The organism is Xanthomonas sp. AM6 (genome assembly GCF_025665335.1).
In the GTDB taxonomy this organism is placed as follows: domain Bacteria; phylum Pseudomonadota; class Gammaproteobacteria; order Xanthomonadales; family Xanthomonadaceae; genus Xanthomonas_A.
On sequence record NZ_CP106869.1, the window covers coordinates 4,776,492 to 4,834,162 of the forward strand.

37 protein-coding genes (2 of these 37 cut by a window edge) are annotated in these 57,671 nt (G+C 70.0%); 15 read left to right on the forward strand and 22 right to left on the reverse strand.

Annotated elements, in window-relative coordinates; translation table 11 throughout:
- Positions 1-973: the 5' portion of a sensor histidine kinase gene (locus OCJ37_RS20465; RefSeq protein ID WP_263111509.1), read on the reverse strand. Its footprint begins 431 nt before the window's first position; the window shows 973 of its 1,404 coding nt (coding positions 1-973); its start codon is at positions 971-973; its stop codon lies off the left edge, out of view.
- Between the two features lie 156 nt (positions 974-1,129).
- On the opposite strand from OCJ37_RS20465, the gene OCJ37_RS20470 reads away from it, so the two are divergent.
- Together OCJ37_RS20470 and OCJ37_RS20475 are read left to right on the forward strand one after the other, a co-directional pair.
- Complete coding sequence (locus OCJ37_RS20470) at positions 1,130-3,031, forward strand: GGDEF domain-containing protein (protein ID WP_263111510.1); 1,902 nt, start codon at positions 1,130-1,132, stop codon at positions 3,029-3,031.
- Between the two features lie 184 nt (positions 3,032-3,215).
- Positions 3,216-5,642: an AAA family ATPase gene (locus OCJ37_RS20475; protein WP_263111511.1), complete on the forward strand. Its 2,427-nt coding sequence runs from the start codon at positions 3,216-3,218 to the stop codon at positions 5,640-5,642.
- 450 nt (positions 5,643-6,092) lie between these two features.
- On the opposite strand, the gene OCJ37_RS20480 is transcribed toward OCJ37_RS20475, so the two are convergent.
- Together OCJ37_RS20480 and OCJ37_RS20485 are read right to left on the reverse strand one after the other, a co-directional pair.
- The gene (locus OCJ37_RS20480; RefSeq protein WP_263111512.1) at positions 6,093-8,492 is read right to left on the reverse strand and encodes a GH36-type glycosyl hydrolase domain-containing protein; all 2,400 of its coding nucleotides are present in this window, start codon (positions 8,490-8,492) and stop codon (positions 6,093-6,095) included.
- The gene (locus OCJ37_RS20485; RefSeq protein ID WP_263111513.1) at positions 8,489-9,868 is read right to left on the reverse strand and encodes an MFS transporter; all 1,380 of its coding nucleotides are present in this window, start codon (positions 9,866-9,868) and stop codon (positions 8,489-8,491) included. Before OCJ37_RS20485 ends, OCJ37_RS20480 begins: the two co-directional genes overlap by 4 nt.
- Before the next feature lie 174 nt (positions 9,869-10,042).
- Here OCJ37_RS20485 and OCJ37_RS20490 point away from each other — a divergent pair, with 174 nt between their 5' ends.
- The gene (locus OCJ37_RS20490) at positions 10,043-10,582 is read left to right on the forward strand and encodes a gluconokinase (RefSeq protein ID WP_263111514.1); all 540 of its coding nucleotides are present in this window, start codon (positions 10,043-10,045) and stop codon (positions 10,580-10,582) included.
- A 665-nt stretch (positions 10,583-11,247) separates the two neighbouring features.
- On the opposite strand, the gene OCJ37_RS20495 is transcribed toward OCJ37_RS20490, so the two are convergent.
- From OCJ37_RS20495 to OCJ37_RS20520, 6 genes are all read right to left on the reverse strand, one after another.
- Complete coding sequence (locus tag OCJ37_RS20495; protein WP_263111515.1) at positions 11,248-11,874, reverse strand: DNA-3-methyladenine glycosylase; 627 nt, start codon at positions 11,872-11,874, stop codon at positions 11,248-11,250.
- A 122-nt stretch (positions 11,875-11,996) separates the two neighbouring features.
- Positions 11,997-14,144, reverse strand: coding sequence for a S46 family peptidase (locus OCJ37_RS20500; RefSeq protein WP_263111516.1), 2,148 nt, complete (start codon positions 14,142-14,144; stop codon positions 11,997-11,999).
- Between the two features lie 708 nt (positions 14,145-14,852).
- Entirely contained in the window at positions 14,853-14,966 is a 114-nt protein-coding gene (locus OCJ37_RS20505; RefSeq protein ID WP_263111517.1) for an RHS repeat-associated core domain-containing protein, read from the reverse strand.
- 78 nt (positions 14,967-15,044) lie between these two features.
- Positions 15,045-15,236: a hypothetical protein gene (locus tag OCJ37_RS20510; protein ID WP_263111518.1), complete on the reverse strand. Its 192-nt coding sequence runs from the start codon at positions 15,234-15,236 to the stop codon at positions 15,045-15,047.
- 433 nt (positions 15,237-15,669) lie between these two features.
- Positions 15,670-19,509, reverse strand: a complete 3,840-nt coding sequence (locus tag OCJ37_RS20515; protein ID WP_263111519.1) for a translocation/assembly module TamB domain-containing protein — start codon at positions 19,507-19,509, stop codon at positions 15,670-15,672.
- Positions 19,506-21,287 (reverse strand): autotransporter assembly complex protein TamA, encoded by a 1,782-nt coding sequence (locus tag OCJ37_RS20520; protein ID WP_263111520.1) that lies wholly within the window; start codon positions 21,285-21,287, stop codon positions 19,506-19,508. Before OCJ37_RS20520 ends, OCJ37_RS20515 begins: the two co-directional genes overlap by 4 nt.
- Before the next feature lie 416 nt (positions 21,288-21,703).
- On the opposite strand from OCJ37_RS20520, the gene OCJ37_RS20525 reads away from it, so the two are divergent.
- Positions 21,704-22,243 carry a GNAT family N-acetyltransferase gene (locus OCJ37_RS20525; RefSeq protein ID WP_263111521.1) on the forward strand — a complete coding sequence of 180 codons (540 nt, stop codon included), beginning with the start codon at positions 21,704-21,706 and terminating at the stop codon, positions 22,241-22,243.
- Between the two features lies 1 nt (position 22,244).
- A complete protein-coding gene (locus OCJ37_RS20530) occupies positions 22,245-22,787 on the forward strand; it encodes a DinB family protein (RefSeq protein ID WP_263111522.1) in 543 nt (180 codons plus the stop codon).
- 203 nt (positions 22,788-22,990) lie between these two features.
- Here the strand turns inward: OCJ37_RS20530 and OCJ37_RS20535 are convergent, their stop codons facing one another.
- Positions 22,991-23,644 carry a YceH family protein gene (locus OCJ37_RS20535; RefSeq protein ID WP_263111523.1) on the reverse strand — a complete coding sequence of 218 codons (654 nt, stop codon included), beginning with the start codon at positions 23,642-23,644 and terminating at the stop codon, positions 22,991-22,993.
- A gap of 230 nt (positions 23,645-23,874) precedes the next feature.
- On the opposite strand from OCJ37_RS20535, the gene OCJ37_RS20540 reads away from it, so the two are divergent.
- From OCJ37_RS20540 to pyrF, 3 genes are all read left to right on the forward strand, one after another.
- Complete coding sequence (locus OCJ37_RS20540) at positions 23,875-24,963, forward strand: alginate lyase family protein (protein ID WP_263111524.1); 1,089 nt, start codon at positions 23,875-23,877, stop codon at positions 24,961-24,963.
- 157 nt (positions 24,964-25,120) lie between these two features.
- A complete protein-coding gene (locus OCJ37_RS20545) occupies positions 25,121-26,017 on the forward strand; it encodes a 5'-nucleotidase, lipoprotein e(P4) family (protein WP_263111525.1) in 897 nt (298 codons plus the stop codon).
- Positions 26,014-26,748, forward strand: coding sequence for an orotidine-5'-phosphate decarboxylase (pyrF, locus tag OCJ37_RS20550; protein ID WP_263111526.1), 735 nt, complete (start codon positions 26,014-26,016; stop codon positions 26,746-26,748). The genes OCJ37_RS20545 and pyrF overlap by 4 nt, the downstream gene beginning before the upstream one ends.
- Before the next feature lie 196 nt (positions 26,749-26,944).
- On the opposite strand, the gene OCJ37_RS20555 is transcribed toward pyrF, so the two are convergent.
- The 4 genes from OCJ37_RS20555 to OCJ37_RS20570 form a co-directional block, all read right to left on the reverse strand.
- Positions 26,945-28,462, reverse strand: coding sequence for a tryptophan halogenase family protein (locus tag OCJ37_RS20555; protein WP_263111527.1), 1,518 nt, complete (start codon positions 28,460-28,462; stop codon positions 26,945-26,947).
- A 119-nt stretch (positions 28,463-28,581) separates the two neighbouring features.
- Positions 28,582-31,608 carry a TonB-dependent receptor domain-containing protein gene (locus tag OCJ37_RS20560; RefSeq protein ID WP_263111528.1) on the reverse strand — a complete coding sequence of 1,009 codons (3,027 nt, stop codon included), beginning with the start codon at positions 31,606-31,608 and terminating at the stop codon, positions 28,582-28,584.
- A 91-nt stretch (positions 31,609-31,699) separates the two neighbouring features.
- Complete coding sequence (locus tag OCJ37_RS20565) at positions 31,700-32,686, reverse strand: LacI family DNA-binding transcriptional regulator (RefSeq protein WP_263113752.1); 987 nt, start codon at positions 32,684-32,686, stop codon at positions 31,700-31,702.
- 62 nt (positions 32,687-32,748) lie between these two features.
- Positions 32,749-35,817: a galactose-binding domain-containing protein gene (locus tag OCJ37_RS20570; RefSeq protein ID WP_263111529.1), complete on the reverse strand. Its 3,069-nt coding sequence runs from the start codon at positions 35,815-35,817 to the stop codon at positions 32,749-32,751.
- 416 nt (positions 35,818-36,233) lie between these two features.
- Here OCJ37_RS20570 and OCJ37_RS20575 point away from each other — a divergent pair, with 416 nt between their 5' ends.
- Positions 36,234-37,148, forward strand: coding sequence for a hypothetical protein (locus OCJ37_RS20575; RefSeq protein ID WP_263111530.1), 915 nt, complete (start codon positions 36,234-36,236; stop codon positions 37,146-37,148).
- Positions 37,148-39,820 (forward strand): glycerol-3-phosphate 1-O-acyltransferase PlsB, encoded by a 2,673-nt coding sequence (plsB, locus tag OCJ37_RS20580; RefSeq protein WP_263111531.1) that lies wholly within the window; start codon positions 37,148-37,150, stop codon positions 39,818-39,820. The genes OCJ37_RS20575 and plsB overlap by 1 nt, the downstream gene beginning before the upstream one ends.
- 181 nt (positions 39,821-40,001) lie before the next feature.
- Here the strand turns inward: plsB and OCJ37_RS20585 are convergent, their stop codons facing one another.
- Both OCJ37_RS20585 and OCJ37_RS20590 read right to left on the reverse strand, forming a co-directional pair.
- The gene (locus tag OCJ37_RS20585) at positions 40,002-40,580 is read right to left on the reverse strand and encodes a DUF488 domain-containing protein (RefSeq protein WP_263111532.1); all 579 of its coding nucleotides are present in this window, start codon (positions 40,578-40,580) and stop codon (positions 40,002-40,004) included.
- A complete protein-coding gene (locus tag OCJ37_RS20590; RefSeq protein WP_038231978.1) occupies positions 40,577-40,780 on the reverse strand; it encodes a YdcH family protein in 204 nt (67 codons plus the stop codon). The genes OCJ37_RS20585 and OCJ37_RS20590 overlap by 4 nt, the downstream gene beginning before the upstream one ends.
- A gap of 169 nt (positions 40,781-40,949) precedes the next feature.
- Between OCJ37_RS20590 and OCJ37_RS20595 the strand changes: the two genes are divergently transcribed.
- A complete protein-coding gene (locus OCJ37_RS20595; RefSeq protein WP_263111533.1) occupies positions 40,950-41,528 on the forward strand; it encodes a hypothetical protein in 579 nt (192 codons plus the stop codon).
- A 54-nt stretch (positions 41,529-41,582) separates the two neighbouring features.
- Here the strand turns inward: OCJ37_RS20595 and OCJ37_RS20600 are convergent, their stop codons facing one another.
- The 3 genes from OCJ37_RS20600 to OCJ37_RS20610 all read right to left on the reverse strand — a co-directional run bounded on the left by OCJ37_RS20600 (position 41,583) and on the right by OCJ37_RS20610 (position 47,266).
- Positions 41,583-42,599 (reverse strand): glycoside hydrolase family 43 protein, encoded by a 1,017-nt coding sequence (locus tag OCJ37_RS20600; RefSeq protein ID WP_263111534.1) that lies wholly within the window; start codon positions 42,597-42,599, stop codon positions 41,583-41,585.
- 34 nt (positions 42,600-42,633) lie between these two features.
- Complete coding sequence (locus OCJ37_RS20605; RefSeq protein WP_263111535.1) at positions 42,634-44,124, reverse strand: MFS transporter; 1,491 nt, start codon at positions 44,122-44,124, stop codon at positions 42,634-42,636.
- Positions 44,125-44,302: 178 nt separating this feature from the next.
- Positions 44,303-47,266, reverse strand: a complete 2,964-nt coding sequence (locus OCJ37_RS20610) for a TonB-dependent receptor (protein WP_263111536.1) — start codon at positions 47,264-47,266, stop codon at positions 44,303-44,305.
- Between the two features lie 493 nt (positions 47,267-47,759).
- Here OCJ37_RS20610 and OCJ37_RS20615 point away from each other — a divergent pair, with 493 nt between their 5' ends.
- The 4 genes from OCJ37_RS20615 (at position 47,760) to OCJ37_RS20630 (ending at position 54,754) form a co-directional block, all read left to right on the forward strand.
- Positions 47,760-49,061: an MFS transporter gene (locus OCJ37_RS20615; protein ID WP_263113753.1), complete on the forward strand. Its 1,302-nt coding sequence runs from the start codon at positions 47,760-47,762 to the stop codon at positions 49,059-49,061.
- Between the two features lie 181 nt (positions 49,062-49,242).
- A complete protein-coding gene (gene uxaC, locus OCJ37_RS20620; RefSeq protein WP_263111537.1) occupies positions 49,243-50,667 on the forward strand; it encodes a glucuronate isomerase in 1,425 nt (474 codons plus the stop codon).
- A 98-nt stretch (positions 50,668-50,765) separates the two neighbouring features.
- Positions 50,766-53,462: a beta-galactosidase GalB gene (galB, locus tag OCJ37_RS20625; RefSeq protein ID WP_263113754.1), complete on the forward strand. Its 2,697-nt coding sequence runs from the start codon at positions 50,766-50,768 to the stop codon at positions 53,460-53,462.
- Positions 53,463-53,626: 164 nt separating this feature from the next.
- Positions 53,627-54,754 (forward strand): endo-1,4-beta-xylanase, encoded by a 1,128-nt coding sequence (locus OCJ37_RS20630; RefSeq protein WP_263113755.1) that lies wholly within the window; start codon positions 53,627-53,629, stop codon positions 54,752-54,754.
- A 94-nt stretch (positions 54,755-54,848) separates the two neighbouring features.
- On the opposite strand, the gene OCJ37_RS20635 is transcribed toward OCJ37_RS20630, so the two are convergent.
- The 3 genes from OCJ37_RS20635 to OCJ37_RS20645 all read right to left on the reverse strand — a co-directional run.
- Complete coding sequence (locus OCJ37_RS20635) at positions 54,849-56,012, reverse strand: serine hydrolase domain-containing protein (RefSeq protein WP_263111538.1); 1,164 nt, start codon at positions 56,010-56,012, stop codon at positions 54,849-54,851.
- Positions 56,013-56,219: 207 nt separating this feature from the next.
- Positions 56,220-57,572: an XVIPCD domain-containing protein gene (locus tag OCJ37_RS20640; protein ID WP_263111539.1), complete on the reverse strand. Its 1,353-nt coding sequence runs from the start codon at positions 57,570-57,572 to the stop codon at positions 56,220-56,222.
- Positions 57,573-57,582: 10 nt separating this feature from the next.
- Positions 57,583-57,671, reverse strand: the 3' portion of a protein-coding gene (locus tag OCJ37_RS20645) for a hypothetical protein (RefSeq protein WP_263111540.1). It continues 544 nt past the right edge of the window; the window shows 89 of its 633 coding nt (coding positions 545-633); the start codon falls outside the window, past its right edge; the stop codon is at positions 57,583-57,585.

Genomic DNA, 57,671 nt, shown 5'->3' on the forward strand with positions numbered 1-57,671 from the left:
TGCCGGCGATGGTCTCGGCCGGCTCGAACACCTCCAGCCGGGTAGCTTCCTGGCGGCTGAAATCCAGCAGCTTGCGGGTCACCGCGGCCGCGCGCCGCGCCGCCGCGTCGGCGCCCTGCAGGGCGGCCTTGAGCTGCTCCGGATCGTCGCTGCGCCGCGCGCGCGCGGCATAGCCCATGATCAGGCTGAGCAGATGGTTGAAATCGTGCGCCACGCCGCTGGCCAGGCGGCCGACGCTCTCCATCTTCTGCGCGTGCACCAGCTGGTCGCGCGAGCGCTCCTTTTCCTGCATCTCCAGCTGCAGCCGGTCGCGCGAACGGGCCAGCTCGTTGCCGCGCTTGCGCGCCAGCGCCAGGCTGTCGCGCAACGCCGCCACCGACTGGTCCAGCGCCAGCGCGACGATCACGAAGCCGACCAGGTTGCCAAGCGCGGCCTCCAGGATCCGCGGCCACATCGCCGGCAGGAAGAACATGCCGGCCGCGTCGCGCCACGCCCCCAGCGCCACCACCAGCACCAGCCACGCCACCGTGCCCCACAGCGCGCGCCGGCTCAGCAGCAACCCGCCGATCAGCACCGGCAGCAGCTGCGCCAATTGGCTGCGCAGTTGCACCTCCAGGCCCCAGCGCGCATACCCCACCGTCAGCAGCGCCAGGCTCACCACGACGAACAGCCGTGCCGCCCACAGGAACGCGCCGCGCCGCAGCCACACGAAACACCCGACCATCGCCAAGGTGTTGAATCCCGCCAGCGACAACGCGACCGGGTCGATGGCCGCGCCGACCCGCCACCAGGCCATCAGCATCGATGCCAGTTGATGCAGGCCCACGAACACCAGCACCGACTGCAGCATCGCCGCGTTGCGCCGGTCGACACGGTCGGCCAGCGGGATCGCGCGCCACCAGCGCAACGCGCACGCCAGCGGGCCCGCGGCGGGCGGATCGGCGGAGGGTGGCGGAGCAGGCAGGTTGGGCATGCGGAGCCAGGAGGAAGCGCCATCGCGGGCAGGACGCGGACTGCGGCTATATTAGCCATCTCCGTCTTCCCGCTGGGGGCGGCGCGGCCGGACCTGCATGCCGCCGCGCACGCTGCACGGGCCGATTCCCGCTGGACGCGCCTGGATGACACATCGATGACGCCTCACTTCCTCACCGGCCCGGCCCGGGCTGTATGCGTGGCCCTCGGCCTGCTGGCCGGCCCGGCGCTGGCGCAGACCATTCCCGGCGCCGATCCGTACGAACCGCTGCTGCAGCGCTGCCATGCCGGCATCATGCAGCAGCCGCAGACCTCGCTGGCCATCGCCCGCGAGCTGCTGGGCAAGCCGAACCTGCCCCTGCCAGTGCAAGTGCAGGCGAACGGCTGCCTGGCCGCCGCACAGCAGATGCTGGGCGACAGCACGCAGTCGGCCGCGACCACCGAACGCCTGATCGCCCTGCTGCAGAAACCGGGCCTGCCGCCGACGGTCCTGACCGGCGGACGCCTGCAGGCGGCGATGTTGCTGCAGCAGAACCGCCAGCTGCCGCGCGCGTTGAAGCTGCTGGAACAGGTGCAGGCCGATGCCGAGCGCAACGGCGACACCGCCGCGCAGATCGGCGCGTTGGCGAGCATCGGGATGATGCGCGCCGACGCGCTGGACGATCCGGAAGGCGCGCTGCACTACTTCCGCCAGGCCATCGCCCTGGCCGACCAGTTGCAGCGGCCACCGCGGCCCGGCGACATGATGCTGTACTACAACTATGGCTACGCGCTGCTGCTGCTCAAGCGCTACGACGAAGCCGACGCCGCGTTCGACCGCGCCTCCGGCGTGGCGACCAAGCTGCCCGGCCAGGACCTTTTCCTGCACCGCATCGCCGGCCATCGCGGCGAGATCCAGCGCGCCGGCGGCCACACCGAGCGTGCCGAGCCGATCCTGCAGAAGACGCTGCAATGGCAGCAGAAGTACGATCCGCAAGGCGCGGTGGTCAGCCTGCAGCGCCTGGCGCGGCTGCGGCTGGACCAGGGCAGGGCCAAGGACGCACTGGTCTATGCCGAACAGGCGCAGACGCAGTCCGAGCGCAGCCGCTTCGCCGCGGAGACCCGCGACGGACTGGACCTGATCAGCGAGATCCACGCCGCGCTGGGCAATGCCGACGCCGCGGCCCACTACGCGCAGCAGGCACGCGCGATGGATCGCGACAAGGCCCGCGCCGAAACCCTGACCTCGCTGGCCAAGCTGCAGGCCGATGCGGCGCGCAGGCTGCCGCCGGCCGCCGCCACGCGCACGGCGCGCGCCGACAGCGCCGGCCGCATCGCGATCGGCCTGGTGCTGGTGCTGCTGCTCGGCGCCGCGCTGGTGATCGTGTACCGCCGCCGCCAGCGCCGCGCCGCCGATCAGAGCCTGCTCGATCCGCTGACCGGGCTGCTGAATCGGCCGGAGGCCGGACGCAGGATACAGGCGCTGTTCGCCGCGCCGATCCGGGACAAGCGCGAGACCGGCAGCCGCAGCGCGCTCCTGCTGGTCGACGTGGACGGCTTCAAGGCGCTGAACGCGCGCTACGGCCACGCCGCCGGCGACCGCGCACTGCTGGCGCTGGCCGCCTGCCTGCGCGAAAGCTGCGACGCCGACGACCTGATCGCGCGCTGGGGCAGCGAGGAATTCCTGGTGGTGCGCGCCGATACCACCGCCGCCGCCGCATTCGCGCTGGCCGGCCACCTGCGCGGCGCGGTCGAACGCCTGCGGGTGGAGGCCGGCGAGGGCGAACTGCTGCCGTTGACGGTGTCGGTGGGCGCGGCGCCGTTCCCGCTGTTCCGCGGGCCCGATGCGCGCCTGCAGGACAGCGTGGCGCTGGCCGAACGCGCGGTCCAGGCGGCAGGGCACGCCGGCGGCAACGCCTGGGCCGGACTGTGGGCCGCGTCGGGCGATGCGGCGGCCACGCCGCAGCAGGTGCTGGAAGATCCGTTGCAGGCGCGCGCGCAGGGCTGGGTGCTGCTCGACGGCAGCGACCCGCTGCTGTGGACGCGCGCGTTCGCCGCGCCGGCCACGCGGCGCGCGTGAGCGCGTCCGACGCGCGGCGCCGACGTGGGCCGCGGTGCCGTACGCTCACCCCAACCCCTCTTCCGATGGGAGAGGGGCCATGTGCCGCGGCGGCGGCCGTGCCGTGCACGCTCTGCGCCGGCGCAGTGCGGCGCGGGCGGCACGCTAAGATCCGTGCCGTGAACGCCTGCGCCCGCCCACGCTGATGTCGTCCGTCCCGACCGAATCGCGGGCGAACTACCTGCAGCAGCAGCGCCTGCGGCTGCAGGCCCAGTTGCAGCAGGCGCAGGCGCGCCAGGCCGCGGCCGACGCCGAGGTGGAGCGGCACCTGCCGGCGGTGGAACAGGCGGTAGCGGCGATCCGCCGCGACTTCGTCGCGCAGGCGGCGCAGGCCGCGGCCGCGGTGCTGCGCCGCGAACGCCGCCGCGCATGGTGGCCGGCGCTGTTGCTGCGTCCGCTGCTGCCGGACTGGCGCTGGCGGCTGGCGCTGCTGGCGTTCCTGCTGCTGGCGCTGCCGTGGATGAGCGCGCACTGGCTGGGCGATGCGCACGGCCCTCTGGACTGGTGGCGCCTGCTCGGCGTGCAACGCGACACGCTGCAGCTGCTGCAGCGCGCGCTGCCGTCGCTGCTGCTGTATGCGTTGCTGGTGATCGGCGGCGCGCAATTGCTGGCCCGCCATGTCAGCCACGACGAACGCGCGCTGCTGGCCGGTTTCGCGCAGCGGCCGCTGGCGCTGATGCAGTTCGCCGACGGCGACCGGCACGACGCCGCCCATCCCTACCGCGTCACCCGCGCGCCATGGCCGCTGCGCGAACTGCAGGGCCGCTGGCAGATCGCCGCGGCGCACGGCGACCTGTCCGGCGCGCGCGTGCTCGCGCTGCACGACGGCGCCGAACCGGACCCGCACGTGCAGGCGCTGCTGGTGCTGCCCGACGACGCCCATGCCGCGGCGCTGATCCCGATCGCCCCCGAACTCGGCGCGAGCGAACAGGCGCAGCTGCGCGAGCTGGCGCTGGCGGTGGCCGCGCGGGCGGCCGCCGAGGCGCAGCCGATCGCCGAACTGCACCGGCACGTGGACGCCTGGATGGAGGCGCGCAACCAGCAGCGCGTATTGCAGCAGCGGCTGCAGAGCGTGGACGCGATCCACCGCCACTGGGCCGACGTGGCGCTGCCCGACAGCACCCTGGACCAGATCCTGAAGCTGGTGGACCTGTTCGTGTCCGGGCGCACGCCGGCGCCGAAGGGCATGCTGCTGCACGGCCCGCCGGGCACCGGCAAGACCCTGATCGCGCGCAAGCTGGCGCGCCATGCCGGCTGCCATTTCGAGGCGCTGGGCGTGGCCGACCTGAAGGCCGCGCACGTCGGCCACACCGGCCCCAAGGTGCAGGCGATCTGGCAGCGCTGCCGCGCCAAGGCGCCGGCGATCCTGTTCATCGACGAATGCGAGAGCGTGTTCGCGCGCCGCGGCGGCACGGACAGCGACAGCTTCGGCGCCGAACTGGTGCAGACCTTCCTCGCCGAATGGGACGGTTTCCACGAAGCGCGCGGCCAGGTGCTGGTGATCGGCGCCACCAACCGCCCCGCGCTGCTCGACGACGCGGTGATGTCGCGCTTCACCGCCAGCATCGGCATCGGCCTGCCCGACGCGGCCGCGCGCGCGCGTATCCTCGGCGGCGAGCTGGAACGCGCCGGTTTCGCGCTGGCGCTGGATCCGCGCGTGATCGCCGACAGCAGCGGCCTGTCCGGCCGCGACCTGCACACCCTGGTGGCGCGGGTGGCGGCCGAATGCCTGGACGGTGAGCTCGATGGCGACGCGCTGTTGGCGCAGTTGCGTCTGCTGCGCGGCAAGGGCTCCACCCGGGTGGCGCCACTGGACTGGGACGACGTCGTGTTGCCGGCGCCGGTGATCGAGGAATTCGTCGGCCTGGGCAAGGAACTGCGCAACGCCGAGACGCTGGCCACGCTGGGCGTGCCGGTGCCGCGCGGGATCCTGCTGTACGGCCCGCCCGGCACCGGCAAGACCCAGCTGGCGCGGATCCTGGCCAGCCAATCGGGCCTGGCGTTCGTCGCCCTGACCGGCGCCGACCTCAAGGCGGCCTACCTGGGCCAGTCGGGCCAGCGCGTGCAGGCCGCGTTCGAGCGCGCCCGCGCGCAGGCGCCGTGCATCGTGTTCGTCGACGAGATCGACGCCGTCGCGCCGGCGCGCGGCGCCGACGGCGACGATGCGCTGACCCGCGAGATCGTCGGCCAGTTACTGCAGGAGCTGGACGGCGTGGCCAGCCAGGCCGGGCAGGTGTTCCTGCTGGCGGCCAGCAACCATGCCGCCGCGATCGACCCGGCCTTGCTTTCGCGGCTGGACCGGCAGATCGAGATCGGCCTGCCCGACCGCGCCGCGCGCCGCGCGATCGTCGCGCGCCTGCTGCACGGCAAGCCGCTGGCGTTCGACCCGGCGCAGGCGGCCGACTGGCTGGCCGAGCGCAGCGCAGGCCGCTCCGGCCGCGACCTGCAGACCTGGATCAGCCGCGCCCTGCGCCGCGCCGCCCGCCGCGCGCTGCAGGAAAGCGACGACGCGGCCAACACCCGGCTGCAATGGGACGACCTGGTCGAAACCGCGGGTGCCGCACCGGTGTAGCAGGGCCGGGCGGCCTCGGGTCACCGCCTGCACCCCCGTAGGAGCGGCGTCAGCCGCGACAAGCGCAGCGGCGAGCGTTCCAACTGCCGATGCAGCCGGGGCTGAAGCCCCTCCCACAAGTGCACCCAGCCGGCCAAGCGCAGGCCTTTTTGTAGGAGCGGCTTCAGCCGCGACAAGCGCAGCGGCGAGCGTTCCAACTGCCGATGCAGCCGGGGCTGAAGCCCCTCCCACAGCGCACCCAGCCGGCCAACGGCAGCGCTTTCTGTAGGAGCGGCTTCAGCCGCGACGAGCGCAGCGGCGAGCGTTCCGGCGGCGGACAACGTCGGGGCTAAAGCCGCTCCCACAGCACATCGACCCGCCACCCGAAGCCCCACTGTGGGAGCGACTTCAGTCGCGACGCGCGAAACGGCCGGCACTCCTTCATCACGCGCATATTGGACGCCGCAGCCCTCATCCACCCGGCAGCATCACCTCGACCAGATAACGGCGGCCGCGCTCGATGCCCTCGATCCGCGCCCCCTCCAACACCTGCCCATCCACGCTGACCCGCGGCGCCACGCACCCGGCCTCGCGCCGCATCCGCACCTCGAACGACGCGCCACGAAAACGGCGCTGCGCCGTCGCCTGCGTCCAGTGCGACGGCAGCTGCGGGCGCACGCTCAAGGCCTCGCCCTCGCCCTTCAGGCCGAACAGGCCCTCGATCAGGCAGCGGTACAGCCACGCCGCGGTGCCGGTGTTGAACAGCTGACTGGAGCGGCCGGCGGTGCGCGGCAGCTCGCGCCAGGCGCCGCGGTAGTAGTTCGGCACGAACACCGGCAGCTGGCCGCGCTGCAGGTAGTCGCCCAGCTCCGGACCCGGGATCATCGCGCGCAGCACGCGCCAGGCGCGATCCGCGTCGCCGATCGCGTACAGCGCATGCAGGTAGAACGCCGCGGCGTGGTTGTAGACCGAGCCGTTCTCCGCCGAGCCGGGGTGCTTCTGCGTGAGCCGTCCCACGTCCTCGCGCATCGCGGTGTACGGCGGCGCCAGCATCGTCGGCCCGTAGGGCGTGTCCAGCTGCGCATCGACCGCCTGCAGCAGGCGCGCGCGCCGGTCCGCGTCGGCGGTGCCGGCGAGCAGCGCCCAGCTCTGCGGATTGAGATAGATGCGACCTTCCGCGTCATCCTTGATGCCGAAGCGCACGCCGTCGTCGGTGATGCCGCGTGCGTACCAGTCGCCGTCCCACAGCTCGCGGTTGACCGCGGCATTGACCTCAGCCGCGCCGGCGCGGCACGCCGCCGCCTGCGCATCGCGGCCGTGGCGTTCGCAGATCCCCGCCCACAGCTGCAGCGCGTAGGCGGTGGCCACGGACAGCCAGCCGGACACGCCGCGGCCGCGGTAGCCGACCATGTTCATCGGGTCGCACCAGTCGCCCTGCGCGATGTAGCTCAGCCCGCGCGCATCGCGCGCGCCGAGCAGCCAACGCATCGCCGCGTCCAGCCGCTCGGCGACGCTGGCGCCATGCCCGTCGGCGCCGACCACGACCTCCTCCAGCAGGGCGGCGTCGCCGGTCTCGTCCAGGTAGGCCGACAGGAACACCGGCAGCCACACGCAATGGTCGGTATGCGGCACCTGGTTGATGTACTTCAGCTCCGCGCCTTCGATCAGCAGGATGCCGTCCGGCATCGCGCCGCTGGCCTCCTGCTGCGACAGCGCGTGCAGCAACGCCGCGCGCGCGGTCTGCGGGCGCAGGAAGCTCATGCCCATGTGGTCCTGCAGGAAGTTGCGGGTCTGCGGATCGGTGGTCAGGCGGTTGACGTCGCCGTGGTAGAACACCTGCCGCGGCAGCCAGTGGTTGACCAGGTTGTCCAGGCACGGATCGGGCGTGGCGATGTGCAGGCAGCCGGCCGCTTCGTCCAGGTAGGTGCGGTACGCGTCCGCGGCGTCGGCAAACCCGGCGGCGGACAGATAGCGCTGGCGCAACGCGCCGATCTCCGCATCGTCGCGCGCCGGGCCGAACAGGAAGCGCAGCGTGCGTTCCTGCTGCGGCGCCAGCGTCAGGCCGTACTGCAAGGCCGCGGTCGGGGTTTCGTAGCGCGCATCGCTGCCACCCAGCCGCGGCTGCAGCACCGCGCTCGGCGCGTGCAGGCCGCCCTCGCCTTCGAACGCCGCTTGTCGTGCGTCCCAGGCATCGGGCGGCTGCTCGTGCAGCAGGAAGGTACAGTCCTTGAAATCCCGGTTGCGGAAATAGTCCTCGACCTTCTGGTACGGGGTGACGCTGCGGCAGACGATGCCGCCCAGGTCGGCGCGGTACTCGCCGCTCTGGTGCATCCAGGACATGTAGCCGACCGGGAAATACGCATACAGCGCGATCCGGCGCTCACGCCCGTCCAGGTTGCGCACCTGGCATTGCCACAGCTCGACAGTGTCGTCCACCGGCAACTGCAGGCGCAGTTCCACCTCGATGTCCGCATAACGCGCGCACCAGACGATGTCGCGCTTGCCGACCGAGAAACGGAACGCCTGCGGCGTTGCCCGCACCGGCTCGTACGGCACCGAGTACACCGCGCCGCTGTCCTCGTCCTTGAGGTAGAAGAAACGCCCGGGGTGGTGCGCGTAGTACGGCTGCTCCGGCTGCATGAAGGTCCGCGCCTCCAGGTTCGGCGCATGCGCGTACTTGGCCGGCTCCGGCTGCATGAACTGTGCGGTGGCATAGCCGCGGCAGGTGGCCTGGATCATCATCCGCCGGTTCCACAGGAAGCCGCCGGCATTGGGCAGCGCGGTCGGGCTGTACAGCGTGTAGCGCTCGCCGTCGGCGCTGGGCGCCAGCAGGTCGGTCGCCTCGCGGGATGCGTCGTTGCTGGAACTCATGCATTCGCCTCTTCTGCGGCGCGCTTGCGCGCGGCCAGTTCCTGCTGGATGTGCAGCAGCTTGGCGTCGTCGAGCGGATAGAAATGCATCGTCCACGCCGCCAGCAACGCGACCGCGCCCGGGATCACGGTCAGCAGCAGCACGATGCCCAGCTGCGAGGCGCCGCTCTGCGCCTGGTTGGCCACGTAGCCCATCGCCGCCAGCATCCACGCGATGCAGGCCGAGGCCAGCGCGCCGCCGAGCTTCTGCGAAAAGGTCGCCGCCGAGAACGTCATCGCGGTGGCGCGGCGCCCGGTCTTCCATTCGGTGTAGTCGGCGGTGTCGGCGTACATCGAGAACGCCAGCGGCGATTTCGGCCCCAGCGCCAGGCCGATCAGCAGGTTGATGGCGAACAAGGCCCAGATCGCCTCGCGCGGGATGAAGAACATCGCGCAGCTGAGCACGCCCACCGCCCCCATCAGCAGCATCATCAGCCGGCGCTTGTCGCACAGCCGGGTCAGCAACGGCGTGGCCGCCGCCCCCACCGCCAGCGCCACCGAATAGCTGCCCAGGAACCAGCCGGTCAGCTCCGGGCGGCCGACGTAGTACTTGAAGTAGTACACGCCGGCGCCGGCGCGCATGACGATGGTGATCATGATGACCAGCGCCAGCACGAACAGCACCCGCCACGGCGGATTGCGCAGCAGGTCGGCGATGTCCTGCCGCACCGGCACGCGCGGCTGCGGCAGCGGCTGCACGCGCTCGCGCGTGGTCGCGAACACGATCGCGAACAACGCCGCCGCGGCGATGCCGTAGACCAGCATCGTGCGCTGCCAGCCCTGCGCATCGTCGCCGTTGCCGAACCAGCGCACCATGTCCAGCGTGGCGTAGTTCACCAGCGTGGTGCCGGCGAAGGCGGCGATGAAGCGGAAGCTGATCAGCGTGGTGCGCTGCTGGCTGTCGGCGGTGATCACCCCCGACAGCGCCGAGTACGGGATGCTGATCACCGTGTACATCAGCATCATCAGCCCGAAGGTGACGTAGGCCCAGACCAGCCGCCCGCCCTGGTCCAGGTCGGGCGTGGTGTAGGCCAGCACGCCGCTGGCCGCCATCGGCAGTGCCGCGAACAGCAGGTACGGCCGGAACTTGCCCCAGCGCGAGCGCGTGCGGTCGGCGATCGCGCCCATCAGCGGATCGGTGATCGCATCGACCACCTTGGTCAGCAGGATCATCGTGCCCACCGCCGCCGCCGGCAGGCCCATGGTGTCGGTATAGAAGATCAGCAGGAACGCGGAGATGTTGGCCCAGTAGAAATTGAAGCCCATGTCGCCGACGCCGTAACCGACCTTCTCGGTCCAGCGCAGCGGGGCATCGGCGCGTTGCGGCGGTGTGGGCATCGGCGATCCTGTCGGGTGGTCATGCGATGATGGAACGGCGCAAGGCGCGTTCCGCTGAGCGTGGCGTGCCGACGCTACACCACGCTGCGCGCATCGCCAACGCCAGTGCGCGCATCATGCCAAACCCACCGCCAGGTATAACCGCACGTGATGGACCCAGCACCGCCGATTCCCATGCCGCACCGCAGCGAAGCCATCGTGGTGATGGGCATTTCCGGCAGCGGCAAGACCAGTGTCGCCCAGGCCCTGGCCGCGCACTACGGCCATGCGTTCCTGGACGCGGACGATGTCCACAGCGCCGAGGCCAAGGCGCAGATGGCCCGCGGCATCCCACTCACCGACGACCAGCGCGTGCCCTGGGTGGCGGCGCTGGCGCTGCGCCTGCGCCAGTCGATCGATGCCGGCCGCAGCGTGGTGCTGGCCTTTTCCGGATTGCGCCGCGTGCATCGGCAGCAGCTGCGCGACAGCGGCGTGCCGATGCGTTTCGTGTTCCTGCATGCCGCCGCGCACGTCATCGCCGCGCGCCTGGCGCTGCGCAGCGGCCACTTCATGCCGCCCAGCCTGTTGCAGAGCCAGCTCGACACGCTGGAGCTGCCGCTGGAAGAACCCGACGTGATCTCGGTGGACGTGGATGCACCGTTCGACGCGGTGGTGGCGGATGCGATCGCGCAGCTGGATGCGGCGAGTGGCGACGTGAGTGGTGGGGCTGCGTAGCGGTTTTGCCGCATTTGGGGAGGACTTCAGTCCCCGAGGCTTGCCCATTGCGGCAATGCCGCCGCTTCGCTCGTCGCGGCTGAAGCCGCTCCTACAAAAAGCTTGCGGCCAGCTTATTGGGCGCACTGTGGGAGGGACTTCGGTCCCGGCGCCCTCCGATTGCGGCTACTCCATCGCTTCGTTTGTCGCGGCTGAAGCCGCTCCTACAGGAGCTTGCGACCAGCTTGCCCGGGTGCGATGTGGGAGGGACTTCAATCCCGATACCCCCGGTTGCGACTACTCCGCTGCTTCGTTCGTCGCGGCTGAAGCCGCTCCTACAGGAGCTTGCGACCAGCATGCCCCGGTGCAATGTGGGAGGAACCTCAGTCCCGATGCCCCCAGTTGCGGGGCCAGTCCACCGCTTCGCTCGTCGCGGCTGAAGCCGCTCCTACAGGAGCCTGCGGCCAGCTTGCCTGGGTGCACTGTGGGAGGGACTTCAGTCCCGATGCCGTCGGTTACGGTTACTCCACCGCTTCGCTCGTCGCGGCTGAAGCCGCTCCTGCAGGGGCTTGCGGCCAGCTTGCCTGGGTGCACTGTGGGAGGGACTTCAGTCCCGACGCGTTGTGGTTGCGGCCATTCCGCCGGGCGGCATCGCCGCGCGGGTATGTGGCGCTTCCATCACTCCCTCAGCTCGCGCGCACGACCTTGCGCTTCGTCCCCGGCGCCACAGGCCCCGACACGTTCCGGTCGCCGGGCACGTACCAGCGCCACGGCGCCTCCGTCGCCTTGCTGATGCCGATGCGCGGCGTGGCCACCGGCTCGGCCGGCGGCGCGGTGCCGTCCTCGCCCAGCCACAGGCGCGAGCTGGTCCGGGTCAGGTCCAGGCCGTTGTCCGCACCCGAGGCGCCGAGCGCCTTGGCCAACCGGCCCGGGCCGCGGGTGAGATCGGCGATGCGCGCCGCGCCGCGCGCCAGCTGCATCGCCTCGATGCCCGCGACCGGCGCCAACGCACGGATCAGCACCGCATGCCCGGGCGCGCCGCCGCAGACCGCGTTGAGCGCCCAGTGCATGCCGTAGATGAAATAGACGTACAGATGGCCGGGCGGGCCGAACATCACCTGCGTGCGCGGGGTCATGCCACGGAACGAATGCGCCGCCGGGTCCTCGGCGCCGCAATAGGCCTCCACCTCGACGATGCGCCCGCAGCGGCCGTCGGCGGCGACCAGCAGCTTGTTCAGCAGCTCCGGCGCCACCAGGCGCGAATCGCGCGCGTAGAACGCGCGCGGCAACGGAGTCGGAGAGGTCGCAAGCATCGTCACAGCCTAGAACCGTGCGCGCGAAGACGGTGTTGCCCCGTGCATGCGGCTGCAGCCGCAGCGACGCGGCCGGACAGGCGCCAGGTGCAGGACACGGCGCCCGCTGGCCGCGGCACGGCTCACTCCGGCGGCAGCTGCAGTTCCCGCAACAGCTGCGGCGCCGGATACACCTTGGCCAGCAGCCAGCGCAGGTAACGCATGTCCACGTGGATCGCCCGCTTGTAGCGCGGGTCGTACCACCAACTGGCGCTGACCGCCTCCCAGTTGCTGTCGAAGTTCAGCCCGATCAGTTCGCCGCGCGCGTTGAGCACCGGCGAGCCCGAATTGCCGCCGGTCGTGTCCAGGTTGGTCAGGAAGTTCACCGGCTGCGTCTTCAGCTGCGCATCGGCGGTGCTGCCGAAATCGCCCTTGGCGATCGCGGCGAGCAACGGCTTGGGCGCATCGAACGGCGCCTGCCCGGTGTTCTTCTCGACGATGCCGGCCACCGTGGTCACCGGCGCGAAACTCACCGCATCGCGCGGCGCCAGCGGCTCGACCCGGCCATAGCTGATCCGCAGCGTGCTGTTGGCGTCCGGATACACCGCCCGCCCCTGCTGCTTGCGCCAGGCGAACAGCGCGCGCATGTAGGCCGGGCGCAGGCGCAACTGCTCGCCCTCGCGCGCCTTGCGCTCGTCCTCCAGGCGCTTCTGCGCCGGCACCAGCGCCGCAGCCAGGGTCATCAGCGGATCGGCCGCCACCGGCTTGCCTTCGCGCGCCGCGGCGAAGCGCGACAGGCGCTCGGCTTCCGTACCCAGCTTGGTACCGGCGTACGCGGTATCCAGCGCCTTCTGCAGCTGCGCCGGCGTGCGCCCGAACGCTGCATCGAATTCGGCCAGGCGCTGCGCATCGGGCAACTGCTGGTAGGCGCCCAGCAACGCGCTCAGCAATGCCTTCTCCACCGCTGGCGCGTAGCGCCGCTGCACCTGCTTCAGCTTGCCCTCGATCAACCCGTGGTCGCGCTGCTGGTAGCCGCTCTCGCGCTGTGCATCGGACCGGGCCGACTCCAGCCGCAGCCGCTCCAGCGTCAGCGCCGACGACAGCAGCTGGGTCTGGCTGCCGAGCAGGGACAACAACAGATCGCGCTCGTGCAGCGCCGACGCCTGCGCGAGCAGCGACTGCAGCGCCGCGATGTCGTGCGCATCGTCGCCGCGCACGGCGGCCAGCATGCCGCGCTCGTCCTCGCCGCGCAGCCGCACCGCATCGCTGCGCTGCATCCCTTCCAGTTCGCCGGCCGCACGCTTGCGGTTGTTCTTCAGCGACTGCAATTGCGATGCATAGCGCGTGCGCGCCTCCACATCGGCCTTGCCCGCCGCCTCGATGACCCCGATCAGCCGGTCGAACACCGCCACCCGCTGCGGCAGCACCGAGTTCACCTGCTCGTCGAACTCGGCCGCCGTGCGATGCCGGTAGGTGATGCCCGGGTAGCCGGCCAGCATCGCGTAGTCCCCGGCCTTCGGCCCCTGCGTGGCGATCTGCAGATGCGCCGGCGGCTGGTACGGCACGTTGTCGGCACTGTAGTCGGCCGGCTTGCCGTCCTTGCCAACGTAGGCGCGCAGCAGGGTGAAATCGCCGGTGTGGCGCGGCCACATGAAGTTGTCGATCTCGTCGCCGTAGTTGCCGATCGCCCGCGGCGGCGCGTACACCAGGCGCACGTCGCGCAGCTCCAACTGCCGGATCCGGTAGAAATCGGTGCCGTAGTACATGTTGGCGACGCTGCAACGCACCCCTGCCTCGCGCTCGCAATCGGCCACGATGCGCTTGCTCGCCGCATCCACTGCATCGAAATACGCGCGCCCGGTCTTGCCCTTGGCCGGCCCCAGCACCTCATCGGTGACCTTATCGAAACCCACCGTCACCAGCACCCGGAAATCCGGGTTGGCCGCGCGCTCGTCGCCACGATCCTTGGCGATGAACCCGTTGTCGATCAGGTTCTCCTTGGCCGAGGTGTTGTACTGGATCACCCCATAGGCCACGTGGTGGTTGGTCAGCAACAGCCCGTCGCCGGACACGAACGCCCCGGTCCCGCCGCCGGCCTTCACCACCGCGCTCAACGGCGGCTGCGTCACCGCCGCCAGGTCGCGCGGATCGCCGCGAAAGCCCGCCTCGCGCAGCGGCTTGGCCAACTCCGGCAACTGCGACGGCATCCACATGCCTTCGTCGGCGTGGGCGGTGGCGGTGAGGGCGAGACTTAGAGTGAGCGAGGCGGCGAGGGTGCTGGGTACAGACATGTTGAAATCCACGTTAGCTAGCTTCCGACCTTAGCTTGCCATTGCCGGAAGAGGCAATACGGCAGCTTTGCAGCAGAGAGTTACTTCCGCCGAGATAGCTAGCGCCATGACATCGAGAACCTCTACAGATCAGGCATACGGGCGAGCCTTGAGTCCATATTAGTACTAAATTCTTATAATGATGCACATCCACCTGCGCAACTTTAGATTAAAGCCCCAATAACGCTAACTATTGGTATAGACAGAAAAGCGACAATCGCGAATACGAGGAAGCGCTTCATATCGGCTTTTAGTCCGTCCAAGTTAGCGTCCCCTGTAGAGCCAGCCCTGAACAGCCAATCCCCTTCGCGCATTGTGTTAGTTCCCCTGACCTTCAATAATGGTACATATGTAATTTCAGCTTCAGCAGCAGGATCTACAGATCTTATTGCCCGCAGTATTCGAAGTCGTCGCAGTGTTCCAAGCACGGCCAATCCACAGAGAATCAGTGCGGTATAATAACCCGACAACACCCTCGGACTTATAGAACCAAAAATAAGCAATATTATTAAAGCGATAAGCACTGCCACCCAAACCATCCAAAGATACCTGACCTTCATTTTATACCTCGCAATCACTTTGCATCAGGGGCCAAGAGTGTTGGCATAGAAACCAGCGGCAGCGTACGATCTCCAGTGGCCCGAGTTATTATTAGCATATCGATATCTATTAAAAACTCGCATCGGCACTGATTGCACTTATTAGATCGCCGCTAAGGAACCGCCCTGTGTTCTGGTCATGGTAGCGCTGTTGCATATATGTGAGCCCAATCGCCGCATCCATGACGTGTCCCGTATAGCCGGCCGGACGGAGAGCCTGCTGTTGCCGGGAATGTCGATGTCGGTCCAGTTGAACTCTACCTCACCATTCTTCAGGCTGACCTGTTCGCCGAAAGAATCGACGCTCAGCCGCCCGATGTCCCGACGACTGCTTGCTGCACTCGATGTATTTCTGATCGAACCTCAACTCCTGGGCATTGGCTAGCGTCGCGAACGCCATCGCCAGCAGGGTCGCGCCTGCGCGCAGACGAAGAAACGTAGCGAACGTGTCCATGTGTGTTCTCGAGATCGATCGATAACCAATAGATGGCCATGCCTCGCCCGCGGCATGGAATGCATCGATGTGCCGCAGGAGCGACTGAGTTCAATGCATCAGCTTGCAGCGCCGACCAGGTCGATCGAACGCAGCAGCCAACAACGACGCTTTACGTCGCTGGCATCCGTTGATATGAAACAGCGCCCCCGTTGCAGCAAGCGCGAAAGCACCCGAATGACGATCCATGTTTCCCTTGATCTCGACACCATATGCCGCTGCGCTTCAGTTCGAAGCGAAGCAGAACACACGCCCTTCGCAGACGGCGCAGCCATCAATACAGCAGCATTGCACCGCCGATTACCCGTACTTAGCTGTGATAGAGCAAACCTGGGCCTGTCAAGAAAATTTTGGCGCTCGTAAAGCTTCAGTCAGGCTATGCCTGGGAAAGCCCCTACTTCTCCTTCCGCCAATTGATCGACCCACGATTCTCCACCGTGCTCGATTCCACTTCCGCGTCGAAACCGCGGCCAAGCAGGTATTTGAGGGTCAGCACCGAGCCGCTGCCGACCAGGGAGACGCCGTAGCTGACGTAAAGCCGGGGCGAGAGGTATTTGCCGAAGCCGACCACCGAGCCGCCGAGCGCGCGCGACTGGCTGACGCCGGCGTCGTCGAAGCCGAGCTTGGCGCCCAGTTGCGAGGCGAGGATGCCGCTGCCGGCCGACAGCGCGCTGGCCGCGGCGGTGACCTGGTCGGCTTCGTCGCTGCTGGCGTTGCTCAGGCTGCGGCCCAGCACCAGGTAGGACATCGCTTCGGATTGCGACATCGAAGGGTCCGACCACACGTCGGCGCGCGGGGCGGTGGCGCGGCCGGTGACGTCGATGCCGGCGGTGACGTCGCCGATCTTGCGCTGCGCGCGCATGTTGATGCGCGGGTCGGAGACGACGTTGTTGCTCCAGGTCAGCTGGCCGCGGGTAATGGTCAGGTCCTGGCCGTAGGCCTTGTACTGGCCGCTGACGTCCAGGCCGCCGGTGGCGGTCATCTCGCGGCCCTGGCGCGAGCGCACCTGCATGGCGCCGGTCAGGGCGCCCTTCAGGCCGAAGCCGGCCATCTTGACCTGGTCGCCGAGCACCACACGCAGGTCCATTTCCAGCGGCGAGCTCGGCGCTTCCTCGGGGTCGGCCGGGTCCAGCACCACCACGTCCTCGGACACCGAGGTGCCGCGATCCAACCGCTCCAGGTCGATGTCCGCCGACGGCACGGTGACCTGGCCGTTCAACTTCATGGTCTTGTTGGCGATGCCGAACTGCAGGTCGGGGTTGGCCACCGCGCGCAATTCGGCGGTATTGGAAACCAGCACGTTGCTGCCGCGGATGTTCAACTGCAGCGGCGTGGTGTCGCCGTACCAAGACAGGCCGCCGTCGACGTTGAGCGTGCCTTCGCCGGATTTCACCGCGGCGACGATGCGCGCCGAGCCGTCCGGCTGCGCGTCGAAGCGGCCGTTGCCTTCGCTCAGGGTCAGGCCCAGTGCCGGCAGTTCGCCGGTGAAGTTGCTCAGCGTGGCGTTGCCGCCCATCGACGGTTGCGAGCGCGTGCCGCGCAGGCTGACGTGGCCTTCGACCAGGCCCTTGGGCCGCACCAGGTCGGGCGAGAACAGCTCCATCCAGTACAGCCGCGACATGTTCATGTAGATCTCGCCGTTGAGCGGCGCGTACGCATCCCAGCCGGTATCCACGGTGGCGTCGATGAAGCCGTCGCCCTTGAAGCCGACGCCGAGCTTGGAGTGGATGTGCTGGGCGCTGAAGTCGGTGACGAAACTGAACTGGTCGTAGCGCACCAGCTCGCCGCGCGCGTTGTCGCCCAGGCGCAGGCCGCCTTCCGGAGAAGCCAGGCGCAGCGATCCTTGCCAGGCGTTGCCGGCCGGCTTGAAGCTGCCGTCGAGGGTCAGTTCGCCGCGCAGGTACATCTTGCGGCCGCTGTTGGGCGGCAGCCACGGCTGCACCAGCGACAGCGGCAAGGCGTCGCCGCGCACGGTCAGGCCCTGCCTGGGCCAGTTCGCGGCCACGCACAGCGCACCGCCGCCGCTGGCGCCGAGGCAGGTGTCGGAGAGGGTGAAGGCGCTGCCGGCGATGGCGAACGTGGCCGGCTGCCGCAGTTGCCACGGCTCGCCCTTGGCCGGCGCCACCCGCAGCGCGTTCAATCCGCCCTGCCAGCGCGCGCCGTCGCGGCGCACTTGGCCGGCGAGGGCGAGCGCGCCCATGTCGTTTTGGGTATCGGCGTCGAGCTGCAGGTTCTCCACCGCGCCGCGCGCGTCCACGCGCAGCGTCTGCAGCGCCACGCCGGCACTGATCGCGCTGCCGCGCAGCGCCAGTTCGCCGCCGTTGCCGCGCCACGGCAGGCGCCCGCGCAGGCTGAGGCTGTCGGCGCCGTAGCTGTCCCACTTCAGGCCGTTGCCGGTGAGATCGGCGGTAAGGTCGGGCGCGTCGCGGCGCCCCTTGACCTGTACGCTGCCGCGCAGGCTGCCGGTGGCGCCGGGCAGCAGGTCGGCCAGCTGCAGCGGTTGCAGTTGCGCCTCGATGTCGAGCTGGTCGCCGACCTTGCCCTGTGCCTGCACGCGGCTGTCGCCCAGCGCCAGTTGCAGCTTGCCTTCGCCCTGCTCGCCCTGCAGCGCGAACTTGCCGTTGGCGTCGAGCGGGCGGCTGCGCAGCTTGCCGTTCAAGCGCGGCACGTCGAGGCTGGCCTGGTAGCCGGCGGCGCTGCCGTCCGGGCGCGCCGGCAGCTGCTTGCCCTTGGACGCGAACTGGCCGGACAGGTTGCCGTCCCAGCCCGGCGCGAAATAGCCGGGGTCGAAGCCGGCGAGCTTGCCGCTCAGGTCCCAGCTCAGTTCTGGCGTCCACGCCACCGCACCGCCGAGATCGAGCGTGCCGCTGGGCATGGCCGCCTGCAGCTGCACGATCTGCGCCTGCCGGTCGTCGCCGCGCACGTCCAGCTGCAGGCCGGCGCTGTCCTTGCCGCGCGCGACGGTGGCTTCGCCGTAGGTGGCCCACTGTTTCAGCGTGCCGGCCAAGCCGAGGTTGGCCTCGACCAGCTGGATCGGCACCGCCGGCGCGTCCGGCGTGGAGGGATCCGGCGCGGCAGTGAACTTCAGCCCGCTGGCGTTGACCGAGAAGCGGAAGGTCGCGTTGTCCCGGTCGCGGAAATCGGCCGTGCCGCGCAGCCGTGCCTGGCCGTCGAAGGCGCGCAGCTGCAGCGGCGCGACGGTCAGCACCTGGTTCTCCAGGCGCACGTTGGACGGGTCCAGCGTCAACTTCTGCTCGCCATACGCGAGTTGGCCTTGCAGCTTGGCATCGCCGCCCTTGCCGGACGCGCCCAGGTCGAACGCGATCGGTTCGCCGGCGGCGGCCGTGGCATCGCTGGGAGGCACGAACAGCGACGGATCCAGCGCCTTGCTGCTGGCGGCGAACTGCCAGGTCGGATCGGTGCGGCCGGTGAACACCAGCGTGACGCGCAGCGGCGCCGGCGCGGCGCCGGCGATCGCCACTTCCATCTTGTCCAGGTTGCCGCGCGCCACCAGGCCCAGCCGCGCCGGCGTGCGCCCGCGCGCGGCCGGCAGCACGGCGCTGGCGGTGAGATCGGCCTTGTAGTCCTGCGCCGGCACGTAGTCGCCATCGACGCGGAAATCGCCGCGGTCGCTGGTCACCACCAGCTGCGTGGCGCGGAATTCGCCGTTGGCCACCTCGATGCCGCCGCGCAGCGTGCGGATGTCGATCATCGGTTGCTGCGACTGGGTGATGCGGAATCCGTCGATGGCGATGCGGTCGGCCTGCAGCGCCAGCGGCATTTCGATCTGCGGCAGCGACTCCGGCCAGCTCGGCAGTTCGAACGGTTCGTCGCTCTTGGCCAGGTTGAGCGTGGCGTTTTTCAATTGCAGCGCATCGAGCTGCAGCTTGCGCCCGAGCAGCGGGCGGATGTCCGGATCCAGGTAGGCGCGCTCGGCGGTGAAGTGGATCTGGTCGTAGCGGAAATCGAGGTTGTACAGGGTCAGCGGGCCGGCCAATGGCCCTTCGGCGCGCTCCCAGGTCAGCGAGGAGCCGGCCGGCAGCCGCGCCACGATCTGCGTCAGCAGCACGTCGCGCCCGGCCACCGTCTGCAGCAGCCAGTACACGGCGATCAGGGCCAGCAGGCCGAGTCCGGCGACGGTCAGCGCCGAGCCCCACCAGAAGCGCTTGCGGCGGTAGAAGCGCGGACGCCGCGGCGGCGGCGGCGCGGGCGTGGCGGGACCGGTCGCGCTCACAGGTTGGCCCCGATGTTGAGGTAGAGCTGGAACTGCGAGTCCGGATCGTTCAGGCCATGCGCGATGTCCACCCGCACCGGCCCCACCGGCGAGCGCCAGCGCACGCCGAAGCCGACGCCGGTGTGCCAGTCGGGCGTGTCGTCGAAGGCGCTGCCGCTATCGACGAACACCGCGCCGCCCCACGGCCCGCCCTTGTAGTAGTGCTCGTATTCGGCGCTGCCGGTGAGCACGTGCTTGGCGCCGAGCGCGAAGCGGTCGGGCCTGGGCGTGCGCGGGCCGACTTCGCGGAACGCGTAGCCGCGGATGCTGTTGTCGCCGCCGGCGAAGAACCGCAGGCTCGGCGGCATCGCCACCAGCGCGTTGGTCCAGGTGCTGCCGGCTTCGCCGCGCAGCAGCAGGCGGCTGTTGGCGCCCAGGCCCTGGAACCAGTTCAGGCGCAGATGCGCCTGGACGAAGCTGGCGTCCGATCCCAGCCCCTCGGCGCCGCCGCGCAGGCTGAGGTTGCCGCTGAAGCCCTTGCGCGGGAACAGCTTGTCGTCCACGCCCACGTAGTCGGCCTCGATCTGCGGATAGACCAGCGTGGAGTACTGGTACAGCGCGCCGTCGAACACTTCGTCGGTGGCGTAGCGCCAGCGCTCGCGCAGCGCGTTGAGCGAGGCGATCGCGGTCCAGTGCTCGTTGATCTCGCCGCTGCGGCTGCCGGTGAGTTTGAGGTTGCGCAGGTCGATGTAGTCGGTCTGCTCGTCGTAGGCGCGCAGCGAGGCGGTGTACCAGCCATCGAGCCAGCGGAACGCCGGCACCCGGTAGCTGGTGATCAGGCTCTTGCGCTTCTGCGCATAGTCCAACTGGGTGCTGAGCTTGTGCCCGCGCGCATTGACGTAGCGGCGGTCCACGCCCAGGCGCACGCCGGCGCCGCTCTCGCTGCCGTAGCTGACGCCGCTGGTGTAGATGCTGCGCTTGGCGCGGGTCAGGTTCACGTCGACCGGCACGTTGCCGTCGGCGTCGGCTTCCTCGGGCTTGGGCTGGATGTCGACGGCGCTGAAATAGTCCAGCTTGACCAGCGACTCGCGCAGCCGGTCGAGCTTGCCTTCGTGGTAGTAGCTGCCTTGGTCCCAGTACACCAGCGGGTCGAACAGGTCCTGCCGGAAGTAGTCCTGGTGGAAGCGGATCGCGCCCATGTTGTAGCGGCGGCCGCTGTCCCAGCTCAGGTCGATGTCGGCGGCGTGGTCGGCGCGGGTCACCTCGACCTTGCGCTGGGTGAAGTCGGCATCGAAATAGCCGCGTTCGGCCAGGCGCCGGGTGATGGTGACCTTGCTGGTCTCGTAGGTGGTGTGGTCGAAGACCTCCGACGCCTTGGGCCGGAAGTTCTGCAGGTCCTCGCCCAGGTAGCGGTCGTCCTCGGCCGGGCCGGTGATGGCCACATGGAAATTGCGCACCCGCACCGGCTCGCCCTTGTCCACGTGCAGGGTGACGGTGAGCTTGTCGTCGTTGCGCGGCGCCTCGACGGTGATGGTCGGGGTGTAGTAGCCGAACGGCTCCAGCGCCTGCCGGGTCTGCCGCTCGGCCTGGCTCAGCAGGTACTCCAGGCGCGATTCGCCCTGGACCTTGCCGATCGTCTGGTACAGCGACAGCGAGACCTCGATGTTCTCGATCATCGCCGCGTCGGCGTCCTCGTCCAGGCCCCGTATCTGGACTTTTTCGATCGTGCCGCGCGCCTGGACGAGGCCGGCCAGCGACAGCAAGGACAGGAGCAGAGCGAGGCGGGGGATGGATCGCATGGGCGCCAGAATACCGACACAACGTGTGAAGCTGTTAACTAGACGTTCGCCGATGGCCAACCGGAGGTTGCTTGCATCGGCGGGCGATGTCGCGTATGCGGCCTGCGACGATGTGGACGGGGCGGTGGCGGCGTGGCGGCGATCGGCGTTGGTGCGGCTGCGGGGTTGCCTGGCATGTATGTCGAGCGGCGCGCACCGACGGCTGCAGCACACCGCTGGCTACCACCGAGCACCCGCACGACGCGCACCGGCGTCGCGTGCTGGGCGGCGCACGGCGGCTGCCAGGCTGGGAGCAGCCGATGCGGTCTCCCATGTGCGAATGCCGCATGCGCGCCGCAAGGCCGCCGCCCCGCACCTTGCCAAGTCGCGGAGGCCGCGCCACGCTGATGCGCTCGTCATCCCCGCAAGGAACGGCCGTGTCCACCGTGATCGAAACCGCGCGCCTGCGCCTGCGCTTGCTGGAGCCCGATCGCGACGCCGCCGCGATGCTGGCGCTGCTCAACGACCCCGGCTTCCTGGCCCATATCGGCGACCGCGGCGTGCGCGACGAAGCCCAGGCGCGCCGCTACCTCGCCGACGGCGCGGTACTCAGCTACGCCCAGCATGGCTTCGGCCTGTATGCCCTGGAGCGCCGCGACGACAACGCCTGGCTCGGCGTCGCCGGCCTGGTGCTGCGCCCCGCCCTGCCCGCGCCGGATCTGGGCTACGCCCTGTTGCAGCCCTACCAAGGCCATGGCTACGCCAGCGAAGCCGCGCAGGCGGTGCTGGCGTACGCACAGGGCACCCTGGCACTGCCGCGCCTGTGCGCGATCGTGGCGCCGGACAACCTGCGCTCGATCCGGCTGCTGGAAGCGCTGGGCTTCGCCGCGCAAGGCCGCATGCGGGTCGCGGCCGACGCGCACGAGGTCGAGCTGTACGCACGCGACCTGGCTGGCGCCGTGCGCCCGGAGGCTTAACGTGGATGCCCTGGAATCGCTGCAACTGCTCGCGCGCTACAACCAGTGGATGAACGAGCGCCTGTACGCCGCGGCGGCGACGCTGCCCGAGCACGCCGTCGCGCAACCGCGCGGAGCCTTTTTCGGCTCGCTGCTGGGCACGCTCAATCACCTGGTGGTGGCCGACACGGTGTGGCTGCAGCGTTTCGCCATGCACCCGGCAAGATATCCGGCATTGGTCGCGATCGCCGCCGCCCCGGCGCCCGCCGCGTTGGACGCGCCGCAAGCCTCGACCCTGGCCGCACTGCAAGCGCGGCGACAGACGCTCGACGCGACCATCGCCAGCTGGATGACCCAGGTCAGCGCCGCGGACCTGGACGCCATACTGCACTACCGCAATACCCGCGGCGGCGCCCATCGACGCCGCTTCGGCGACCTGCTGCTGCATTTCTTCAATCACCAGACCCACCATCGCGGCCAGGCCACCACCTTGCTCAGCCAGGCCGGCGTGGATGTGGGTGCGACCGATCTGCTGGTGCTGATTCCGCAGATGGAGATCGAATAAGGATCGATACAGCCGGCGGCGCGAGAGTCGCACGCGCTGGTGCTGTGGAGACAACAAGTCCGCGCGCCCGGCGTCGGCGAGCGGTTGGCAGACACCACTCGTCGCATTTCCTTCGGCGAGTCGGTGAGCGCGCCATGATGCCGACTACACGCTAGCGACGTGCATCAGCCCACTAGCGTGGCGGGCTCCTGCGCAACAAGGCGCTACGCCTCCCTGCTCTGCGCCTGCAACCCGGCGACGATCTCGCGCAGCTCCGCCACCTCGGCCTCCAAGGCCTGCACCCGCGCTTCCAGTTCGTCGCTGCCGGACGCCGCAGGACGCGCCTTGAACGAGGCCGCCAACGCCTCCGCATCGATCGGCCCGCCAAGCAGGTGCATGTAACGATCCTCGCGCTGGCCGCTGGCGCGCGGCAACTGCACCGCCAACTGCCGCTGCGCCAGCCGCTCCAACTGGTGCCGCACGTCCTCGGCATCGGCGAACCGCGCCATGCGCTCGGCCCGCGACAGCAGCTCGTTCACCGTCTGCGGACCGCGCAGCAACAACAGCCCGATCAGGATCACCTGCTGCTGGGTCAGATCCAGCGCCGCCGCCAGGCGGTGCTCATAGCGCACCGCACGCGAGGAGAACTGCTGCCGCGCCAGCCCACGCCCTTCCAACTGACGCAGCGCATGCTGCACATCGCCCGGACTCAGCGACATCACCGGCTCGCGCGACGTCTTCTGGTTGGCCGCCACCACCGTCGCATTGACCGTGAGCGGATACGCATCCGGCGTGGTGGCCTCCTTTTCGATCAGGCAGCCCAGCGCGCGGGCTTCGATGGCGGAGAGAACGGGAGGCGGCGGCGCATCGGTCGTCATCGTGGGATTCCAACGGCAGGGGTGGCTAGGATAGCCCGGCATGCGGCGTCCGCTTGGATTTCCAACCGTGCGGGGGCGCTTGCAACGCCCTTCATGCCGTCAGTTGCAGCGCACCGCCTGGCAGTGCGGCCACGCCGCCGCCCACGCCGTGCCTGGAGCCATGCCAGGTTCATCGCGCGCGGCCTAGATTCGTCCACGTCGCGCGTCGCCGCGGTCGTATGGAGTGCCCCATGTCGTTCGCCGGATTGCGAGCAAGCCTCGTCATCGCCGTTCTTGCCTTGTCCACCTCCGCGCCAGCCACCGCACTGCAGCGCCTCTGGCCGACCGAGCAGCAATGGCACCAACTCGGCACCGGCAGCGACGCGGCTGCCGCGCAACTGCGCCTGGCCAACGCGGCATTGCACGATACCGCGCACCCCATCGCGGTGCTGAGCAGCGCCGGCCGGCTGAAAGGCGACCCGGTCAAGGCAAGCACCGAAGCGAGCCTGGGCGACATGCGCAAGATTCAGGCGCTGGCCGTGGCCTATGCGCTGACCGGCGAGGAACGTTATGCGACCAAGGCCGGCGACTATCTCGGCCGATGGGCCGCCGTGAACCAGCCCACCGGTCAACCCATCGACGAGACCGGCCTGGAACCGGCGACCTTTGCCTACCGCATCGTCAGGAAGGCATTGTCCCCCGGCACCCGTCATGACGTGGACGACTGGATGCGACGCATCGCGCGCGCCGAAATCGCGTCGCGCGATACCAGGCGCAAGACCGCCACCAACAACTGGCACAGCCATCGCCTGAAGAGCGTCGGCCTGATCGGCATCGCGCTGGACGACGACGCCTTGATCGCCTACGCCCGGGATGGATTCAAGCAACAGATCGGCGACAACCTGCGACCGGACGGCCAGAGCATCGACTTCATCGAGCGCGATGCGCTGTCCTACCATGTCTATGACCTGCGCCCGTTGGTCACGCTCGCCCTGGCCTTCTCCGAGCGCGGCGAAGACCTGTATCACTGGCAGGCGCGCAATGGCGCATCGCTCGCGCGCAGCGTGCAATGGCTGCTGCCCTATGTCCGCGGCGACAAGACCCATGCCGAATTCGTCGGCAGCGACGTCGCCTTCGACAAGGCCCGCTCACGCAATGGCGAAGCGGGCCATGTGATCGGCAGCGCCTACGCCCCGGGCGACGCTTTGCCGTTGCTGGCGTTGACGGCCGCCTACGATCCCGACAGCGCCCGTCTGGCGATACAGCTCGCCGGCGGTGCGGCGGACCTGCGCCTGGCCTTGAGCCTGCTGCCGGCGCAGCCGCTGTTGAGTGCCAAGTAGAAAAGCCGGCCGATTACGCTGCCATCGAAGAACCTGACTTCGCCAGCGCTGGCCGATGGCCATAGCGCGTTTCTGAGCGTGGCGGCTGCCCACGCGCCGCGGCAGCCGCCGCAACCCGCTAAAATCCGCCGATTCCCCGCCTAGGTTCCCGCGCCCGATGACCCCGATCGCCCGCACCGCACTGGCCTGCGCCGTGCTCGCCCTGTCCGCCTGCAAGCCGCAGGCGCCAGCCGCCGACGGCAAGGCGCCGCCCGCCGCGAGCAGCGCCGCCGCGCCGGTCGCCGGCGACGACAACCTCAACGCGGTGCTGTGGATGCAGCGCTCGGCCGAGTACCAGGCCGTTGCCGAGCAGACCTATCGCGCCGCCGCCGACCGCCTGGATGCGGCGCTGAAGGAGCCGAACTGGGACGCGCTGGTGCCGGAGGAACGCGGCAACGCCGCGGCCGGGCTGAAGCCGGCGGTGGTGATGGACGTGGACGAGACGGTGCTGGACAACTCGCCGTACCAGGCGCGGCTGATCCGCAACGGCAAGGAATACGACGAATTGAGCTGGGACCAGTGGGTGGCCGAGAAGAAGGCCAGGCCGATCCCGGGCGTGGTCGATTTCGCCAAGGCGGCCACCGCCAAGGGCATCACCGTGCTGTACGTCTCCAACCGCGCCGTGCACCTGACCGACGCGACCCTGGCCAACCTGCGCAGCGCCGGCCTGCCGGTGGCCGACAACAGCGTGCTGCTGGGCCTGGGCACGGTGGTCAAGGACTGCGAGCAGAACGGCTCGGAGAAGAACTGCCGGCGCAGGCTGGTCGGCCAGCAGTACCGGGTGCTGATGCAGTTCGGCGACCAGCTCGGCGATTTCGTGCAGGTCGTGGCCAACACCCCGGACGGCCGCGCGCAGCTGCTGCAGCAATACCACGACTGGTTCGGCGAGCGCTGGTGGATGCTGCCCAATCCCAGCTACGGCTCCTGGGAACCGGCGCTGTTCAACAACGACTTCGCGCAGCCGCGCGCCGCGCGCCACCAGGCCAAGCGCGACGCGCTGGAGCTGGCGCAGTGAGCCGCGCGCCGCTGCCGCTGGAGGCGCGCGAACGGCTGATCTTCGCGCTGGACGTGCCCGGCCGCGACGAGGCGCTGGAGTGGATCGAGCGGCTGGACGATGCGGTGGCGTTCTACAAGATCGGCATGGAGCTGCTGGCCTCGGGCGAATACTTCGACGTGCTGGAGACGCTGGCCGCGCGCGGCAAGCGCGTGTTCGTGGACCTGAAGTTCTTCGACATCCCGGCCACCGTCGGCGGGGTGATCCGGCGCCTGTCGCAGTGGCCGGTGGACTACTGCACGATCCACGGCTGGCACCCGGCGATGATGCAGGCCGCGGCCGACGCCAACAGCGGCGAGATGCGCCTGCTGGCGGTGACCGTGCTGACCTCGATGGGCCGCGCCGACCTGGCCTCGATGGGCATCGACCGCGAGCCGCAGGAGGTCGTGGTGGAGCGCGCACTGGCCGCGCAGGCGGCCGGCATCGACGGAGTCATCGCGTCGGGCCAGGAAGCGGCGCCGATCCGCCGCGCCACCGGCGCCGGCTTCTCGATCGTGTGCCCGGGCATCCGCCCCGGCGGCCCGGTCGGCGACGACCAGCAGCGCACCGTCGGCGTGGCCCAGGCCTTCGCCGCCGGCGCCGACGCGATCGTGGTCGGCCGCCCGATCCGCCAGGCGGCGGACCCGCGCGCCGCGGCCGAGGCGATCCAGCGCGAAATCGCCGCCACGCTGGCAGGCGCGGCAGCCCGCTGAATATCGAGTATAAATATCAATGACTTAGCAGATAGAACTTAAGCCATTGCATTAACTTCGCACTGCCGGTAGCATGTGCAGCGTCCGGCTTTGCCGGAGATGCGCCACAAACCGTTCTCCGGCTTCGGTCGGATTTTGCAGAGGCCCGCGCCTTGGTGCGCGAGGCCTCTTTTTTTTATGCCCGGCGCCGGCCGGCTCAGCGCGGCGCGGCGGCGCAGTAGCGGTCGATGAAGGCCTGGTGCGGCGGCATCGCGTCCACGCAATGGCCGATGGTCTGCTCGATGCCGGCGACGAAGCGTTCGATGTCCGCGGCCGGCACCTGGTCCACCAGCGGGTGGTAGGCGCGCGGCAGGATGCCCTGCCCGACCATCACCTGCACCCAGCTGATCTCGGCGAACATCTCCTCGCCGTTGCGGTAGAAGCGGCCGCTGTCGCGGAACAGGTCCAGCGTCGCCTGCAGTTCGGGCGTGATCGCGATGTTGCGGCACTGCCGCCAGAAGTCGCTGTCGTCGCGCTCGGTGGCGGTGTAGTGCAGCACCAGGAAATCGCGGATGCGGTCGAACTCGAAGGCGATGCGGTCGTTGTAGCGCTGCACCAGCGCCGGGCTGATGCCCTCGCGCGGGAACAGCTCCAGCAGCTTGGAGATGCCGGACTGGATCAGGTGGATGCTGGTGGACTCCAGCGGTTCCATGAAGCCGCTGGCCAGGCCCAGCGCGACCACGTTGCGGTTCCACACCTGCTTGCGGCGGCCGGTGAGGAAGCGCAGCGGGCGGGGGTCGGCCAGCGCCGGCCCGTCCAGGTTGGCCAGCAGCGTGGCCGCGGCCTCGTCGTCGCTGAGGTGCGCGCTGGAGTACACGTAGCCGTTGCCGGTGCGGTGCTGCAGCGGGATGCGCCACTGCCAGCCGGCCGCACGCGCGGTGGCGCGGGTGTACGGCGTGGGCGGGCCGATCTTGGCGCAGGGCACCGCCAGCGCGCGGTCGCACGGCAGCCAGTGGCTGAAATCGTGGTAGCCGGTGTGCAGCGCCTGCTCGATCAGCAGGCCGCGGAAGCCGGAGCAGTCGATGAACAGGTCGCCGGCGATCGTTTCGCCCGAGGCCAGGCGCACCGAGAGCACGTCGCCCGACTCCGGATGCAGCTGCACCTGCTCGACGATGCCCTCGCGCCGGGTCACCCCGCGCTGCTCGGAGTAGCGGCGCAGGAACGCCGCGTACAGCGAGGCGTCGAAGTGGTAGGCGTAGGCGATGTTGCCCAGCGGCGAATTGGGCGGCGCGTCGCTGGCCGAGGTCATGAACTTGCCGCGCTTGGCGGCGACGGTGTTGAGCGTGTAGGCGCCCAGCGGCTTGGCCTTGCCGAGCAGCGCCTGCTTGAACCAGTACTGCTGGAACGGCAGCAACCCGAGCGGATGTCCGATCTCGGTGCCGAAGCCATGGACGTAGGACGTGCCCGGCCGCTGCCAGTCGACGAACTCGATGCCGAGCTTGAAGCTGCCCTGGGTCTGGCGCACGAACTCGGCCTCGTCGATGCCGAGCAGGTTGTTGAAGGCCTTGATGTGCGGCACGGTGGCTTCGCCGACGCCGACGATGCCGATCTGTTCCGACTCGATCAGGGTGATGCGGTAGTCCGGACCCAGCACGCGCGCCAGCGCGGCGGCGGCCATCCAGCCGGCGGTGCCGCCGCCGACGATGACCAGGTTGCGGAGAGGGGCGGCGATCATGCGTGCGCGGTCCTAGGCAAAGGAAAGAGGCGACCGAGACGCGAACGGGGCCAAGCGGCCCCGTCCGGAAAAACCCCACGCGCGCCGGTCGGGCACGCGCGTGGGCGGTGTTGCGTGGATCAGAACTTGGCGCCGATCTCGAAGGTCACGGTGCGCGGCACGTACAGGATCTCGCCGGTGTCGTTGATGGTGATGTTCGGGTCGAAACGTCCGTTGGTGCCGAAGCCGTTGTATGCATACGACGAGTAGTTCTTGAAGTTGAAGGCGTTGAGCAGGTTGACGCGCGCCGACAGCTTGAAGTCGTTGTACACGGTGAAGTCCTTGCTGGCCTGGAAGTCGACCGTGCGGTAGCCCCAGATCTTGCCGCCGACCAGGAACTTGCCGCTGCCCGGCGGGGTGACGCCGACCTGCTGGCAGGTGCCGCCATCCGGATCGACCCTGCCGTAGCAGGCGATGGTGTTGATCGGCTCGGGCGTGGCCAGCACCACCTTGGCGCCGAAGGTGACGCCCCACGGACCGTCGATCGAGCCGGAGGCGACGAAGCGGTGCGCCGAGACCGCATCGGACTTCACGAACGGATAGTCGCCGATCGTGGGCTTGTCGAACGCGAACGGCTCGTCGATGTTGCGGTTCTGGCGCGCGCTGGTGTGGGTGTAGGACAGGGTCAGGCCCCAGCCCGATTCCTTGGTGTAGGGCTTCTCCGCCGACAGCAGGACCTGGCTGCTGCGCTGCTCCAGGCCGTTGTTGCCGATGATGGTGTTCTGGTAGCCCGGCACCGGCTCGCCCCACGGCACGCTGCCGTTCTGGAAGTAGGAACCGTCCGGATAGCGGTTGATCAGCGACATCACGAAGCCGTCGTAGCTGAGCACGCGCTGGAAGGTCACGTCGGTCAGCCAGTCGCCGACCTGGTTGCTGATGCCGATGCTGTACTGGTCGCTATACGGGGTCTTGATGTTGTTGTTGAAGATGAACAGCTCGGCGCTGCCGCTGACGCCGGGGATGGTGTTCAGCTGGTCCACGCCATTGAGGAACCGCGGATCCCACGCAGCGCAGGTGCGATCGCTGCGGAAGCACTGCCCGGTGGCCGGGTTCTGGAAGTACACCGCGACCGGCGACAGCGCGGCCTTGCTGGTTTCCAGCGCGAGCTGCTCGAACAGGTTGCGGTCGTAGGAACGGCCGGCGCCGCCGTGCAGTACCGCGGTCTCGTCGCCGAAGAAATCGTAGGAGAAGCCCAGGCGCGGCGCCCACGCATCCTTGAAGTTCTTGCGGTTCTTGCCGGTGCTGATGTAGTCGGCCGCGTTGATGCCGCTGGGCAGCAGGCGGTCGGCCCACGGGTGGCCGGGGTTTTCCGGATCGTCGCCATACAGCGCGTCGACGAAGGGCTGCGAGGTGACGAAGTCGGTGTAGGCCGGGGTGTCTTCGTAGTCGTAGCGCACGCCGACGTTGATCAGCAGCTTGTCGGTGACGGCCCAGTCGTCCTGGATGTAGATGCCGTACTGCTTGGACGGCGACTCCACCGTCGCCCGCTGCCCGGGCGTGGTGTAGGGCGCGACGAAATCCACGCGGTACGGCGTGGCGGCGACGCCGTTGGCATCGACGGCGTAGCTGAACTGCGGGTTCACCGCCGCCGCGTCCTGCGAGGTCAGCTTCACGTCCTTGTAGTTCACGCCCATCTTGATGGTGTGTTCGCCGTGCCACTCGAAGCTGGTGAAGGTCAGGTCGTTCTGCAGGAACCAGCCCTTCTGGCTCTTGCGCTGCACGGTGAGGCCGCCGGCCGAGCCGGTGGCCAGGAACGTGTACTCGTCGACATCGGTGGAGCCGGCGCGCGGTGCCAGGTACTTGTAGAGGATGCCGTTGCCGAGGGTCTTGGCGGTCGGGTTGTTCTCCGAATCCTCGGTGCCCACGATCAGCTCGTTGTACCAGCTGTCGGCGCTGTGCTGCCAGCGCAGGTTCGTCCGCTTGTCCTTGTTGATCTTGTTGGTGGCCTGCTCCGGCGTGTTGAGGCCGCCGACGTTGGCGATCTGGGTCTCGTCGCGGTACAGGGTGCTCAGCTCGATGCGGTCGCGGTCGGTCGGCTCGAAGTCGACCTTGGCGAACACCAGGTCCTCTTCGAACGGCATGTTCGCCGCGCCGAACTGGCTGGACAGGTTGGCCGGCAGCACGCCGACGAAGGGCTGCGCATTGGCCTCGGCCTGCACGCTCTTGGGCGCCACGTTCTCCTTGCCCTCGTAGGCGACGAAGAAGTGCATGCGGTCCTGCAGGATCGGGCCGCCCAGGGCGAAACCGTATTCCTTGGTCTGCGAATCGATCTTGCCGTTCTCTTCGTCCGGGCGCTTGTCGCGCAGGTCCTGGTCGGTGTAGCGGAAGAACGCCTCGCCGTGGAACTCGTTGGTGCCGGACTTGGTCGCCGCGGTGATCGCCGCGCCGCTGACCTGGCCGTACTCGGCCTTGTAGTTGGAGGTGATGACCTTGTACTCGCCGATCGCCAGCTGCGGGAACGGATTGCCCTGGGTGTCGGCCTGGCCGGCGATGCCGCCGCTGCGCACGTAGCTCTTCTGGCCGACGCCGTCGATGTACAGGTTGCCGGCGCTGGCGTTGGCCGCGCCGCCGCGCAGCTTGGTGTTGCCGTTGCCGTCGATGGTGAACACCATGCCCGGCACGGTGTCGGCGAACTCCAGGAAGTTGCGCGTGGCCTGCGGCAGCTGCTGGATCTGGCGCAGCGAGACGACGTTGCCGACCTCGGAGGTCTTGACGTCCTTCATCGACGGCGGCGCGGTGACGTTGATCGTGCCCAGCGTGGTGGCATCGCCACCCGGCGCTGCGGCGTTGCCGGCGGCCAGGTCGACCGTGGAGGAGGAGGCGACCTGCAGGGTCACGGTGCGGCTGACGCCGTTGGACTCGACCGTGTAGGTGCCCGGCGGCAGGCCGATCACGGTGTAGTTGCCGTTGGCGCCGACCGGCGTGCGGCGCACCGAACCGGTGGCGGTGTTGGTGACGACCACTTCGGCGCCGGCCTGGGCCTGGCCGCGCAGGATCGCGTTGCTGGACTGCGCCATCGCCGGCATCGACGCGAACAGGCAGGTCGCCAGCGCGCAGCACAGCAGGCTGCGTGCGGGCAGGTTGGAAGCGGAACGCTTGCTCTTCATGACAGTACCCCTCCCAGGGCAGTAAACGGGATCATTCGTTTTGTTTCTTCTAGTTGGATGCAGACGGTGATGTGAAGCGCGTCGGGCGGTGTCAGTCCATGGCGGTTCCTCGCTGGACACTGGACGCACGGACGATCAATTGCGGGGCGATGTCGGTGGACGGCGGCGCGGACGCGGTCTGCGGTTCCAGCGCGGCGATCAGCAGCTGCATCGCGCGCGCGCCGAAGCCGGCGATGTCCACCCGCATCGTGGTCAGCGCCGGGTGCACGTAGCGCGCCATCGGCACGTCGTCGAAGCCGGCCAGGGCGATGTCGTCGGGCACGCGCAGGCCGGCGTGGGTGAAGGCGAACAGGCAGCCGAGCGCCATCATGTCGTTGGCCGCGAACACCACGTCCGGGCGCTCGCCCTGCAGCAGCGCCTGGCCGGCGCGGTAGCCGGAGGCTTCGTCGAAGTTGCCCGGCAGCACCTGCGGCGGCGTCTGCGGGCTGCGCGCATGCAATTCGTCGCGGTAGCCGCGCAGGCGTTCGCGCGCGTCGAAGTTGTCCTCCGGCCCGGCGATGAAGGCGATGCGGCGGTGGCCGCTGTCGAGCAGGTGGCCGGTCATCGTGCGCGCGCCGCCGTAGTTGTCGACGTTGAGCACCTGCGTGTCGGCGATGCGCTCGGCGCAGTTCATCAGCACCGCCGGCAAGGCGCCGGGAAGCATGTCGATGGCGCCGTCGGCGCCGCTGCCCAGGTAGGGCGACATGATCAGCAGCCCGTCCACGCGCCCGGGCATGCGCCGCACCGCCAGCCGCTGTTCCTCCGGCTCGCCGTGGTAGCTGGACACCAGCAGGTGCAGGCCGCGCTCGCGCGCGACCGTGTCGATGCCGCGGATCAGTTCGGAGAAGAACTCGCCGTGCAGGTCGGGCAAGACCACGCCGATGGTGTGGGTGCGGCGGCTGCTGAGGCTGCGCGCGGCATGGTGCGGCACGTAGTGCAGGGTGCGCGCCGCTTCCAGCACCCGCGCGCGCACCGGCTCGGCCACGTGCTGGTGGCCGTTCATGGTGCGCGACACCGTCGCCACCGAGACGTTGGCCATGCGCGCCACGTCCTTGATGGTGATGCTGGCGCGCTGTTCCGGCGTTGGCGCGATGCGCGGATTCACCAGCGCGCCTCCAGGGTCCGGAACGGCTTGCGCAGCACCACGCCGCCGGCGTCGTAGTTGTCGACGCGGCGGCCGTCCACGCGCACCTGCGTCGGCCGCGTGCGCGAGGGCCACACCACGCGCACCGCGGTGCCGGCGCGCAGCCCGCTGCCGAGTTCGATGCGCAGCACTTCGTCGCGCTGCCGCGCGCGCATGCTCAGCTGGCCATGGGCGGTGGGCAGGCGCTGCACCGACAGGCCGTCGCCGGCCAGCCAGGACGGCGGCGCGCCCGGCAGCAGCACCAAGGCGTCGTCGCCTTCGTGCATCAGCATGCCGAACAGGGTGCGCGCGTACTCGGCGCCGATCCAGGTATGCGGCATGTCGCCGAGGTAGCGCGGGAAGCGCAGCCGCGACTGCACCACCTCGGCCAGCACCTGCCATTCGAACGGGCGGCGGTCGCGCAGCATGTCCTGCAGCAGTTCGTCGGCGACCTGCGGCTGGTCCAGATGCACGTAGGTCAGCACGTTGCGCATCTCGTACGGCGAGTACGCCCACAGCGCGTTGGGCTGCTTGCGCTTGCGCACGTCGTCCAGGTAGCGGGCGAAGGTGGTGCGCAGGGCCTGCTCGGGCAGCAGGTCCTGCTGGCCGGTGGGGTCGAGCGCGATCGACACGCTGCTCGGGTCGCCGTCGCCCAGGTCGGCGGCGGCGGGGATGAAGTCGGCGCCCTTCCAGGCCATCGTGGCGCGGATCGAGGCGGCCAGCGAGGTGCGCAGCGCGGCGTACTGCTCGCGCGCCCAGGCCGCGGTCTGCGCATCGCCCAGCGACTCGGCCAGCCAGGCGCCGTCGTGCCAGCCCTTCAGCGCCCAGTAGTCGTCCCAGTAGCTGTGGGTGGGGCTGGAATAGCCTTCGTGGCTGATCGACGGCGCCAGGATGCCGCGGAAACGCTCCGGCGCCGGCTGCTCGGCCATGTAGCCGGGCACCAGGGTGCGCTCGCGCAGCTGCTGCATGAACTGCATCGCCAGCTTCACCTTCGGCAGGTAGGCGCGCACGCTCTCCGGGCCGCCGTCCAGGCGCGCCACGTCGGCGACCAGGGTGATGTACTCGCCCTGGCTGTCGTACTCCAGGTCCGAGCCGAAGCCGTCGTTGACGCTGCCGTCGTCGTTGAGGATCGGCGACACCAGCCCGTTCGGGTGCACCGCGTGGTCGCTGTACCACTGCAGGTAGTCGCGGGCGACCTTGGCCTGGCCCATGCGCAGCAGCACCGCCGAGGTCGCCATGCCGTCGCGGATGAAGGAGCGGTTGTAGTTGCGCGGGCCGGGCTGCATCGCCGGGCCGGTCTGGTTGATCAGCATGTACGCGGCCTGCGCGCGCAGCATGTCGACCAGGCTGGCGTCGGGCAGGCTCAGACCGACGTTGCCGAGCCGCCGCTGCCAATCGGCGGAGACGCGCTCGGCCAGCGCATCGAAGCTGCGGCCGGGATCGCGGCGGTCGGCACCGAGCAGCGCGGCGCGGTCCAGGGCCGGCGCCGGCGGCAGGCGGCCCTGCTTGTCGGCGTTGGCGGTGCCGAGCGGGAACGCCAGCACCACGTCCTGCTGCGCGCCCGGCGCCAGGGTCACCGCGTAGTTCAGCATCGCCGCGGCCAGGCCGTCGGCGTCGTGCGCCTGGCGTTGCGCCGGCAGCGTGCCGGCGGCGACGTGGCGGGTGATCTCGGTTTCCCCGTGCGCGCCGAACGCCTCGGCGCCGGCGCCGCTGGGCGGGCTCAGCGATTCCAGCAGCAGGCGCCCGTTGACGCGCACCGCGGCGTCCTCCACGGCCACGTCGTGGATCGGCGACAGGCCGCCGTTCTGCCACGGCGGGTTCATCTGCATCGGCCGCACCAGCAGCGACAGCGTGCCGCTGACCGGCGTGTTGCCGGTGTTGCGCAGGCGGTGGCGCAGCAGCGTCACCGGTTGCCCGTTGTGTTCGATCGCGAAGGTCTCGCTGCGCAGCTCCAGCCCCGGCTGCGGCGACCAGCGCACCGACGGCATCGGCTTCCAGCCGTCGCGCAGCGCATGGGTCAGCGCGTGGCCATCGGCACCGGCGGCGGCGCCGGACGCGTCGCGCCACAGCGGCTGCACCAGCGGCGCGCCCTTCCACGCCTCCAGGTTGCCGTACTCGTCGAAGATCGATTTCTGCCGGCCGGCGTGGATGCCGACCGCGGTCCAGTAGGTCTGCTGCATGTGCAGCGAGGCCGGGAACAGCGCGCGCGCGTCGCCGCGCTGCGCGGCGACCTGGTAGCGCTTCATCGGCGTCATCACCGCCTTGGGCCCGAGCAGGCGCAGGCGACGCAGCGCCGGCGCGGCGCCGCCGGGCGCGGCGTCCACGCGCAGGCGCAGCGCGCGCGCCTGGACCGGCGCGGTGCCGGCCAGGTAGGCGCTGTCGCTCTGCCCGGCCTGCGGGTCCTCGGCCAGCGTGCTCCAGCGGCCCGCGGCATCTTGCGCCTGCAGCCGCGCCGCGCCGTGCGCGCCGGCGAACTCGACGATCAGCCCGGTGCTGGCGAACGCGCGCGGGAACGCGATGTCCAGCTGCCGCGCCTGCGCGCCCTTGCCGGGCATCGCCACCGCCGCACCGCCCTGCCACAGCGCCGCCGCGTCGGCCGCCGACAGGCCCTGCAGGCGCGCGCTGGCCGCATCGCCCAGCGGTTCCATCTCGTAGATCGACACGCCCCAGTCGGCGGTGCGTTCGGGACTGGCCAGACGCAGATAGCGCGCGCGGCGCGGCGCGAAGAACAGCGTCTCGCTGCCGCCCATCGAGTCGGCCATGGTGTAGACCGTGTCCCAGCGCTGGCCGTCGTTGGAGGCCTGCAGCAGGAAGCCTTCCGGATTGGCGGTGTCCCATTGCAGGTGCACGCCGCCGACCCGCGCCACGCGGCCCAGGTCGACCTGGAACCAATGCCCGGGGCTGAAGGCGCCGCCGGTGCGGGTGGTGGCATCGCCGTCGATCAGGTACTCGATCGCCTGCGCCTTGACCTGGCTGGAGGAACTGGAGGCGCGCCACGTGTCGCGCGGCGGCAAACGGCCGTCCTGCGCCTGCACTGGCAGGGCCATGGCGAACCCGCACAGGAGGCCGGCCAACGCCAAGCCACGGCGGCCAATGCCACCGTGACCCAGCGCTCGGAAGATGTCTGAACTGTATCGCACTGGGACCCCCGTCCAGCACCACCTCAAGCTGAGGTGGGCGGACGGTAACAGCAACTGCAAGCGGTTACATGATGCGCCGCAACATTGCGCAATGTGGCGGCACGCTGTGCGATACGCCGACATCGCACCGACAGGGTTGTCCCGGCGGTGCCGATCGAGCCAGAAATTGTCCCGGCGCGACATCGGCGCCGGCCGCCGCAATCGCCACGCCGCGCCGCCGCGGGCGCGCGGCTTGCCGGAATCGCGCGCGCCCAGCAAGATGCGGAACGTTTTGGGGAAACGAGCCAGCACCGATGCCGCCACGACCGATCCGGCTCACGCCCATGCATGTCGTTCCTGCGCTGCTGCTGGCCATGCTGGCGCTGGCCGGTTGCAAGCGCAGCCCCGCCGAACTGCCCGGCGCCAGCGCCGAACCGGCCACGGCCGTGCGCGAACTGGCGCGCGCGCTGCAACGCAACGACCTGGCCGGCTATGCCCGCGCCGCGGTCCCACCCGAGCACTACCAGCGCCTGCAACAGGCCTGGCGCGAGGACCGCAGCCGCTGGCCGCTGACCGAGCTGCCGCTGGCCGAACGCCTGCCCTCGGCGCTCGACACCCTGGCCGCGCCGGACGCCGAGCGCCAGCTGCAGCGGGCGTTCGATGCGCAGTTCGGCGGCCAGGCGGCGAGCCTGCGCCAGGCCGCGCACTCGCTGGGCCTGTTCGGCGTGCAGTACCTGCGCAACCAGGGCGACTACACGCCGGAGCAGCGCGGCCACTACGTGCAGCTGGTGCAGGCGCTGAGCGGCTGGGCCGAGCACGCGCCGCTGTCCGAGCGCAAGCGCGCGCAGGCGGCGATCGCCCGGCTCAGCGGCGCCGCGCGCCGCACCGGCCTGCGCAGCGATGCCGACCTGCACGGCCTGGGCATGGAGCAGAGTCTGGTCCGGCTCGGCCCGTTCCTGGCCGACCTGAAGACGGTGCTGGCCAGCTACGGCCTGGACCTGGACGCCAGCGCGCGCGAACTGCGCACCGGGCTGGTCAGCCAGCAGGGCGACCAGGCGGTGGTGCGCATCCAGTACCCGCTGGGCAGCGCGCAGATCGACACCACCGCGGTGCTGGTGCGCCGCCAGGGCCACTGGTACCTGCGCGATACCCTGCACGACGTGGACACCCTGCTGGCCGCCGCCGCGGTACCGATCGCGGCCCCTGCCGAGGCCCCGGCGGCGCCTGCCGCCGACCCCGCGCTGCCGGCTAAGCGATAATGACGCCGATGCCAGAACAAAATCCCCTCCCCTTCCCCGACGACGCCGCGGGCACGCGCGCCCCGGATCCGGCGCATGCGCCCATCCCCCCGGCCAGCGGCGACGCCGCCGCCAGCGGGCCGCAGGCGCCCGCCGCGGCGGCGCTGCCGGTGCCGGCGGCCGCCACGCGCAGCGCCAAGCGGCCGCTGTGGGCGCGCCTGCTCGGGCGCCTGGCCGATCCGTGGCTGGGGCTGAACATCGAACCGGCCGAACCCGGCCAGTACGACGACGGCCGCCCGGTGGTCTACGTGTTGGAGGACTACGGCCTGTCCAACGCGCTGATCCTGGACAAGGCCTGCCGCGAGGCCGGCCTGCCGTCGCCGCTGGTACCGCTGCCCGGCGACCCGCTGGGGCGCAAGCGCGCCTACCTAGCGCTGTCGCGGCGCAGCAGCAACAACGCGCTGATCCCCGAGCAGCGCGGCGCCAAGACCCATTCCGATTCGCTGGCCAAGCTGCTGCAGGCGCATCGCGAGCGCCCGGACCTGGACATCCACCTGGTGCCGGTGTCGATCTTCGTCGGCCGCGCCCCGGACAAGCAGAGCGGCTGGTTCGCGGTGCTGTTCTCGGAGAACTGGGCGCTGGTCGGTAGCTTCCGGCGCCTGCTCGGCGTGCTGCTCAACGGCCGCAGCACCATCGTGCGCTTCGCCCCGCCGGTGTCGATGCGGCAGACGGTGGACGAAGGACTGCCGCCCGAACGCACCGTGCGCAAGCTGCAGCGCGTGCTGCGCACCCATTTCCGCCGCATCCGCGAGGCGGTGATCGGCCCGGACCTGTCCACCCGGCGCCTGCTGGTGGACCAGGTGCTGGCGTCCGAGCCGGTGCGCGAGGCGATCGCCGCGCAGGCCAAGCGCGACAACAGCAAGCCGATGGACGCCTGGCGCAAGGCCCACGCCTACGCCTGGGAGATCGCCGCGGACTACTCCAGCCCGGTGGTGCGCTCGGCCAGCTTCCTGCTCACCCACGTGTGGAACCGCATCTACGCCGGCGTGCTGGTGCACCACCTGGACAAGCTGAAGGAGGCCGCGCCCGGACACGAAGTGATCTACGTGCCCAGCCACCGCAGCCACATGGACTACCTGCTGCTGAGCTACCTGCTGTACGAACGCGGCATCGTGCCGCCGCACATCGTGGCCGGCATCAACCTCAACCTGCCGGTGGTCGGCACCTTGCTGCGCAAGGGCGGCGCGTTCTTCATCCGCCGCTCGATCAAGGGCAACGCGCTGTATTCGGCGGTGCTCAGCGAATACGTGGCGCAGCTGGTGGCCGGCGGCTACTCGATCGAGTACTTCGTGGAGGGCGGGCGCTCGCGCACCGGCCGGCTGCTGCAGCCCAAGGGCGGCATGATCGCGATGACCCTGCGCGCGTTCCTGCGCCAGCCGCGCAAGCCGGTGCTGTTCCAGCCGATCTACGTCGGCTACGAGAAGCTGATGGAAGGCAACAGCTACCTCGACGAACTCAGCGGCCGGCCGAAGGAGAAGGAATCGATCTGGGGCCTGCTGTGGAGCATCCCCAAGGTGCTCAAACAGAACTACGGCCAGGTGGTGGTGAACTTCGGCGAGCCGATCGCGCTGAGCCAGGTGCTGGCGCAGCGCGCGCCGGAGTGGGACGGCCAGCCGCTGGGCGAGGACGAGAAGCCGGGCTGGTTGAACGGCACCGTCGATGCGCTGGCGCAGCAGATCCAGGTGCACGTCAACGCCGCCGCCGACGTCAATCCGGTCAACCTGCTGGCGCTGGCGCTGCTGTCCACGCCCAAGCACGCGATGGGCGAGGCCGACCTGATCGCGCAGATCGAACTGTGCAAGAAGCTGCTGGCCGAACTGCCGTACTCCAACCGGGTCACCGTCACCCCGCATTCGCCCGAGCGCATCATCGCCCACGCCGAGGAGATCAACGTGCTGACCCGCACGCCGCATCCGCTCGGCGACGTGCTCAGCGTCAACGGCGACAACGCGGTGCTGCTGAGCTACTTCCGCAACAACGTGCTGCACCTGTTCACCGCGTCCTCCTGGGTGGCGTGCTGCTTCCAGAACAACCGCCGCATGAGCCGCGCCGGGCTGCTGCGGCTGGGCCGCACGGTGTACCCGTTCCTGCAGGCCGAGCTGTTCCTGCCGTGGAGCGAGGACCAGTTCGCCGAGCGCATCGAGCGCACCATCGAGGTGTTCGTGCGCGAGGGGCTGCTGCTGCAGGTCAACGACGACGACGGCGGCCTGCTGGCGCGCAACACCGGGCAGACCGACGAGGTGTTCCGCCTGCGCGCCATCGGGCATTCGCTGCAGCAGGCGTTCGAGCGCTACTACATCGCCATTTCGGTGCTGGTCAAGAACGGCCCCGGCAAGCTCGGCGCCGGCGAACTGGAGAGCCTGTGCCAGCAGGCGGCGCAGCGCCTGAGCCTGCTGTACGCCCCGGCCGCGCCGGAGTTCTTCGACAAGACCCTGTTCCGCGGCTTCATCCAGAAGCTGCGCGAACTGAAGCTGGTGTGGCCGGACGAGAACAGCAAGCTGGTGTTCGACGAGCGGCTGGACGCGTGGGCCAAGGACGCCAAGTTCATCCTCGGCCGCGAACTGCGCCACACCATCGAGCGGGTCAGCCCGGAAGCGGCCAAGCCGGAAGAGCCGGCGGTGCCGCAGGATTGAAGTGGCTGCGGTGGCAGTGGCTCTGTCGGGCCCGTGCGGGATGCGGCTGGCGTGCTCGCTTCGCTCTCGGCACGTGACTGTAGGAGCGACTTCAGTCGCGACGGGCTCTACCGGTAAGGCCTGTCGCGACTGAAGTCGCTCCTACACAGGTGGCATCGTCGGCGTCGCCGGACCCGCTGGCTCAGCCGCCGAACAGATCGCCGGTGACCGAGCCGGCCGGCGGGGCGTCCGGCGGATAGACCAGTTGCCCCTGCGCATCGGCGCGCGCGGCGGGATTGAGGGTGGCCGGTTCGCGGCGCTTGGCGTCGATCAGGTGGATCACCGGGTGGCCGTGGTGCAGCAGGTGGTCGCAGATGATCTGGCGATGGCACTGGCGCCAGTAGGCCTCGGCGCACATCACCGCGCATGCGCCGCGGCTGCCGAGCGCGCGCAGCTGTGCGAACGCCTCGCCGAACTCGGCGCCCAGCGCGTAGTCGGCGTAGTTGTGGAAGCTGACACTGCGCCAATGGCCGTTGCGCTGTGGGTCCACGCCGGGCTGCTTGCCGCGGCGTCCGCCCAACGCACGGAAATGCTGGTAGCCGATGCCTTCGGCGGCCAGCGTGCGCGCCAGCGCGCTGCCGTCGAACTGCGGGAAGCGCCGCGAATACGGAAACGCGCGCACGTCGGCCAACTGCGTGACCTGCGCGCCGCGCAGGATCTCCAGGAACTCGTCCAGCGGCCGCGTGGAATGGCCGATGCTGAAGAACGTCGCCGCGCTCACGCCGGTTCGTCGGGAATCAGCAGGTTTTCCAGGCGCATGATGCAGTCCTTGAGCTGCAGCTTGCGCTTCTTCAGCCGCTTGGCCTGCAGTTCGTCGTCGAGGTTGGCCGGGGTCCGCTGGATCTGTTCGTCGAGCGCACGGTGCTCGCGACGCAGGGCGTCGATGCGCAGGGAGATCTCGGCGGGCGTCATGTCTTCCACGAGGCCCGAGCATACACAGGCGACGGGGCTGCCGTCACCGTGCCGCCGCCGCGGCGCTTTGTCGGCGGTGCGGTTGCCGGCACAATGCACGCGGCGCCGCGGCGGAGGCGGCGCCATTCCCATCGTCCGCATCACCGGCGGCAGGATCGCCGCCCGGAAAGGAGTCTCCATGCGTTTGCGCCCTTCCCTGTTGGTTCTCGCCCTCGCCGCGGGCACGGCCGCTCCCGGCCTGGCCGCCGCGGCCGACGCCAAGTACGACGGCTTCCTGTGCTGCAACATGCGCAGCGACGGCAGCTGGATCAGCGACAGCAACTATGCCGAGAACGGCAAGAAGGTGATTCCCGCCGGCACCCCGGTCAAGGTCACCGGCTACGGCCGCTACCGGGTCAACGTGCTGATCGACGGCCAGAAGCAGTCGATCGGCAACGACTACAGCCGCGACCTGGACAACGAGGCCTTCGCCCGGCGCTACGTGGTCGCGCAGGATCCCAGGCTCAAGCTGGCGGCGTATCCGGCGAAGATCCGCGAGGCGATCGGCAGCAGCCGCGTCACCAAGGGCATGACCCGCGAACAGACGCTGATGGCACTGGGCTACCCGATCAGCAGCGAGAACCCGAACCTGGACAGCGCCCTGTGGCGCTACTGGCGGACCAGCTTCGGCGAGTTCCAGGTGTCCTTCGACGGCGCCGGCAAGATCGACAAGGTCACCGCCGATCCGCAGACCCAGAACCTGGTGTGGATGCCGTAAGCCGGCCGCGCCGGCGCGCACGCGCGTATCGCGCGCGGACGCCTCCGCGCGCGATCACTCGCCGTAAGGGTGGACCAGCGCGATGCGCCCCTGCGCGTCGTGCTGCAGTTCGGTGAGCTTGATCGAGCGCAGGTGGGTGACGCCGCCGGACAGCACCGCGTCGTGGTAGAACAGGTACCAAGTGCCCTGGAACTGGCAGATCGAATGATGCGTGGTCCAGCCGACCACCGGGCTCAGCAGCGGGCCCTGGTAGGTGAACGGGCCGTAGGGCGAATCGCCGATCGCATAGCACAGCAGGTGGGTGTTGCCGGTCGAATACGACAGGTAGTAGCGCCCGGCGTACTTGTGCAGCCACGGCGCCTCGAAGAAGCGGCGCGCATGGTCGCCGGCCAGCAGCGGCTGGCCGTGTTCGTCGACGATGCGCACTTCCCGCGGCGGCTCGGCGAATTCGGTCATGTCGGCGCGCAGCCGCGCCACGCGCGGGCCCAGCGCCGGCTCGGCGTCGGCCGGTTCCTCGTGCGCCTGCGCGTAGACGTTGTCGCGGTACTTCTGCAGCTGCCCGCCCCAGATCCCACCGAAATACAGGTAATGCTCGCCGTCGTCGTCGGCGAACACCGCCGGATCGATCGAGTAGCTGCCGTCGATGGCCTGCGGCTCGGCGGTGAACGGGCCCTCCGGGCGCGTGCCGATGGCCACGCCGATCTGGAAGATGCCGTCGGCGCGCTTGGCCGGGAAATACAGGTAGTAGCGCCCGTCCTTGCACGCCGCGTCCGGCGCCCACATCTGCCGCTCGGCCCACGGCACATCCTTCACGTGCAGCGCCACGCCGCAGTCCACCGCCGGGCCATCGGCGCTGTCCATGCGGAACACGTGATAGTCCTCCATGTCGAAATGACCGCCGTCGTCGTTGAACGGCACGCCGGCGTCGATGTCGTGCGAGGGATAGATGTAGATCGCGCCGTCGAAGACGTGCGCCGACGGATCGGCGGTGTAGATGTGGGTCACCAGCGGTGGCGAGATGGCGCGGCTGGCCAGGGTCTGCAGGTCGTCGGCGGGGGTGGCGGGGGACATGGCGCGGTGGTGCTCCGGGGGGATCGTGTCGGGTTCAGCCGATGGCGCCGGAGGGCGCGCGCAGGCGGCGCGCCTCCAGCTCGCGCTCGATGCGCGCTTCCATGGGCTTGTTGATTTCGTAGAGGAACAGCGCGGCCACGCACATCAGGAACGGAATGGCGCTGTACACGCTCACCGCCAGGCGGATGCCGTGGGTGACGGCGGTGCTCTGCTGCGGCAACGCCGCGTCGTAGCCGTAGATCGCCAGGATCGCCGCGACCAGCGCGCCGCCGACGCTCAGGCCGATCTTCAGCCCGCACATCATGGCGGAGAAGATGATCGCGGTGGCGCGGCGGTGGTTCTTCCATTCCGAGTAGTCGGCGACGTCGGCGATCATCGCCCACAGCAGCGGGATGGTGATGCCGTAGAAGAAGCCGTGCAGGATGTAGGAGCCGAACACCAGCGCGATGGCGTCGGGCGGATACAGGTAGAACGCCAGCAGGAACAGCGTGGACACCAGCAGCGCGGCGCCGAACACGTCGCGCTTGCCGAAGCGGTCGGCCAGGGGCTTGGAACAGCCGATGCCCACGATCATGAAGAGGATGCCGCCGGCGCTGAACGCACTGAATGCGGAGGTGGGCGCGTCCTGCGGCCATTGCAGCGCGGCCAGGCCGGCACGGGTGGTGGTGGCGTTGGCGCCGGCGATCAGCGCGTTGAAGCCGCTGCCGTCGAGGAACCGCGACAGCGCGCCGGCGTCCAGGTAGTACTTGAAGTAGTAGACGTACATGCCGCCCTTCATCGCCAGGTTGACGAACACCAGGATGGTCAGGGCCAGCATCACCAGCCACGGCCTGTTGCGGACCAGGTCGGTCAGGTCCTCGCGCACGCTGGAGGCGCGTTCGGACAGCGGCAGCACCCGCTCGCGGGTGGTGAAGAAGGTGATCAGGAAGCACAGCGTGCCGGTCGCCGCGAACAGCGCCATCGCGTTGTGGAAGCCGCGCGCCTTGTCGCCGTCGCCGAGGATCAGCACCAGCGGCAGCAGCAGCACCTGGATGATGAACTGCGCGATCATCACCGCCACGAAGCGGTACGAGGACAGGCTGTTGCGCTGGGCCATGCTGCCGGTGAGCACGCCGCTCAGCGCCGAGTACGGCAGGTTGTTGGCCACGTAGACCAGCATCAGCAGCGAATAGCTCGCCAGCGCGAAGACGGTCTTGCCGCGCTCGCCGAGCTCCGGCGTGGTGAACGCCAGCAGCGAGGCGGCGCCGAACGGGATCGCGGTCCACAGGATCCACGGCCGGAACTTGCCCCAGCGGCTGCGGGTGCGGTCGGCGAGGATGCCCACCAGCGGCGTGAACACGAACGCGCCGAGCAGGCCGACGACGAAGATGATGCTCGCCGCCGACGAGGCCGGGATCTTGTAGACGTCGGTGTAGAAGAACGCCAGAAAGGTGATCAGGGTCTGGAAGATGATGTTCGCGGCCAGATCGCCGAGGCTGTAGCCGATCTTTTCCGTGATCGAGAGGCGGTGCGCGCTGTTGGTCATGGCCTGGGGGAACCGGTGGTGGGGGCGTTGCTCCCCTCTTCCGGCGGAAGAGGGTCCGCGCTCGAGGGTACGGCGAACGCACCGCCCTGCGGCGGGCGCGGCGGCCGTGCTGGTCGCCGCGCGCCCGCCCGTGGCGGCGCGGCTGGGTCCGGAGTGGAGGCCATCGGCTGCGCCAGGATCAGAACGAGCCGCGAATGCCGAGCATGATGGTGCGTCCGGGCTTGTACAGGTCGTAGGTGGCGTTGGGATACTGGAAGGTGGTGCGCAACGGCTCGTCGGTGAGGTTGGTGACGTTGAGGGTGATCTGCGGCGCCGAACGCATCCACGCCAGCGTGTAGCTGGCCGACAGGTCCAGCTGCCCGCGCGCATCGGCCATCAGCCGCGCGTCGGGGATGCCGTTCTGGTTGGCGCCGGAGATGATCATGTCGTCGTTCCAGGCATACGACAGGCGCACCGAGGCGTTGTTCTTCTCCCAGTACACGGTGCCGTTCCACAGGTTCGGCGCCACGCCCACCGCCACCGCCTGGATGCCATCGCCCTCGGACTCCTGCTTGACGTGGGTGTAGTTGAGGCTGAAGCCCAGGCCGTCGAGCACGCGGTCCAGCGGCTGCACCCAGATCGCTTCCAGGCCGCGGATGTTGAGCGTGCCGTCGGCGTTGACCTGGGTCTGCACGTCCACGGTGGCCGCGTTGGGGCCGCCGCGCTGGTCGATCGCAGCCTGCTGGGTCGCGGTCAGGTCGCTGTAGGCCACGCCCAGGTCCAGGAACGGAATGCGGCGCACGCCGTTGACGGTGAAGCCGTCGATGCGCTTGTCGAACACGGTCAGGCCGACGAAGCCTTCGCCGCCGGTGTACCACTCGCCGCCGATGTCCACGTTGGTCGACAGGTACGGCGCCAGGTTGGAATTGCCCTGGGTGGCGGTCTGCGCGGACGGATCGCTGAAGTTGGTGTTGGGCAGCATCGCGCTGGGATCGGGCCGGGTCAGCGTGCGCGAGCCGGACAGGCGCAGCACTACGTTGTCGGCCACGTCCCAGGCCACGTTGAACGAGGGCAGCAGTTCCTTGTAGTCCGAATCCAGCACCTGGTAGCGACGCACCCCGCCGACGGTGACCGGGCCGCTGATGGTCTGGTCGGTGGTGACGTAGCGCACGCCGGCGTTGAAGCGCAACGCGCGGTTCCACACGTCGGTCTCGGCGTTGGTCTCGACGTAGAAGCCCCAGTTCTTCTCCAGGATGCCGCCGGTGGAGGCGCCGGTGTTGGCGGCGTTGGTCTCCGGCGCGCTGTCGCTGAGGCCGTAATAGCCGCTGTCGCGCAGGAAACGGTCGAAGTCCACGGTGATGAAGCCGCCGGAACCGGGCTTGAGGTAGGAGGCCAGCGCCGATTGCGGGATCAGCGAACCGGCGCCGCCGGTGCAGGTGGGGCCGGCACCGCGGCACACCAGGGTCTCCCACGCGGCGCTGTTGTCGAAGCCGCGGATACGGCGCTCGGCCTGGTCGTAGGCGACGCCGACCTTGATGTTGCGCTTGTCCTCGCCGAACTGCAGGTCGGCGCGCGCGCCGCGGGTCTCCGTCTGGCGTTTCTCGTTGCTGATGTTGAGCCGGCCGCCGGTCCAGCCCCAGCCCAGGTTGGGATCGTTGAGGTCCAGCGGGCTGTCGATCGACGGCTGGTCGCCGCCGTGGTTGCTGTACTCCACGGTGGTGAACGGCGAGGTCACCAGGATGCTCGGCGACTGCCGGTACATCCAGCTGCGGGTGGCGTTGGCCTGCACGTTGAGCTTGATGTCCTGGTCCGCGCCGAACAGCAGTTCGGCACCCGGGTTGACGCTCCAGAACTTGACGTCCTCGTGGTACGGGCGCGCTTCCAGGAAGTACTGGGCGTTGGTGAAGGTGGCATCGGTGACGACGTTGTTGCCGTCCAGCTGCATGTCCAGCGGGATCATGTTCCCGTTGCGGCCGATCAGGTTCATGCTGGTCCGATCGGTGGTGCGCTTGGCCTTGGAGAACATCGTGTCCAGATAGAAATGCGCGGTGTCGCTGGGCCGCCATTCCAGCGACATCACCGAGGCGTCGCGGTCGCGGTCGCCCTGCATCTGCACGCGGCGGCCCAGGCGCGGGATCAGCGCGTCGCTGATCTGCGCGATGCTCAGGCCGGGGTTGTGCGCCAGCAGCCAGGCGGCGTCGATGCTCTGCCCGGGAACGAGCCCGGCGCCGGCGGTGACCGGCACGGTGTCGGGGATGCGCCAGTTGCCGCCGCCGTTGGCGTTGCACGCGGCCGGCTGGCTGGTCGAGGGCGTGCCGGCCGGCGGGGTCAGGCCGCATTGCGCGTAGGTCAGGCCCGGGTTGGTCCAGCCGATGGTCTCGAAGCCTTCCACGCCGATCTTGCTGCGCACCGAGGCCACGCCGAACAGCGCGCCGAAGGTGCCGGCCTCGTTGGTCCAGCTGCCCATCACCGCGCCGCGCGGCGTGGTCTTCTCGCTGGTGCTGTTCCGGTCGCCCTGCAGCTGGTAGGTCAGATGCGTGCCGGCACGATCGAACGGCCGCGCGCTGCGCATGTCGACCACGCCGGACACGCCGCCTTCGAGCATGCTCGCGGTCGGGGTCTTGCTCACCGTCAGCTGGGTGAAGAATTCGGTCGGGAACAGGTTGAGGTCGACTTCGCGGTTCTGGTTCTGCGCGTTGATCCCGATCGAGGCGGTGGCGATGCTGGCGCCGTTGAGCGTGGTCTTGGTGAAGCTGGTGCCCAGGCCGCGGATGGCGATGTTCAGGCCCTCGCCGTTGACGTCGCGCGCGAGCTGCACGCCGGGAATGCGGTTGAGCGACTCGGCGATGTTCATGTCCGGGAACTTGCCGATGTCCTCGGCGAACACGGTATCGCTGAAGGTCACCGAATCGCGCTTGGCGTCGGTGGAGAACTGGATGCTGCGGCGATAGCCGGAGACGGTCACCGTATCCAGTTGCTTCACCGCGTCGTCGCCTGCCTGCGCCGCGTCAGGCGCTGGCGCCGCCGCGGTTGCCGGGGCGGCCTGCGCGGCAGGTGCCGGCGCCGGCGGTGCAGTCTGCGCCCAGGCCGTGCCCGCGGCCATGCCGAGCAGGACGGTGGCCAGTGCGTGAGACAACGTGGTGCGCGCGTAACTGTTCTTCACCGTGATCCTCCCCAAAACAGGTGACCTGCGGCTCCGCGATGGCGATGCGGAGCGACCTGTCGATGCATTGCCCGAGCGACGGAAATGACGTGCAGCGACTTCGACGCCCGAACCTGGGGCCGTGGCCGCGGATGGTAGCGCTACCAAACCGGCTGTCACGCTGCACGGCAACATAAACCGGCACGGAGCGGCAGCGGCCGGCCAACGTGCGCCCGGGTACGGCGGACGGGGGCGAGCGGTGCCGTGCGAGGCAATCGCGTTTCATGCTGCTGTGCACGATGGATCGCACGCGGCGACATGCTACTGATAGCGCTACCAATCGCGGCGGCCGCCGCGTCCTGCGGGGATTCAAGCGCATGCACCGACCCGGGATCAGCGCAGTCTGCGGACTGCATCGCACTCTGCGGCACGCAGGCAGGCACATGGCCGCGCGCTGCCGCCATCCGCAGCGCGCGCTGCAGCCCACGGCCGCACTGTCGGCAGCGCGCGCATGATGCCGCTGCCCGGCGCCGACACGGCCGAAACGGCCACCGCCGGCGCGCGCCTGGGGCGCATGCGCTGGCGCATCTGCGCGCTGCTGCTGGCCGCCACCACGATCAACTACATCGACCGCCAGGTGCTCGGCGTGCTGGCGCCGTTCCTGCAGACGCAGATCGGCTGGAACGAAATCGAATACGGCTACATCGTCACCGCCTTCCAGGCCGCCTACGCGCTGGGCCTGCTGTGCAGCGGCGCGGTGATCGACCGCTTCGGCACGCGCGCCGGCTATGCGCTGGCGATCGGCATCTGGAGCCTGGCGGCGATGGGCCATGCGCTGGCGGCCAGCGTGGTGGGCTTCGCGATCGCGCGCTTCTTCCTCGGCCTTGGCGAGTCGGGTAACTTCCCGGCGGCGATCAAGACCGTGGCCGAATGGTTCCCGCGGCGCGAGCGCGCGCTGGCCACCGGCATCTTCAATTCCGGCTCCAACATCGGCGCCATCGTCGCGCCGCTGCTGGTGCCGCTGATCGCCAGCGCCTGGGGCTGGCAGTCGGCGTTCCTGTTCACCGGCGCGCTCAGCGCCACCTGGCTGGCGGTGTGGTGGCTGACCTACCGTGCGCCGGAGCAGCAGCCGCGGCTGAGCGCGGCGGAGCTGGCGCATATCCGCAGCGATCCGCCGGAACCGGCGCGGCGGCTGCGCTGGGCGCAGGTGCTGCGCCATCGCCAGGCCTGGGCGTTCGTGGTGGCGAAGTTCGTCACCGATCCGATCTGGTGGTTCTTCCTGTTCTGGCTGCCCAAGTTCCTGCACGCCGAGTACGGGCTGAGCCTGCTGCAGCTCGGCGCGCCGCTGATCGTGATCTTCGTGCTGGCCGATATCGGCAGCATCGCCGGCGGCTGGATCGCCGGGCGCTTCATCGCCCGCGGCTGGAGCGTCAACCGCGCGCGCAAGACCGCGATGCTGATCTGCGCGCTGGCGGTGGTGCCGATCGTGTTCGCCGCGCGCGCCGACAACCTGTGGCTGGCGGTGGGCCTGATCGGCCTGGCCACCGCCGCGCACCAGGGCTGGTCGGCGAACCTGTTCACCCTGCCCTCGGACATGTTCCCGCGCCACGCGGTGGCCACCGTGGTCGGCATCGGCGGCTTCGCCGGCGCGGTCGGCGGCATGCTGATCGCCACCTTCATCGGCTTCCTGCTCGAGGCCACCGGCAGCTACGTGCCGGTGTTCCTGATGGCCGGTTCGGCCTACCTGCTGGCGCTGGCGCTGGTGCAGTGGCTGGCGCCGCGGCTGCAGCCGGCGCGGCTGGGGGACGCGGCGTGATGCCGCAACAGCGAAGCCGATCGCCACGCCGTCGCGATGCCTCGTCGCGACGGCGCACACGACCGTCCCGCGCGACGGCCGCGGGCCGCCGGCCTCGGCCCGGTCGCGCGATGATGCGGCGCATGCGCCGTCCCGCGCCGATCGCGGCGTCCGCATTCCACTCCTTGCCTGCATTTGCGCTATGACCCCGACCTCCCCCGTCCTGTCCCTGCATCCCGACCGCCTGCTGCCGCCCGAGCCGGGCATGCGCGCGATCGCGCGCCGCCTGTACGCGCAGGTCGCCGCGCTGCCCATCGTCAGCCCGCACGGCCACACCGACCCGGCCTGGTTCGCCGAGGATGCGCCGTTCGCCAACGCCACCGAACTGCTGCTGGTGCCCGACCACTACGTGTTCCGCATGCTCTACAGCCAGGGCGTGGACCTGGACGCGCTGGGCATCCCGCGCGCCGACGGCAGCCGCGCCGCGGTGGATCCGCGCGCGGCCTGGCGCGTGTTCGCCGAACGCTTCCACCTGCTGCGCGGCACGCCCTCGGCGCTGTGGCTGAACCACGTGTTCCACGAGGTGTTCGGGCTGCGCGTGCGGCTGGACGCGGCCAGCGCCGACCTGTACTACGACCGCATCGGCGAGGCCTTGCAGACGCCCGCGTTCCGCCCGCGCGCGCTGTTCGACCGCTTCGGCATCGAAGTGATCGCCACCACCGAGTCGCCGCTGGACCCGCTGCAGCACCACGCCGCGATCCGCGCCAGCGAGTGGAGCGGACGGGTGATCACCGCGTACCGTCCCGACGCCGTGATCGACCCGGACCACGAGCAGTTCCCCGACGCGCTGCGCCGCTTCGGCGAGCTGACCGGCGAGGACGTGTACGCCTGGGACGGCTACCTGCGCGCGCACCGCCAGCGCCGTGCGTTCTTCGCGCGCATGGGCGCCACCTCCACCGACCACGGCCATCCCAGCGCGGCCACCGCCGACCTGCCCGCGGCCGAGGCGGCGCGGCTGTTCGCGCGCGTGCGCGGCGGCGGCGCCAGCGCCGCGGACGCGGAACTGTTCCGCGCGCAGATGCTGACCGAGATGGCGGCGATGAGCGTGGACGACGGCCTGGTGATGCAGCTGCATCCGGGCTGCTTCCGCAACCACAACCGCGCCCTGTTCGCGCGCTACGGCCGCGACAAGGGCGCCGACCTGCCGCTGCGCACCGACTACGTGCGCGCGCTCAAGCCGCTGCTGGACCGCTTCGGCAATACGCCCGGCTTCAGCCTGATCCTGTTCACCCTGGACGAGAGCACCTACGCGCGCGAACTGGCGCCGCTGGCCGGGCACTATCCGGCGCTGCTGCTCGGCCCGGCCTGGTGGTTCCACGATGCGCCCGAAGGCATGTGGCGGTTCCGCGAACAGACGCTGAGCAGCGCCGGCTTCTACAACACGGTCGGCTTCAACGACGACACCCGCGCGTTCCTGTCGATCCCGGCGCGGCACGACGTCGCCCGCCGCGTCGATTGCGCGTTCCTGGCCAAGCTGGTCGCCGAGCATCGCCTCGACGAGGACGAGGCGGCGGAGATCGCGCACGACCTGGCCTACCGCTTGCCGAAGCGGGCCTACCGGCTGTGATGGCGGATGCGGCATGCGGCGCCGCCGCGCCGGCGCGCGAACCTGCGTGCGCGGCCGTGGCCGCGCGCAGGCGTGCGCGGCAGCGCGCGCTGGCGCTGCTGGCGCTGGCCTGGCTGGCCGCCGGCAGCGGCGCCGCGGCGCCCGTGCCGCCTCCCCCGCGCGAGCGGCTGTCGCTGGATGCCGATTGGCGCTTCCATCGCGGCGACGCGCCCGGCGTCGGCGACGCGCTGGACTACGACGTGCGCCCGGCCGTCCCGCCCGATGCAGACGGCAAGGCCGCCGACGCCCGCCCCGACGCCGCCGACCATGTCGCCCCGCGCATCCGGCCGGTGCTCAAGCCATGGATCCTGCCCACCGGCGACGCCTTCATCGCCGATCCGGCGCAGCGCCACCGGCGCCCGCCCGGCGACCCGGGCAGCGACGTGGCCTTCGTGCGCGCCGAGTTCGACGACAGCGGGTGGACCCGCGTGGACCTGCCGCACGACTGGGCGATCGCCGGACCGTTCCTGAAGGACGGCCCGTACGGCGGCATGGGCCGGCTGCCGAGCTGGGGCGTGGGCTGGTACCGCAAACGGCTGGACATTCCCGCCAGCGACCGCGGCCGCGCGATCTTCCTGGACATCGACGGCGCGATGTCCTACGCCACGGTCTGGCTCAACGGCCACCTGGTCGGCGGCTGGCCGTATGGCTACAGCGCCTGGCGCGTGGAGCTGACCCCGTACCTGCGGCCCGGCGGCAGCAACCAGCTGGCGATCCGCCTGGACAATCCGCCCGCGTCGGCGCGCTGGTATCCCGGCGGCGGCCTGTACCGCAGCGTGTGGCTGAGCAAGACCGCGCCGGTGCACGTCGGCCAGTGGGGGACGCAGGTCAGCACGCCGCAGGTATCGGCCCAGGCGGCGGAAGTGCGCCTGGCGGTGACCGTGGACAACAGCGGCGGCGATGCGGCACAGGTGCAAGTGGGCACCGCGATCTATGCGCTGGACGCCGACGGCCGCCGCCAGGGCGCGCCGGTCGCGCGGATCGCGACGGCCAGTGCGCGCATCGCCGCGCGCGCCAGCGCCACCCTCGACGGCAGCGCGCGCATCGCCAACCCGCGGCTGTGGGGCCCGCCGCCGACGCAGCGGCCGCACCGCTACGTGGCCGTGACCGAGGTGACGCAGGACGGCCGCGTGGTCGATCGCTACGAAACGCCGTTCGGCATCCGCACGCTGCGCTGGGATCCGGCCCGCGGCCTGCTGGTCAACGGCGAACACGTGCCAATCCGCGGCGTCAACAACCACCACGACCTGGGCGCGCTCGGCGCCGCGTTCAACCCGCGCGCCGCCGAGCGCCAGCTGCAATCGCTGCAAGGCATGGGCGCCAACGCGGTGCGCATGAGCCACAACCCGCCGGCACCGGAACTGCTGGAGCTGACCGACCGCATGGGCCTGCTGGTGGTCGACGAGATCTTCGACAGCTGGGACATGAAGAAGACCCCGCTGGATTTCCACCTGGTGTTCGGCGACTGGCACGAGCCGGACCTGCGCGCGCTGCTGCGCCGCGACCGCAACCATCCGTCGGTGATCCTGTGGAGCGTGGGCAACGAGGTCGGCGAACAGTACACCGGCGAGGCCGGCGCCGCCATCGCGCGGCGGCTGCAGGCCATCGTGCACGAGGAAGACCCCACCCGCCTGGCCACCGCGGCGATGAACTACGCCGCGCCGGACATGCCGCTGCCCGCGGCGCTGGACGTGATCGGCCTCAACTACCAGGGCGAAGGCATCCGCGATACGCCCGAGTTCGAAGGCACCGAGCGCATCCGCAAGCCGCCGCAGTACCCGCTGTTCCATGCCCGCTTCCCGGACAAGCCGATCTTCAGCAGCGAGACCGCCTCGGCGCTGAGCAGCCGCGGCGTCTACCTGTTCCCGGTGACCGCGGACAGCAGCGCGCCGGTGCGCGACGGCCGCGGCGGCGATCCGCGGGCGCGCCAGGTCAGCGCCTACGAACTGCACGCGGTGGATTTCGGCGCCAGCGCCGACAAGGTGTTCGCCTCGCTCGACAGGCATCCGTTCGTCGCCGGCGAGTTCGTCTGGACCGGCTTCGACTACCTCGGCGAACCGACGCCGTACTACTCCTCGCGCAGTTCCTACTCCGGCATCTTCGACCTGGCCGGCTTTCCCAAGGACCGCTACTGGCTGTACCAGGCGCGCTGGCGTCCCGAATTGCCGATCGCACACCTGCTGCCGCACTGGACCTGGCCCGGCCGCGAAGGCCAGGTCACGCCGGTGCACGTGTTCACCTCCGGCGACGAGGCCGAGCTGTTCGTCAACGGCGTCTCGCAAGGCCGCAGGAAGAAGGCGCCGTTCCAGTACCGGCTGCGCTGGGACGAGGTGGTCTACGCGCCGGGCGAATTGCGCGTGCAGGCCTACAAGGACGGCAAGCCGTGGGCCAGCGAGCGTGTGCGCACCGCCGGGCCGGCGGCGCGGCTGCAGGCCACGCCGGATCGCGCAACGCTCCGCAACGACGGCCGCGACCTGGCCTTCGTGACCGTGCGCCTGCTCGACCGCGACGGCAATCCCGCACCGACCGCCGGCGACCGCCTGCGCTTCCGCATCGAAGGCCCGGGCGAGCTGGTCGCCACCGACAACGGCGATCCCACCGACCTGACGTCGTTCGCCGCGCCCGAGCGCAACGCCTTCAACGGCCTGGCCTTGGCCATCGTGCGCGCACTGCCGGGCAGGACCGGCACCATCACGCTGCACGTCGCATCCGACACCCTCCAGGCCACCCGCACGCGCGTGCGGGTGCAGCGATGACCGGCTCGCGCGCCGGCATGCGCGTGCCACCGCCACGCTGCGACGCATACACACTGCATGCGCCTGAAACGCGCGATCGAAGGAGCGCCACCACCATGCCTGCACTGCGCAAGATGTTCGCCTCGCCCCTGCTGCTGGCCTGTCTGCTCGGCGCCGGACCGGCGATGGCCGCCGATCCCGCCGCGGCGTCGAACGCACCGCCCGCCCCGACCGGAGCGGGCAGCCTCAAGGACGCCTATGCCGGGGCATTCCTGATCGGCACCGCGGTCAACGCCGACATCGTCTCCGGCAAGGACGCCGCCTCCGCCGCGCTGGTGCCGCGGCACTTCAATGCGATCACCGCCGAGAACGCGATGAAGGCCGAGGTGGTCAATCCCCGTCCCGGGGTCTTCGACTTCGCCGCCGCCGATGCCTTCGTCGACTACGGCCGCCGCCACGGCATGTTCGTGGTCGGCCACACCCTGGTCTGGCACAACCAGACCCCGGATTGGTTCTTCGTCGATGCGCAGGGCAGGCCCAACGGCCGCGACGCGCAGCTCGAGCGCATGCGCGCGCACATCCAGGCGGTGGCCGGGCGCTACGTCGGAAAGGTGCAGGCCTGGGACGTGGTCAACGAGGTGATCGACGAGGACGGCAGCTACCGCAACACCAAGTGGGTGGAGCGCGTCGGCGACGGCGACGAACTGGTGCGGCAGGCGTTCCGCTTCGCCGCGCAGTACGCGCCGGATGCGCAGCTGTACTACAACGACTTCAACGCCTGGCGCCCGGAGAAGCGCGACGGCATCGTGCGCATGGTGAAGATGCTGCAGCGCGCCGGCATCCGCATCGACGGCGTGGGCATGCAGGGCCACTGGGGCCTGGACTATCCGAGCCTGCACGACATTGAGGCGGCGATCGACGCCTACGCCGCGCTCGGGGTCAAGGTGATGATCACCGAGCTGGACGTGGACGTGCTGCCGCTGACCAAGGAAGGCCAGGTGATCGGCACCGGGATGGCGCACAAGCAGTTCCAGCTGCCGGAGTTCAAGCGCTACCTCGACCCCTACCGCGACGGCCTGCCGGCGGACGTGCAGGCGCAGCTGCGCGATCGCTACGCCGACCTGTTCCGGCTGTTCTGGCGCAAGCGCGACACGCTGGCCCGGGTCAGCGTGTGGGGCGTGGACGACGGCATGTCGTGGAAGAACGACTACCCGGTGCCCGGGCGCCGCAACTATCCGCTGCTGTTCGACCGCCAGCGCCAGCCCAAGCCCGCCTTCGACGCGGTGCTGGCGGTGCCGGCGCAGGCGCGCTAGCGCAGCCGGCGAGCGCGGAAGCCGCGCCAGCGGCGCCGGCTCCTGCCACGCACCGGCCGGCGACCGGCAACACGCTCCGCCGTTGCCGCAGCGGTCACTCGACGAAGCGCATGTCGCCGTATTCCCAACGCAATGCCGCACCGGTCTCGCCGAGCACGTAGCGGATCAGCTGCGGGAACGCCGCTTCCGCGCGCACGTCGTTGGACAGGATCACCACGCAGCGGCGCCCGCGTTTCACGCAGACCAGCATGTTGCCGGTGGCGTCGTCGTGGCCGCCCTTCATGAAACCCGGCCCTTGCGGTCCGTCGAACACCACCACCCCCAGCCCCGCCGCCAGATCGGCGCGCCGCTGCGCGTCCGGCAACAGCGGCTGCAGGGTCGGGAACTGCGAGGCGGTGCCGATCGCAAGCTGCGGCGCGGTCAGCGCCGCGCCGTGCTGGGGCGCGAGCCCCTCGCCGTCGACGTAGCCGGCGGCGAACTTCGCCAGGTCGGCGATCGTCGTGTCCATCGAACCGGCCGCGCGCACCCTGCTGCGCTCGTCGTGCGGTACGACGCTGCCGTCCAGCGTCCAGCCGTCGGCCAGGTTGGCGGCGAAGTCGTCGCGCCACATCATGCTGGTGCGGCGCATGCCGAAGCGGTCGAACACGCGGCGCTGCATTTCCTGGCCCACGTCCAGGCCCAGTCCGCGCTCGAGCACGAACTGCAGCAGGATCAGCCCCTCGCCCGAGTAGGCATAGCGGCTGCCCGGAGCGAAATGGATGCGCAGCTTGCCGTCGGGCTCAACGAAGGCGAAATTGGCGAAGCCTGCGCTGTGGGTGAGCAGCATGCGCGGGGTGATCGCGCGCCAGCGCGGGTCGCCCGCCAGGTCGGCCCACGGCGCGTACTTGTCTTCGTTGGGGTAATCGGGCAGCGGCCGCTTCAGGTACTCGGCGATCGGCGTGTCCAGCCGCAGCACGCCTTCTTCGACCAGTTGCATGACCATGTACGCGAACGCCATCTTGGTCAGCGATGCGCCATACATCACCGTGTCCGGCTGCAACGGCGCACCGGCCGCGTTGCGCTTGCCGTAGCTGCGCACCAGGGCCACCTCGCCCCGGTCGATCACCGCCAGCGCCAGCCCGTTGGCATGGGTGGCGGCCAGCAGCCGCGCCACCTCCGCGTCCAGCGCCTGGGGAGCGGGCAACGGCGGAGGCGCGTCCTCGGCCAGGGACAGCAGCGGCAACAGCGCGAGCAGGCAAGCGATCGGGACAAGGCGCATGGCATCCTCCTATCGTTGGCGCCACTGTAGGCAGCCGCGGCGCGGCCTGCCATCGGCAGGAAGTCAGGGTGCCGGCCGGCCCAACGGCAGGCGACCGGCTGCGGCGCCGGCCCGCCTTGTCGTGCCGGGTCGGCGCCTTCCTGCCGCCTGCCGCCTGCCGTCCCGGCGCTGGCGCGCATACACGCGCCGACGCCACGGCGCAAAGGCTCAGCGGCTCAACACCTGCGGAGCCTGGGCCTGGACCTGGGTCTGGGTGGCCTGCTCCTGCGCCTGCACCGTGCGCTGCGTCTGCGCCTGCTGCAGCGACTGCTCCTGCAGCTGCTGGTAGGTCTCCTGCGCCGGCCGCGCGATCGCCTCGCTGGTCGGCATCTGCGCGCGGTTGGCGTAGGGATCGGGCGAGGCGGTGTGGCCGTCGCGATACACGAACGCCAGTTCCCCGCCCGGATGCGTCGCGGTGGGCCGGTTGAACCCCACCGACAGCTGGTCGCGCTCGCTGAAGCCGCTCTGCTTGGCCAGCAGGGTCAGGCTGGCGGTCATGCGCTCGCTGTTGTCGTCCCAGCCCTTGCCGATCGCCTGCTCGGCCTGCGCGACGCCGCTGCGGACCCGCTCGCTCAACGCACGGTCCGCGCCCGCCGGCTCGCCGGCGCGCTGCGCCGGCGGGGCCGCGCGCGGCTCCGGCGCTGCCGGCTGCGCGCCGGTGTCGCGAAACCCGTTCGGGATCCACGCCGACGGCACCTTGGCCTGGTCGATCCCCAGCGCCTTCAGGTCGGCGCGCACTTCCGGCGGCGCGCGCTTGGGATCGCGCAACTGCGCGGCATCCTCGGCCTCGGCGACCATGCCCAGGTCGCGCGCGCCGTAGTTCTGCGGATAGCCGCGCGCGTCGTAGAACAGCTTGCCCATCGCCTCGACGTTCTTCGGCGCGTTCGCGTCGATCTTCAGGTCGTCGCCGAAGGTCAGCCCGTCCTTGGCCTTGTAGGTCGCCTTGGCGCCCTCGCCGTTCTTGTCGATGTAGTTGGCCATCTCTGTGCTGGCGTTGTACAGGTCCTTCAGCGTCGCCTTGGGGTTGCTGTGCCTGACGTAGTCGGCCAGCGTGTTGATGCCGGCGATCTCGTCCTTGGACTCGCGCGTGCGCTCCTCGGCGCCATGCGCCTTCAGCGCCGCGGTGTAGTCGTGCGGCGAAGGCGACTTGGCGATCTCGTCGATCTTGTCCTTGAACGCGGCATCGGATTTTTCGATCGCCGCCTTGTTGATCGCATGGCCGATTTCGTGGCCGAGGATGATCCGCGCGGTATTGGCCGAATCGTCGCGCGGCGCATCCATCTTCGCGGTGCGTAGCACGTCCATCGGCAACTGGATCCTGCCGGTTTCGGTGTTGTAGGAACCGCCACCGTCGCGCGGATGCGGCGCGAAGCCGGACAGCTGCTTCTGCTCGATCGCCTGCTCCACCCGCGCCTTCAGCTCGGGCGTGTTGTCCAGCATCTTCCGCAGCGCCTGGCCTTCCTTGGCGTGGGCCGCCTCGAACTCGTCCACCATCTTCTTCAGATCGTCGCCGTTCGCCATCACCCTCTCCTTATGCGGTGGCCAGGATCTGCAGCGCGGACACGCAGGCCTGCGCGTCCTGCGCGTCGGCGTCGTTGCCGACGAACGCGTACACGACCA

Excerpts from the sequence above, each read along its gene's own strand:
- OCJ37_RS20520 (WP_263111520.1), bottom strand. The coding sequence starts at position 21,287 with ATGCGATCCATCCCCCGCCTCGCTCTGCTCCTGTCCTTGCTGTCGCTG.
- OCJ37_RS20605 (WP_263111535.1), bottom strand. The coding sequence starts at position 44,124 with ATGACCAACAGCGCGCACCGCCTCTCGATCACGGAAAAGATCGGCTAC.
- OCJ37_RS20540 (WP_263111524.1), top strand. The coding sequence starts at position 23,875 with ATGTCGTTCGCCGGATTGCGAGCAAGCCTCGTCATCGCCGTTCTTGCC.
- OCJ37_RS20485 (WP_263111513.1), bottom strand. The coding sequence starts at position 9,868 with ATGCCCACACCGCCGCAACGCGCCGATGCCCCGCTGCGCTGGACCGAG.
- OCJ37_RS20560 (WP_263111528.1), bottom strand. The coding sequence starts at position 31,608 with ATGAAGAGCAAGCGTTCCGCTTCCAACCTGCCCGCACGCAGCCTGCTG.
- OCJ37_RS20475 (WP_263111511.1), top strand. The coding sequence starts at position 3,216 with ATGTCGTCCGTCCCGACCGAATCGCGGGCGAACTACCTGCAGCAGCAG.
- OCJ37_RS20545 (WP_263111525.1), top strand. The coding sequence starts at position 25,121 with ATGACCCCGATCGCCCGCACCGCACTGGCCTGCGCCGTGCTCGCCCTG.
- OCJ37_RS20595 (WP_263111533.1), top strand. The coding sequence starts at position 40,950 with ATGCGTTTGCGCCCTTCCCTGTTGGTTCTCGCCCTCGCCGCGGGCACG.
- OCJ37_RS20565 (WP_263113752.1), bottom strand. The coding sequence starts at position 32,686 with ATGGCCAACGTCTCGGTGGCGACGGTGTCGCGCACCATGAACGGCCAC.
- OCJ37_RS20635 (WP_263111538.1), bottom strand. The coding sequence starts at position 56,012 with ATGCGCCTTGTCCCGATCGCTTGCCTGCTCGCGCTGTTGCCGCTGCTG.
- OCJ37_RS20630 (WP_263113755.1), top strand. The coding sequence starts at position 53,627 with ATGGCCGCCGATCCCGCCGCGGCGTCGAACGCACCGCCCGCCCCGACC.
- OCJ37_RS20600 (WP_263111534.1), bottom strand. The coding sequence starts at position 42,599 with ATGTCCCCCGCCACCCCCGCCGACGACCTGCAGACCCTGGCCAGCCGC.
- OCJ37_RS20490 (WP_263111514.1), top strand. The coding sequence starts at position 10,043 with ATGCCGCACCGCAGCGAAGCCATCGTGGTGATGGGCATTTCCGGCAGC.
- OCJ37_RS20615 (WP_263113753.1), top strand. The coding sequence starts at position 47,760 with ATGCCGCTGCCCGGCGCCGACACGGCCGAAACGGCCACCGCCGGCGCG.
- OCJ37_RS20480 (WP_263111512.1), bottom strand. The coding sequence starts at position 8,492 with ATGAGTTCCAGCAACGACGCATCCCGCGAGGCGACCGACCTGCTGGCG.
- OCJ37_RS20570 (WP_263111529.1), bottom strand. The coding sequence starts at position 35,817 with ATGGCCCTGCCAGTGCAGGCGCAGGACGGCCGTTTGCCGCCGCGCGAC.
- OCJ37_RS20640 (WP_263111539.1), bottom strand. The coding sequence starts at position 57,572 with ATGGCGAACGGCGACGATCTGAAGAAGATGGTGGACGAGTTCGAGGCG.
- OCJ37_RS20505 (WP_263111517.1), bottom strand. The coding sequence starts at position 14,966 with ATGGATGCGGCGATTGGGCTCACATATATGCAACAGCGCTACCATGAC.
- OCJ37_RS20555 (WP_263111527.1), bottom strand. The coding sequence starts at position 28,462 with ATGATCGCCGCCCCTCTCCGCAACCTGGTCATCGTCGGCGGCGGCACC.
- uxaC (WP_263111537.1), top strand. The coding sequence starts at position 49,243 with ATGACCCCGACCTCCCCCGTCCTGTCCCTGCATCCCGACCGCCTGCTG.
- plsB (WP_263111531.1), top strand. The coding sequence starts at position 37,148 with ATGACGCCGATGCCAGAACAAAATCCCCTCCCCTTCCCCGACGACGCC.
- OCJ37_RS20470 (WP_263111510.1), top strand. The coding sequence starts at position 1,130 with ATGACGCCTCACTTCCTCACCGGCCCGGCCCGGGCTGTATGCGTGGCC.
- OCJ37_RS20510 (WP_263111518.1), bottom strand. The coding sequence starts at position 15,236 with ATGGACACGTTCGCTACGTTTCTTCGTCTGCGCGCAGGCGCGACCCTG.
- OCJ37_RS20535 (WP_263111523.1), bottom strand. The coding sequence starts at position 23,644 with ATGACGACCGATGCGCCGCCGCCTCCCGTTCTCTCCGCCATCGAAGCC.
- OCJ37_RS20500 (WP_263111516.1), bottom strand. The coding sequence starts at position 14,144 with ATGTCTGTACCCAGCACCCTCGCCGCCTCGCTCACTCTAAGTCTCGCC.
- OCJ37_RS20495 (WP_263111515.1), bottom strand. The coding sequence starts at position 11,874 with ATGCTTGCGACCTCTCCGACTCCGTTGCCGCGCGCGTTCTACGCGCGC.
- OCJ37_RS20575 (WP_263111530.1), top strand. The coding sequence starts at position 36,234 with ATGCATGTCGTTCCTGCGCTGCTGCTGGCCATGCTGGCGCTGGCCGGT.